Annotated in this window: 56 protein-coding genes (1 of these 56 running past the window's edge); 26 read left to right on the top strand and 30 right to left on the bottom strand. The window is 64.7% G+C overall.

What is annotated here, in order from left to right; translation table 11 throughout:
* The first annotated feature begins 25 nt into the window (after window positions 1-25).
* From CAF78_RS02050 to CAF78_RS02035, 4 genes are all read left to right on the top strand, one after another.
* A complete protein-coding gene (locus tag CAF78_RS02050; RefSeq protein WP_085675913.1) occupies window positions 26-1,663 on the top strand; it encodes a phosphoethanolamine transferase in 1,638 nt (545 codons plus the stop codon).
* Between the two features lie 89 nt (window positions 1,664-1,752).
* Entirely contained in the window at window positions 1,753-2,886 is a 1,134-nt protein-coding gene (gene rnd, locus CAF78_RS02045) for a ribonuclease D (protein ID WP_085675725.1), read from the top strand.
* On the top strand, window positions 2,883-3,176 hold the full coding sequence (locus tag CAF78_RS02040) for a YcgL domain-containing protein (protein WP_085675726.1): 294 nt from the start codon (window positions 2,883-2,885) through the stop codon (window positions 3,174-3,176). The genes rnd and CAF78_RS02040 overlap by 4 nt, the downstream gene beginning before the upstream one ends.
* A gap of 2 nt (window positions 3,177-3,178) precedes the next feature.
* Window positions 3,179-4,111 carry a D-2-hydroxyacid dehydrogenase gene (locus tag CAF78_RS02035; protein ID WP_085675727.1) on the top strand — a complete coding sequence of 311 codons (933 nt, stop codon included), beginning with the start codon at window positions 3,179-3,181 and terminating at the stop codon, window positions 4,109-4,111.
* 103 nt (window positions 4,112-4,214) lie between these two features.
* On the opposite strand, the gene CAF78_RS02030 is transcribed toward CAF78_RS02035, so the two are convergent.
* On the bottom strand, window positions 4,215-4,808 hold the full coding sequence (locus tag CAF78_RS02030; RefSeq protein ID WP_085675728.1) for a nitroreductase family protein: 594 nt from the start codon (window positions 4,806-4,808) through the stop codon (window positions 4,215-4,217).
* 145 nt (window positions 4,809-4,953) lie between these two features.
* Between CAF78_RS02030 and CAF78_RS02025 the strand changes: the two genes are divergently transcribed.
* Complete coding sequence (locus tag CAF78_RS02025; RefSeq protein ID WP_085675729.1) at window positions 4,954-5,403, top strand: YcgN family cysteine cluster protein; 450 nt, start codon at window positions 4,954-4,956, stop codon at window positions 5,401-5,403.
* Between the two features lie 40 nt (window positions 5,404-5,443).
* Complete coding sequence (locus CAF78_RS02020) at window positions 5,444-6,652, top strand: hypothetical protein (protein ID WP_085675730.1); 1,209 nt, start codon at window positions 5,444-5,446, stop codon at window positions 6,650-6,652.
* 102 nt (window positions 6,653-6,754) lie between these two features.
* Here CAF78_RS02020 and CAF78_RS02015 read toward each other — a convergent pair whose 3' ends face one another.
* Window positions 6,755-7,096 carry a DUF2892 domain-containing protein gene (locus tag CAF78_RS02015; RefSeq protein ID WP_085675731.1) on the bottom strand — a complete coding sequence of 114 codons (342 nt, stop codon included), beginning with the start codon at window positions 7,094-7,096 and terminating at the stop codon, window positions 6,755-6,757.
* A gap of 260 nt (window positions 7,097-7,356) precedes the next feature.
* On the opposite strand from CAF78_RS02015, the gene gabP reads away from it, so the two are divergent.
* From gabP to CAF78_RS01985, 6 genes are all read left to right on the top strand, one after another.
* Window positions 7,357-8,754 (top strand): GABA permease, encoded by a 1,398-nt coding sequence (gene gabP, locus CAF78_RS02010; protein WP_085675732.1) that lies wholly within the window; start codon window positions 7,357-7,359, stop codon window positions 8,752-8,754.
* A 307-nt stretch (window positions 8,755-9,061) separates the two neighbouring features.
* Window positions 9,062-9,778, top strand: a complete 717-nt coding sequence (locus CAF78_RS02005; protein WP_085675733.1) for a GntR family transcriptional regulator — start codon at window positions 9,062-9,064, stop codon at window positions 9,776-9,778.
* Between the two features lie 61 nt (window positions 9,779-9,839).
* A complete protein-coding gene (locus CAF78_RS02000; protein WP_085675734.1) occupies window positions 9,840-11,159 on the top strand; it encodes an FAD-binding oxidoreductase in 1,320 nt (439 codons plus the stop codon).
* A 183-nt stretch (window positions 11,160-11,342) separates the two neighbouring features.
* The gene (locus CAF78_RS01995) at window positions 11,343-12,671 is read left to right on the top strand and encodes an MFS transporter (RefSeq protein WP_085675735.1); all 1,329 of its coding nucleotides are present in this window, start codon (window positions 11,343-11,345) and stop codon (window positions 12,669-12,671) included.
* Between the two features lie 75 nt (window positions 12,672-12,746).
* Window positions 12,747-13,640 carry a dihydrodipicolinate synthase family protein gene (locus CAF78_RS01990; RefSeq protein WP_085675736.1) on the top strand — a complete coding sequence of 298 codons (894 nt, stop codon included), beginning with the start codon at window positions 12,747-12,749 and terminating at the stop codon, window positions 13,638-13,640.
* 13 nt (window positions 13,641-13,653) lie between these two features.
* Complete coding sequence (locus tag CAF78_RS01985) at window positions 13,654-15,144, top strand: aldehyde dehydrogenase (RefSeq protein WP_085675737.1); 1,491 nt, start codon at window positions 13,654-13,656, stop codon at window positions 15,142-15,144.
* Between the two features lie 77 nt (window positions 15,145-15,221).
* On the opposite strand, the gene CAF78_RS01980 is transcribed toward CAF78_RS01985, so the two are convergent.
* Together CAF78_RS01980 and CAF78_RS01975 are read right to left on the bottom strand one after the other, a co-directional pair.
* Window positions 15,222-15,692 (bottom strand): RNA methyltransferase, encoded by a 471-nt coding sequence (locus CAF78_RS01980; protein ID WP_085675738.1) that lies wholly within the window; start codon window positions 15,690-15,692, stop codon window positions 15,222-15,224.
* A gap of 73 nt (window positions 15,693-15,765) precedes the next feature.
* Window positions 15,766-16,137, bottom strand: coding sequence for a YajD family HNH nuclease (locus tag CAF78_RS01975; protein ID WP_023381762.1), 372 nt, complete (start codon window positions 16,135-16,137; stop codon window positions 15,766-15,768).
* Between the two features lie 132 nt (window positions 16,138-16,269).
* Between CAF78_RS01975 and CAF78_RS01970 the strand changes: the two genes are divergently transcribed.
* Window positions 16,270-16,548, top strand: coding sequence for a hypothetical protein (locus CAF78_RS01970; protein ID WP_085675739.1), 279 nt, complete (start codon window positions 16,270-16,272; stop codon window positions 16,546-16,548).
* Between the two features lie 37 nt (window positions 16,549-16,585).
* Here CAF78_RS01970 and CAF78_RS01965 read toward each other — a convergent pair whose 3' ends face one another.
* Window positions 16,586-18,628, bottom strand: a complete 2,043-nt coding sequence (locus CAF78_RS01965) for a S9 family peptidase (RefSeq protein ID WP_085675740.1) — start codon at window positions 18,626-18,628, stop codon at window positions 16,586-16,588.
* Between the two features lie 91 nt (window positions 18,629-18,719).
* On the opposite strand from CAF78_RS01965, the gene CAF78_RS01960 reads away from it, so the two are divergent.
* Genes CAF78_RS01960 through CAF78_RS01950 form a run of 3 tightly spaced genes read left to right on the top strand, consistent with a single transcriptional unit; the run spans window position 18,720 to window position 20,542 of the window.
* Window positions 18,720-19,220, top strand: coding sequence for an MFS transporter (locus CAF78_RS01960; RefSeq protein ID WP_085675741.1), 501 nt, complete (start codon window positions 18,720-18,722; stop codon window positions 19,218-19,220).
* Window positions 19,221-19,234: 14 nt separating this feature from the next.
* The gene (locus CAF78_RS01955; RefSeq protein ID WP_085675742.1) at window positions 19,235-20,008 is read left to right on the top strand and encodes a class II glutamine amidotransferase; all 774 of its coding nucleotides are present in this window, start codon (window positions 19,235-19,237) and stop codon (window positions 20,006-20,008) included.
* Between the two features lie 9 nt (window positions 20,009-20,017).
* Entirely contained in the window at window positions 20,018-20,542 is a 525-nt protein-coding gene (locus CAF78_RS01950; RefSeq protein WP_085675743.1) for a DUF2937 family protein, read from the top strand.
* A 136-nt stretch (window positions 20,543-20,678) separates the two neighbouring features.
* On the opposite strand, the gene CAF78_RS01945 is transcribed toward CAF78_RS01950, so the two are convergent.
* Window positions 20,679-21,590: a LysR family transcriptional regulator gene (locus tag CAF78_RS01945; RefSeq protein ID WP_085675744.1), complete on the bottom strand. Its 912-nt coding sequence runs from the start codon at window positions 21,588-21,590 to the stop codon at window positions 20,679-20,681.
* Window positions 21,591-21,719: 129 nt separating this feature from the next.
* Between CAF78_RS01945 and CAF78_RS01940 the strand changes: the two genes are divergently transcribed.
* The 4 genes from CAF78_RS01940 to CAF78_RS01925 are packed head-to-tail and all read left to right on the top strand — an operon-like array spanning window position 21,720 to window position 25,392.
* Window positions 21,720-23,006, top strand: coding sequence for an MFS transporter (locus CAF78_RS01940; RefSeq protein ID WP_085675745.1), 1,287 nt, complete (start codon window positions 21,720-21,722; stop codon window positions 23,004-23,006).
* Window positions 23,007-23,015: 9 nt separating this feature from the next.
* Entirely contained in the window at window positions 23,016-23,795 is a 780-nt protein-coding gene (locus tag CAF78_RS01935; protein WP_085675746.1) for a 5-oxoprolinase subunit PxpA, read from the top strand.
* On the top strand, window positions 23,792-24,478 hold the full coding sequence (gene pxpB, locus CAF78_RS01930; protein ID WP_085675747.1) for a 5-oxoprolinase subunit PxpB: 687 nt from the start codon (window positions 23,792-23,794) through the stop codon (window positions 24,476-24,478). Before CAF78_RS01935 ends, pxpB begins: the two co-directional genes overlap by 4 nt.
* Complete coding sequence (locus CAF78_RS01925) at window positions 24,475-25,392, top strand: biotin-dependent carboxyltransferase family protein (protein WP_085675748.1); 918 nt, start codon at window positions 24,475-24,477, stop codon at window positions 25,390-25,392. The genes pxpB and CAF78_RS01925 overlap by 4 nt, the downstream gene beginning before the upstream one ends.
* Before the next feature lie 114 nt (window positions 25,393-25,506).
* On the opposite strand, the gene CAF78_RS01920 is transcribed toward CAF78_RS01925, so the two are convergent.
* From CAF78_RS01920 to CAF78_RS01910, 3 genes are all read right to left on the bottom strand, one after another.
* A complete protein-coding gene (locus CAF78_RS01920) occupies window positions 25,507-26,685 on the bottom strand; it encodes a VWA domain-containing protein (RefSeq protein ID WP_085675749.1) in 1,179 nt (392 codons plus the stop codon).
* A gap of 13 nt (window positions 26,686-26,698) precedes the next feature.
* Window positions 26,699-27,544, bottom strand: coding sequence for a MoxR family ATPase (locus CAF78_RS01915; RefSeq protein ID WP_085675750.1), 846 nt, complete (start codon window positions 27,542-27,544; stop codon window positions 26,699-26,701).
* 216 nt (window positions 27,545-27,760) lie between these two features.
* Complete coding sequence (locus tag CAF78_RS01910; RefSeq protein WP_085675751.1) at window positions 27,761-28,834, bottom strand: DUF748 domain-containing protein; 1,074 nt, start codon at window positions 28,832-28,834, stop codon at window positions 27,761-27,763.
* Window positions 28,835-28,969: 135 nt separating this feature from the next.
* Here CAF78_RS01910 and cysK point away from each other — a divergent pair, with 135 nt between their 5' ends.
* The 4 genes from cysK (at window position 28,970) to CAF78_RS01895 (ending at window position 32,392) form a co-directional block, all read left to right on the top strand.
* Window positions 28,970-29,944, top strand: coding sequence for a cysteine synthase A (gene cysK / locus CAF78_RS01905; RefSeq protein WP_085675752.1), 975 nt, complete (start codon window positions 28,970-28,972; stop codon window positions 29,942-29,944).
* A gap of 172 nt (window positions 29,945-30,116) precedes the next feature.
* A complete protein-coding gene (locus tag CAF78_RS01900; protein ID WP_085675753.1) occupies window positions 30,117-31,052 on the top strand; it encodes an aspartyl/asparaginyl beta-hydroxylase domain-containing protein in 936 nt (311 codons plus the stop codon).
* Window positions 31,053-31,229: 177 nt separating this feature from the next.
* Complete coding sequence (locus tag CAF78_RS28520) at window positions 31,230-31,394, top strand: hypothetical protein (RefSeq protein WP_177408485.1); 165 nt, start codon at window positions 31,230-31,232, stop codon at window positions 31,392-31,394.
* A 116-nt stretch (window positions 31,395-31,510) separates the two neighbouring features.
* A complete protein-coding gene (locus CAF78_RS01895; RefSeq protein WP_085675754.1) occupies window positions 31,511-32,392 on the top strand; it encodes a DMT family transporter in 882 nt (293 codons plus the stop codon).
* 3 nt (window positions 32,393-32,395) lie between these two features.
* Here CAF78_RS01895 and CAF78_RS01890 read toward each other — a convergent pair whose 3' ends face one another.
* The 18 genes from CAF78_RS01890 to CAF78_RS01805 form a co-directional block, all read right to left on the bottom strand.
* Window positions 32,396-32,854 carry a DUF4265 domain-containing protein gene (locus CAF78_RS01890; protein ID WP_085675755.1) on the bottom strand — a complete coding sequence of 153 codons (459 nt, stop codon included), beginning with the start codon at window positions 32,852-32,854 and terminating at the stop codon, window positions 32,396-32,398.
* A 94-nt stretch (window positions 32,855-32,948) separates the two neighbouring features.
* Window positions 32,949-34,178 carry a hypothetical protein gene (locus tag CAF78_RS01885; RefSeq protein WP_085675756.1) on the bottom strand — a complete coding sequence of 410 codons (1,230 nt, stop codon included), beginning with the start codon at window positions 34,176-34,178 and terminating at the stop codon, window positions 32,949-32,951.
* A gap of 247 nt (window positions 34,179-34,425) precedes the next feature.
* Window positions 34,426-35,385, bottom strand: a complete 960-nt coding sequence (locus CAF78_RS01880) for a PDR/VanB family oxidoreductase (protein ID WP_085675757.1) — start codon at window positions 35,383-35,385, stop codon at window positions 34,426-34,428.
* A gap of 8 nt (window positions 35,386-35,393) precedes the next feature.
* Window positions 35,394-36,428, bottom strand: a complete 1,035-nt coding sequence (locus tag CAF78_RS01875; RefSeq protein WP_085675758.1) for an aromatic ring-hydroxylating dioxygenase subunit alpha — start codon at window positions 36,426-36,428, stop codon at window positions 35,394-35,396.
* 20 nt (window positions 36,429-36,448) lie between these two features.
* Window positions 36,449-36,676, bottom strand: coding sequence for a recombinase-like helix-turn-helix domain-containing protein (locus tag CAF78_RS01870; RefSeq protein WP_085675759.1), 228 nt, complete (start codon window positions 36,674-36,676; stop codon window positions 36,449-36,451).
* 10 nt (window positions 36,677-36,686) lie between these two features.
* Window positions 36,687-37,655 (bottom strand): VOC family protein, encoded by a 969-nt coding sequence (locus tag CAF78_RS01865; protein WP_085675760.1) that lies wholly within the window; start codon window positions 37,653-37,655, stop codon window positions 36,687-36,689.
* Window positions 37,652-39,142 carry an aldehyde dehydrogenase gene (locus tag CAF78_RS01860; RefSeq protein WP_085675761.1) on the bottom strand — a complete coding sequence of 497 codons (1,491 nt, stop codon included), beginning with the start codon at window positions 39,140-39,142 and terminating at the stop codon, window positions 37,652-37,654. Before CAF78_RS01860 ends, CAF78_RS01865 begins: the two co-directional genes overlap by 4 nt.
* 9 nt (window positions 39,143-39,151) lie before the next feature.
* Entirely contained in the window at window positions 39,152-39,955 is an 804-nt protein-coding gene (locus CAF78_RS01855; RefSeq protein ID WP_085675762.1) for an aspartate dehydrogenase, read from the bottom strand.
* Between the two features lie 10 nt (window positions 39,956-39,965).
* Window positions 39,966-41,651, bottom strand: coding sequence for a thiamine pyrophosphate-binding protein (locus CAF78_RS01850; RefSeq protein ID WP_085675763.1), 1,686 nt, complete (start codon window positions 41,649-41,651; stop codon window positions 39,966-39,968).
* On the bottom strand, window positions 41,644-42,441 hold the full coding sequence (locus CAF78_RS01845; protein WP_085675764.1) for an SDR family oxidoreductase: 798 nt from the start codon (window positions 42,439-42,441) through the stop codon (window positions 41,644-41,646). The genes CAF78_RS01850 and CAF78_RS01845 overlap by 8 nt, the downstream gene beginning before the upstream one ends.
* A 2-nt stretch (window positions 42,442-42,443) precedes the next feature.
* Window positions 42,444-43,265: an IclR family transcriptional regulator gene (locus CAF78_RS01840; protein ID WP_085675765.1), complete on the bottom strand. Its 822-nt coding sequence runs from the start codon at window positions 43,263-43,265 to the stop codon at window positions 42,444-42,446.
* Window positions 43,262-44,113, bottom strand: coding sequence for an alpha/beta fold hydrolase (locus tag CAF78_RS01835; RefSeq protein WP_085675766.1), 852 nt, complete (start codon window positions 44,111-44,113; stop codon window positions 43,262-43,264). Before CAF78_RS01835 ends, CAF78_RS01840 begins: the two co-directional genes overlap by 4 nt.
* Window positions 44,114-44,117: 4 nt before the next feature.
* Window positions 44,118-44,657 carry a cupin domain-containing protein gene (locus tag CAF78_RS01830; protein WP_085675767.1) on the bottom strand — a complete coding sequence of 180 codons (540 nt, stop codon included), beginning with the start codon at window positions 44,655-44,657 and terminating at the stop codon, window positions 44,118-44,120.
* 15 nt (window positions 44,658-44,672) lie between these two features.
* Window positions 44,673-45,434 (bottom strand): SDR family oxidoreductase, encoded by a 762-nt coding sequence (locus tag CAF78_RS01825; protein WP_085675768.1) that lies wholly within the window; start codon window positions 45,432-45,434, stop codon window positions 44,673-44,675.
* On the bottom strand, window positions 45,434-46,210 hold the full coding sequence (locus tag CAF78_RS01820) for an ABC transporter permease (protein ID WP_085675769.1): 777 nt from the start codon (window positions 46,208-46,210) through the stop codon (window positions 45,434-45,436). Before CAF78_RS01820 ends, CAF78_RS01825 begins: the two co-directional genes overlap by 1 nt.
* 27 nt (window positions 46,211-46,237) lie before the next feature.
* Window positions 46,238-47,230 (bottom strand): ABC transporter substrate-binding protein, encoded by a 993-nt coding sequence (locus CAF78_RS01815; protein WP_085675770.1) that lies wholly within the window; start codon window positions 47,228-47,230, stop codon window positions 46,238-46,240.
* Between the two features lie 29 nt (window positions 47,231-47,259).
* Entirely contained in the window at window positions 47,260-48,096 is an 837-nt protein-coding gene (locus CAF78_RS01810) for an ABC transporter ATP-binding protein (protein ID WP_256573930.1), read from the bottom strand.
* Between the two features lie 516 nt (window positions 48,097-48,612).
* Complete coding sequence (locus CAF78_RS01805; RefSeq protein WP_085675772.1) at window positions 48,613-49,488, bottom strand: DMT family transporter; 876 nt, start codon at window positions 49,486-49,488, stop codon at window positions 48,613-48,615.
* Window positions 49,489-49,635: 147 nt separating this feature from the next.
* Here CAF78_RS01805 and aceK point away from each other — a divergent pair, with 147 nt between their 5' ends.
* Window positions 49,636-51,351 (top strand): bifunctional isocitrate dehydrogenase kinase/phosphatase, encoded by a 1,716-nt coding sequence (gene aceK / locus CAF78_RS01800; protein ID WP_085675773.1) that lies wholly within the window; start codon window positions 49,636-49,638, stop codon window positions 51,349-51,351.
* A 67-nt stretch (window positions 51,352-51,418) separates the two neighbouring features.
* Here the strand turns inward: aceK and CAF78_RS01795 are convergent, their stop codons facing one another.
* Window positions 51,419-52,279 (bottom strand): DUF6279 family lipoprotein, encoded by an 861-nt coding sequence (locus CAF78_RS01795; protein ID WP_085675774.1) that lies wholly within the window; start codon window positions 52,277-52,279, stop codon window positions 51,419-51,421.
* A 62-nt stretch (window positions 52,280-52,341) separates the two neighbouring features.
* Between CAF78_RS01795 and CAF78_RS01790 the strand changes: the two genes are divergently transcribed.
* A complete protein-coding gene (locus tag CAF78_RS01790) occupies window positions 52,342-53,178 on the top strand; it encodes a S1 RNA-binding domain-containing protein (RefSeq protein WP_085675775.1) in 837 nt (278 codons plus the stop codon).
* On the opposite strand, the gene CAF78_RS01785 is transcribed toward CAF78_RS01790, so the two are convergent.
* Both CAF78_RS01785 and CAF78_RS01780 read right to left on the bottom strand, forming a co-directional pair.
* A complete protein-coding gene (locus CAF78_RS01785) occupies window positions 53,179-53,559 on the bottom strand; it encodes a hypothetical protein (protein WP_060510375.1) in 381 nt (126 codons plus the stop codon).
* A 173-nt stretch (window positions 53,560-53,732) separates the two neighbouring features.
* Window positions 53,733-54,815 carry the 3' portion of a nitrous oxide reductase family maturation protein NosD gene (locus CAF78_RS01780; RefSeq protein ID WP_085675776.1) on the bottom strand. The gene runs 387 nt beyond the window's last position, so the window shows 1,083 of its 1,470 coding nt (coding positions 388-1,470); its start codon lies beyond the right edge, outside the window; its stop codon occupies window positions 53,733-53,735.

Genomic DNA, 54,815 nt, shown 5'->3' with positions numbered 1-54,815 from the left:
TAATTACTCTTGATTGCGAATGCCGATGCTCAACTTCAAATCCCTGCGGACTGAATGGGTCACGCTGATGGCCAGCGTTTACCTGCTGGTTGGTCTCAACATGTTCCTCTGGCAGCACCTGCAAGAGGTGGTGCCCGCCGGGGTGTCGGGGCTTTGGCTGAGTCTTGCGTTCGCCGTGCTGATGTTGTTCGCGTTCAACCTGGTGTTGACGTTGGTCGCCTTCCGCTATGTATTGAAGCCACTATTGATCGTGTTGTTCGTGAGTGGCGCGAGTGCCGCTTACTTCATGAACCAGTACGGCGTGCTTATTGATGCCGGCATGTTCCGCAACATGGCCGAGACCAATGTTGCGGAAGTGCGCGATCTGATGTCGTTCAAGTTTGCAGCCTATATTCTGTTGCTTGGCGTATTGCCGTCGGTGCTGCTATGGAAAGCGCCGATCGCCTACCGCCCGTGGCACCGCGAACTGCTGGGCAAACTGGTGGTGAGCGGCGCCTGCGTGGTGGCGCTGGGGTCGGTGGCCCTGGTCAACTATCAAGGGTTGTCGTCGCTGTTTCGCAACCACCACGAACTGCGCCTGATGCTCACCCCGAGCAATGTCGTCGGCGCGACTATCAGTTATGTCAACGAGCGCGTCGGTACCGCAGCGCGCCCGTTCCAGCATTATGGCGAAGATGCCAAGCGCGATGCGGCCTGGCAGAAGCACGAGCGTAAATCGCTCACCGTGCTGGTGGTGGGCGAAAGTGCCCGGGCCGATCACTTCGGCGTGCTGGGCTATGACCGCGATACCACCCCGAACCTTGCCAGGCAGCAGGGCCTGCTGAGTTTCACCGATGTGCATTCCTGCGGTACTGAAACCGCCGTTTCGGTGCCGTGCATGTTCTCTGGCATGAAACGCAAGGAATACGACGCTCGCGTGGCGAAGAACCGCGAAGGGCTGCTGGACATCCTCCAGCGTGCCGGCCTGGCCGTGCAGTGGCGTGACAACCAGTCCGGCTGCAAAGGCACCTGCGACCGCGTGCAGTTCATCGACGTCAGCAACCTCAAGGACCCGCAGCTGTGCGCCAGCGGCGAATGCCATGACGAAATCCTGCTGCAAGGCCTGGGCGAGCTGATCGACAACCTCGACAAGGACACCGTGCTGGTGCTGCACCAGATGGGCAGCCACGGCCCCGAGTACTTCAAGCGCTACCCCAAAGGCGGCGAGCGCTTCACCCCGGTGTGCCAGAGCAACGCGCTGAACCAGTGCAGCGAACAGGAAATCATCAACGGCTACGACAACACCCTGGCCTACACTGACAAGGTGTTGTCCTCGCTGATCGATACCCTGCGCAGCAAGCAGGACAAAGTCGACACGGCGATGATCTACCTGTCCGACCATGGCGAGTCGCTGGGCGAGTACAACCTGTTCCTGCACGGCACCCCGTATGCCATCGCCCCGGAACAACAGAAGCATGTGCCATTGCTGACCTGGTTCTCCGACAGCTACAAGGAAGATTTCGGCCTCGACACCGATTGCCTTGCCAAGCTCGGCGATGCACCACTGTCGCAGGACAACCTGTTCCACTCGATGCTGGGCCTGCTGCAGGTGCACACCGAGGTCTACCAGCAGTCGCTGGACATGTTTGCCAGCTGCCGGCCGTGGTTGGCCGCCCAGCGCTGAGGCCGTTCATCTAATCCAGGGATGGCGCAGGTTTCACCAGCAGGGCCCGCGCCGTATATACTGCGCGCCAATGTTTGTGGGAGAGCCTTGTGGCCATCGAAATTCACTGGATCCGTGACGACCAGACCCTGGCCGAACACTGCCGCAAGTGGCGTGAACTGCCCTTCGTGGCGCTCGACACCGAATTCATGCGGGTCGACACCTTCTACCCGAAAGCCGGCCTGGTCCAGGTCGGTGACGGGCAGCGGGCTTTCCTCATCGACCCGCTGCTGATCGGCAACTGGCAGCCGCTGGGCGAACTGCTCGACGACAGCCGTGTGGTCAAGGTGCTGCATGCCTGCAGCGAAGACCTCGAAGTGCTGCTGCGCCTGACCGGCAAGCTGCCGCAACCGTTGTTCGACACCCAGCTGGCCGCCGGCTACCTGAACCTGGGCTTCTCCATGGGTTATTCACGGCTGGTGCAGGAAGTGCTGGGCATCGAGCTGCCCAAGGGTGAAACCCGCTCCGACTGGCTGCAGCGCCCGCTGTCGGAAACCCAGGTCAGCTACGCCGCCGAAGATGCCGTGCACCTGGCCGAACTGTTCGCCGCCCTGCAGCCACGCCTGGCCGGCGACAAATACGCCTGGGTGCTGGACGACGGTGCCGAGCTGGTGGCCGCACTGCGCCGCGAAGTCGAACCCGAGACCTTGTACCGCGACGTCAAGCTCGCCTGGAAGCTTGGCCGCCAGCAGCTGGCGGTGCTGCGCGAACTGTGCGCCTGGCGCGAGCGTGAAGCGCGCAGCCGTGATGTGCCGCGCAACCGCATCCTCAAGGAACACTCGCTGTGGCCCATGGCCAAGAGCCAGCCTGACAACCTGTCGGCCCTGGCCAAGATCGAAGAAATGCACCCGCGCACCATCCGCCAGGACGGCGCCTTCCTGCTCGAGCTGATCAAGCGCGCCGGCAGCCAGCCGTCCGAGCACTGGCCACAGCCGCTGCCTGAGCCGCTGCCGATCGAAGCCGCCGGTATCCTCAAGCGCCTGCGCGCCATCGGCCAGGCCGAAGGCGAGCGCCTGGGCATCGCCCCCGAGCTGATGCTGCGCAAGAAAGCCCTGGAAGCCCTGCTCAAGAGCGGCTACCCCAACGGCCCCTACCAACTGCCCGATTCGCTGCGCGGCTGGCGCCGTGAGCGGATGGGCCAGGCCCTGCTGGACGACCTCGCAGGCGCCGGAGACAAGCAATGAAACGTATCTGCTCGATCTACAAGAGCCCACGCAAGAACGAGATGTACCTCTACGTGCTCAAGGCCGATGGCCTGGAGCGCGTGCCCGAAGGCCTGCTGCCGTTCTTCGGTACCCCGAAGCATGCCTTCGACCTGGTGTTGACCCCGGAGCGCCAACTGGCCCGCGAGGACATCGCCAAGGTCCTGGAAAACCTCGATAGCCAGGGTTATCACTTGCAGATGCCACCGGCCGAGGACGAGTACATCGAGCACTTGCCCGAAGAGCTGCTGCGCCGTAACGACCCGGTCTGATCATGCGTGTACTGATCGCAGAGCATGATCATGCTCGATACGCCGAGCTATTGCGTGAAGCAGCACCGCATCTGCAAATACTGACCAGCGGCGACTCCGCCGAACTGGCCCGCCAGGCACCGCAGTGCCCGGTCTGGCTGGGCCAGCCGGACCTGTTGGCGAGCCTGTTGCGCCAGGGCCACAAGCCGCAGTGGATGCAATCGACCTGGGCCGGTATCACGCCATTGCTGGCCGAGGGCTTGCCGCGTGACTACCGCCTGACCCGCGCCGTGGGCATCTTCGGCCAGGTGATGGCCGAGTACATGCTGACCTACATGCTAGGCCACGAGCGCGAAGTGCTTTCGCGCCTGGTCAGCCAGGTCGAGCGCCGCTGGGATGACCGCCCGGGGCGTACCCTGGAAGGGCGCAAGGTGCTGATCGTCGGCACCGGCGATATCGGCCAGCGCGTGGCCGAGTTCCTCGTGCCGTTTGGCGTGAGCCTTTACGGCATCGCCAGCAGTGCCCGTGAGCAGGCGCCGTTCGTCGAGGTGGCAGGGCTGGCGGATTTGCCGCGCCTGGTCGGGCAGGTGGATTACGTGCTCAACCTGCTGCCGGACACGCCGGCAACCCATGACCTGTATGACGCGGCGCTGCTGCGCTGCTTCCAGCCCACGGCGTTGTTCATCAATGCCGGGCGCGGCGCGGCGGTGGTCGATGCCGACCTGGTCGAAGCGTTGAAGGAGGGGCATCTGGCCGGGGCGGTGATCGACGTGTGCCGGCAGGAGCCGCTGCCGCAACGGCATCCGTTCTGGACCGCCTGGGGATTGCTGCTGACCGGGCACAGCTCGGCGCCGACCTCGCCGGCGGCGATGGTGCGGTTGTTTGCCGAAAATATGCGGGCGTATGCAGAGGGGCAGGGGTTGCGCGGCGAAGTCGACTTCGCCCGGGGCTACTGACTTCGTTAGCCTGAACCGGCCTCTTCGCGGGCACGCCCGCTCCCACAAGGATCGCGCTTTCCCTGTGGGAGCGGGCGTGCCCGCGAAGAAACCAGCAAATTACTTACAGGCTGAAATCACCCTCAGCCGCCAGCTCGCTCAGCGGCCGGCGCGGGCTTGGCACTTCACGGGCCTGCAGCGCCTCGTCCAGGCTGGCCTTGTCGCCCAGCTTGCCGATCGCCACCATGGCATGCAGCTCATACCCCTCTGGAATCTTCAGCTCCTGGCGTGCCAGGGCCTGGTCGAACCCGGCCATGCCGTGGGTATGCCAGCCGCTGATGCTGGCCTGCAGCGCCAGGTGGCCCCAGGCGGAACCGGTATCGAAGGTGTGCCACAGCGCGGGCTTTTCTTCGCTGGCGCCCGGCGCGGCGAAGGTGGTCTTGGAAATGATCAGCACCAGCGCCGACGCCTGCTGCGCCCAGCTGCGGTTGAAAGGCACCAGCAGGCTGAGGTAACGCTCCCAGCTCGGCGTGTCGCGGCGTGCATAAAGGAAGCGCCAAGGCTGCGAGTTGAAGGCCGACGGCGCCCAGCGTGCCGCTTCGAGGAAGCTCAGCAGGGTTTCTTCGCTGATCGGTTCGGCGGTGAAGGCGCGCGGCGACCAGCGGTTGATGAACTGCTCGTTGATGGCGTAATCGGCAATGCGGGGGGTGGCGCTCATGGCGGCTCCTGCAAGTGGATGGCAAAACACGCACGCTACTGCGTCCGCCTGGCACTGACAAGCGGTCTGGCGTTGCCGAAGGCCAGGCTCTAGACTGGCGCCGCCGCGCGCCGCGGCCTGAAGATGACTGCAGGAAACCCGTGTGATGATCGCTGACAGCGCGCCGTTCTGGCGGCGCAAGACCCTCGAACAACTCAGCCCGCAAGAATGGGAGTCGCTGTGTGACGGCTGCGGCCTGTGCTGCCTGCAAAAGCTCGAGGACGAAGACGACAACAGCGTCTATTACACACGCATCGCCTGCAAGCTGCTCGACCGCGATACCTGCCAGTGCAGCGACTACCCCAACCGCTTCGCCCATGTGCCGGACTGCATCCAGCTCACTCCGGGCAAGGCCGACCAGTTCAAATGGCTGCCGAGCACCTGTGGTTACCGCCTGGTCAGCGAGGGCAAGGACCTGCCCGAGTGGCACCACCTGGTCTGTGGTGACCGCAAACAGGTGCATGAACAGCGCATTTCGCAGGCGGGGCGTATGCTCAGTGAACATGATGTGGACGAAGACGACTGGGAAGACCACCTGATTTTCCGCGCCAGCTGAACGGCGCCCCCGTCGCCTCTGAGGAACAAGGAGTTTCGGTATGCGTTGCCAGTGGTTGTTGCTCCTCGGCCTTGTGGCCGCTTCGCCGGCCTGGGCGAAAAAAGTCGACCTCGATTACCAGGTGCGCCTGCTGCCTGCCAACGGCCAGGCCGAAGTCCGCCTGACCCTGGCTGAAGGCAGTGCCGTGCGCAGCCTGGATTTCGACCTGGGCAAGGCCGGCGCCTACAGTGGCTTCCAGGCCGATGGCCAGTGGCAGCAACAGGGCGAACGCGGCGTGTGGCAGCCGGCGGCGGGCAAGACCAGCCTCAGCTACCGGGTAAAGCTGGACCAGAAACTGCGCAGCGGCGCCTACTCCACGCGCATCACCCCGCATTGGGCGCTGTTCCTGGGTGATCAGCTGGTGCCGCCGGCACGTCTCGACCAGCAGGACGGTACCGAGCTGGTGGCGCGTTTGACGGTCGACTTGCCCGAAGGCTGGAAGAGCATCGAAACGGCCTGGCCGCGCATCGGCAAGGACAAGTTCCGTATCGACAACGTGTCTCGCCTGTTCGACCGCCCGACCGGCTGGATGCTTGCCGGCGATCTTGGCAGCCGCCGTGCCCGCCTCGGCGAGACCGACGTTACCGTGGCCGCGCCAGTGGGGCAGGGCATGCGGCGGATGGACAGCCTGACCCTGCTGACCTTCATCTGGCCGCAGTTGCAGGCAGTGTTCCCGCGCAACCCGGCCAAGCTGCTGCTGGTGGGCGCCCGTGATGGCATGTGGCGCGGGGCGATGACGGCCGACGCTTCGATCTACCTGCACAGCAGCCGGCCGATGGTCAGCGAGAATGGCAGCAGCCCGCTGTTGCGCGAGCTGGTGCAGCTGTTTGCGCAGGTTCGTGTTCGCGACAACAGCGACTGGCTGGGGCAGGGCCTGACCGAGTACTACGCCACAGAGCTGTTGCGCCGTGCCGGGGGCATCAGCGACGACCGGTACGAGGTGTGGCAGGCGCGCCTGCAGAAGCTGGGCGGCAAGGTCACCCAGCTGCGCGCCGAGCACGCCAGCCCGGCGCAGGTGGCCCGCGGGGTGATGTTGTTGCAGGCGCTGGACAAGGAGATCCGTATCCATACCCAGGCCAAGCGCTCGCTGGACGACGTGACCCGGGCGCTGATGCGCCTGCCCAGCGTCAGCACCGAAGAGTTCGTGCAGATCAGCGAGAACGTGCTGGGGCGCCGCTCCGACGTGCTGCAGAGCAAGGCCCTGCGCTAACCTGCACCGGCCTCTTCGCGGGCAAGCCCGCTCCCACAAGGGCTACGGTGGCCCTGTGGGAGCGGGCTTGCCCGCGAAGAGGCCAGTACAGGCAAAGCAGATTCAATTGCCGGTCAACGGATCCTTCCCGGTCACCGTCACCCCGCGGGTAGCTGCCTCGGCACTGGCCCTGAGTACCTCAAGCTCCGCCGCACTGCGCTGTATATCCGAACGCAAGCGGTGATACTCCTGCCGATGCTTCGACCACCAGGCCTTGGTCGAGCAATGCCCGCTGACCCCGCGGGCCACCGCCAGGCCACCCACGACCATCTGCAACAGCCCGATCAGGCCACCGTGGCGCAGCCCCTTGCTGAACATCAGCGCGCCGCCGGCCAGTGAGCCGGCGCGTTCCAGGCCGTGGACATTGTGCGCCCGCGAGCCCGGGGCGGAATGGATATCGAGCATGGTGAGCCCTCCTTGTGGAATGTAAGCAGCTGACCCGTCCATGGCGGCCGGCGTTCATTCGCTGTGCCGGGCGGTCGCGAAGGCTCTGCACCGGGCATTGCGCCCGCGTCGATGTCCGGTCTGGTCAACTGTCTGGCGGATACGGGCAACTGAAGCGGGCTGCCGCACGATTAACTGTTCCCGCGCGAAGCTCATCCACGCTGGGTTTCGACCCAGGAGCTTCACGTCCCCTCCACAAAAGAACAACAGCAGGGTTCAGGATGACAATGACAAGCGCGAGTGGCGCCGGCAATCAGCTGGCGCAAGGCTTCAAGCAACGCCACGTGACCATGCTTTCGATCGCCGGGGTGATCGGCGCCGGGCTGTTCATCGGCTCCGGGCACGCCATCGCCGCCGCCGGGCCTTCAGCCATCATCGCCTATGCGTTGGCCGGTGCGCTGGTCGTGCTGGTGATGCGCATGCTCGGGGAAATGGCGGTCGCCAGCCCCGACACGGGCTCCTTCTCCACCTATGCCGACCGCGCCATCGGGCGCTGGGCCGGGTTTACCATCGGTTGGCTGTACTGGTGGTTCTGGGTACTGGTCATCCCCATCGAAGCCATCGCCGCCGGCGTGGTGCTCAACAACTGGTTCCCACACATCGATGCCTGGTTCTTCGCCCTGAGCATGACCGTGCTGCTGACCGCCACCAACCTCTTCAGCGTGGCCAAGTACGGCGAATTCGAGTTCTGGTTCGCCATGCTCAAGGTCATCGCCATCGTCGCCTTCATCGCCCTCGGTGCCGCAGCGCTGGCCGGCGTGTTGCCGGGCCGCGAAGTCAGTGGCCTGCCGCGCCTGCTGGACGCGCAGGGCGGGTTCATGCCCAACGGCTGGACGGCAATCATCGGTGCGTTGCTCACCACCATGTTCAGCTACCTGGGCACCGAAGCGGTGACCATCGCCGCCTCGGAGTCCAAGGACCCGGCGCGCAACATCGCCAGGGCCACCCGCTCGGTGATCTGGCGCATCAGCGTGTTCTACTTGCTGTCGATCTTCGTGATCATTTCGGTGGTGCCCTGGAACGACCCGCTGCTGCCGGTGCAGGGTTCCTATCAGCGTGTGCTGGAAATCATGCACATCCCGTATGCCAAACTGCTGGTGGACATGGTGGTGCTGGTGGCGGTGGCCAGCTGCCTGAACTCGTCGATCTACATTTCCTCGCGCATGCTCTATTCGCTGAGCAAACGTGGAGACGCCCCTGGCTTCATTCAGCGCACCTCCAAGGTTGGCGTACCCCGTGCGGCGGTGATCGGCAGCACGCTGATCGGCATGCTGGCGACCATCGTCAACTACTTCGCCCCCGCCGAGGTGTTCGCCTTCCTGCTGGCCAGCTCCGGCTCGATCGCCCTGCTGGTGTACCTGGCCATCGCGTTCTCGCAGCTGCGCATGCGCGCCATCCTCCAACGCCAGCAGGTCGAGATCGCCTTCAAGATGTGGCTGTATCCATGGCTGACCTATGCGGTGATCGGGTTCATCGTGTTCGCGTTGGGCACCATGTTCGTGATGCCGCAGCACCGGATGGAAGTGTCGCTGACCCTGGCCTTGGCGCTGGTGATCCTGGTGCTGGGGGTGATTACCAGCCGCCGGCATGAGCGGCGCGAGGCGTTAGCCGCGGTCTGATGACGGGGAAATCAAACAAAGCCATCTGCCTGCAGATGGCTTTGTTGTTTGTGCCAGCCGCTTCGCGGGCAAGTCGTGGCCACTGCATCTTGTGTATCTGTCGGGTCTGGATAATTACCTGTCCGGTTTGGCAATGCAGCCTCGAGGGTGTTTAATCACCCCCCTGTGACTCCCTCAAACCCTTTAAAACAAAGGCCTCGAGAGATTTCGCCGTTCATCGAAAATGCTGTAGACACATTGTCTAACAGTGCCCTATAGTCGTTATACAAATAGTAGACATAGCGCTATGACAACAAAGAAGGCCGCCATGAAAGCCACCGTCCAACCACTCGCTGCAGAGGTGCCGCAGGACCGCAAAGCCGTCCTTGCCGAAGCGCTGCGCCGCCGGATCCTCAGCATGGAACTGGCCCCGGGCGCGGTGGTGGACGAACTGGCCCTGTGCGACGAGTTCGGCCTGTCGCGCCCCCCGGTGCGTGAGCTGCTGCGCCAGATTGCCGCGGAAGGCTACATCGAGCTGGAGGCCAACCGCGCGCCACGTGTCGCCGCGATGAACCACGAGTCGCTGCACAGCTTCTTCGTCGCCGCGCCGCTGGTCTACGTCGCCACCACCCAGCTGGCCGCGACCAACGCCTCGGCAGCGGAAATCGAAACGCTCAAGGGCATCCAGGCCCAGTTCCGCCAGGCCATCGAAGAGCGCGACGTGGAAAACCGCGTGCTCTACAACGACGCCTTCCACCTGGAGATCGGCAAGATGGCGCACAACGACTACCTGTTGCCGAGCCTGCGCCGCCTGCTGATCGACCATACCCGCCTGGGCAAGATCTTCTACCGCCACCCGACCACCGACGACATGCAGCGTGACCTCGAAGTCGCCTGCGAGCAGCACGATCAGATGATCGAAGCCATCGAACGCCGTGACCCACAGGCTGCCGGCCAGTTGGTGCGTGAGCACTTCGAGCTGTCCCGTCGGCGCATGGCCGAATACGCCGCACCGCAAGGGCTGGATGTACCGATTCAGATATGAGTTACCCGGTCGTCGCCACCGGCGCTGACCACCCGTCGAAAACGAGAACCAGGTTAGTGAGATGACAAGAATAAGTTCGTTACCTGCCGATGATGCCACCTGTGGTTGGTATCACCTGAGCAAACCTCGCACGCCGAGGCCGGCCCACAGTGGCCACAGCCAGGCGCGCTGGGTGGTGGTCGGTGCCGGTTTCACCGGGCTGGCGGCCGCACGCCAGCTGGCAACGAACTTCCCCGACGACGAGATCGTGCTGGTCGAGGCCCAGGAGGTCGGTTTCGGCACCTCCGGGCGCAACGCCGGTTTCGCCATCGACCTGCCGCACGACATTGGCGCCGAGGACTACATTGGCGACATCGACATCGCCAAGACCGTGCTCAAGCTCAACCTGGGTGGCCAGGCGTACCTCAAGGAACTGATCGAGCGCTACGACATCGAGTGCCAGTTCCGCCATTGCGGCAAGTACCAGGCCGCCATCGAGGACCGTGGCATCGCCGTGCTGGATGCCTATCGCCGTGGCCTGGACAAGCTCGGCCAGCCGTATGAAGTGATCGAAGGGCGCGACCTGCCCGAACACATCGGCACGCACTTCTACCGCAAGGGCCTGTTCACCCCCGGCACGGCGCTGCTGCAGCCTTCGGCGCTGGTGAAAGGCCTGGCCGACAGCTTGCCGAGTAACGTTTCCCTCTACGAACACACACCGATCACCGACGTCGAGTACGGCGACAAGGTCGTGCTGCGCCACGCCAACGGCTCGATCACGGCCGACAAGCTGGTGCTCACCACCAATGCCTTCGGCATGAGCTTCGGCTTCCTCAAGGGCCGCATGCTGCCGGTGTTCACCTACGGCAGCATCACCCGCCCGCTGACCGAGGACGAGCAGGCGCGCCTGGGTGGCAAGCCCTACTGGGGCGTGATCCCGGCCGACCCGTTCGGCACCACCATGCGCCGTACCGTCGACAATCGCCTGCTGATCCGCAACAGCTTCAGCTACAACCCGGACGGGCGCAGCAACCGCAAGTACCTGGAGCGCTTCGTCGAGCGCCACCGCGAATCCTTTGCCCGGCGCTTCCCGATGTTGCCCGGTGTGAACTTCGAATACACCTGGGGCGGTGCACTGGCGTTGTCGCGCAACCACATGGGCTTCTTTGGCAAGTTGGCGCCGAACGTGGTGGGCGCCTTGTGCTGCAATGGCCTGGGCGTTACCCGTGGCACGGTCACCGGCAAGTTGCTGGCCGACTGGCTGGCGGGCGACAAGAACGAACTCATCGAGTTTCTGCTCAATGCCCCCGGGCCTTGTGCGAACCCGCCGCAGCCCCTGGTTTCGCTGGGCTTGAACGCTAACCTGATGTGGGGGCAGTTCCGCGCAGGCAAGGAAAGCTGACCGTCACCTGAGTTAGGCCAAAGAACTTTTAACGCCGGTCGTATTTAGCCGGCACGGGCGCGCTTTGCCCGAATTTGATGATCGAGACGGGCAGTCCGATCACCCGGGGCTGAAGTGTGTTTTCAGTGTCGCGGGCGCGCTCGCCTTGAATATGTGCATGCAGATGAAGTGGTAGGAACAATAATGACAAGTCCGAATATTTCGATTGAAGATGTACCGATCAACAAGTTTCACCAGTTGCTGACCTTGCGTTCCGGTGGCGGTTCGTTCGTCGATGGCTATGTGCTGAGCATCATCGGTGTGGCCATGGTGCAGATGTCTGCCGGGCTCAGCCTCACCAGCTTCTGGCAGGGCATGATCGCCGCCTCGGCGCTGATCGGCATCTTCTTCGGTGGTTTCTTCGGCGGCTGGCTGACTGACCGCCTGGGCCGCAAACGGGTGTTCTTCGTCGGCCCGACCCTGTTCATGCTGGCTTCGCTCGCGCAGTTCTGGGTGGAGTCGGCGCTGGCCCTGTTCCTGTTGCGCTTCGTCATCGGCATCGCAGTGGGTATCGAGTATCCGGTGGCGACTTCGCTGCTGGTCGAGTTCCTGCCCAAGAAGAACCGCGGCCCACGCCTGGCCACCCTGACCGTGTTGTGGTTCGCCGGTGCCGCCACGGCCTACATGGTCGGTGAAGCGATCCTGCGTCACGGCGGCGACGATGCCTGGCGCCTGGTGCTGGCCAGTGCCGCCGTGATTGGCGCGCTGCTGTTCGCCATCCGCCTGGGCACCCCGGAATCGCCGCGCTGGCTGATCAGCAAGGGGCGTTCGGCCGAGGCCGAACAAGTGATCCAGCACGTCTACGGCAACGGCTTCAGCCTGAAGAACCTGCCCGAGGAACCCAAGACTCGCCAGTTGTCGTTCCTCAGCCTGCTGCATTCCGGCTACGGCAAACGCATGTTGTTCGTCACCATGTTCTGGACCTGCTCGGTGATCCCGGTGTTCGCCGTCTACGCTTTCGCGCCGAAGGTGTTGGGTGCGCTGAACCTGAAAGGGGACTGGGCGGCGATCGGCTCGGTGGCCATCACCTCCCTGTTCGTGGTCGGTTGCATCATCGGTACCCGCCTGCTGAACACCCTCGGCCGGCGCACCACGCTGCTGCACAGCTTCTTCTGGTCGGGGCTGGCACTGCTCGGCCTGGGCGCCTTCAGCCATGGCAACGAGATGCTCATCCTCGTCCTGTTCGGTGCCTATGCCTTGTTCATTGGCGGTGCCCAGGTGCTGCAGCTGGTCTACCCGAACGAACTGTTCCCCACCGAAATCCGCGCTGGCGCCGTGGGCGTAGGCACCTCGATGTCGCGGATCGGCGCCGCCGTCGGTACCTGGCTGGTGCCTGTCGCCCTGGATAACTATGGCATTGGCCCGACCATGTACGCCGCTGCCGCCGTGACATTCGTCGGCCTGGCCTTCTCGGTTGCCCTGGCCCCGGAAACCCGCTCGCTGAACCTGCAACAGGCCGCTTCGCTGGGCTGATTCGACTGACAACCTGCCACGGCGTCGATCCACCGTGGCCTTTACAACACTGATCAACGCACTGGAGAACCTACCGTGAAATTCGAAGGCATCTACACCCCGGCAATCACTCCGCTGGCTGCGGACGGCTCGATCGACAAGGCGGCGTTCGCCGAAGTGCTCGAATACCTGGTCGAGTCGAAGATCCACGGCGTCATCATCGGCGGCTCCACCGGCGAGTACTACGCCCACACCACCCAGGAGCGCATCGAACTGGCCGCCCAGGCCAAGGACGTGCTCAACGGCCGCCTGCCACTGATCGTCGGTACCGGCGGCATCCGCACCGAAGACGCCGTGGCCTTCGCCCAGCACGCCAAGGAAATCAAGGCCGACGCGCTGCTGGTCGGCACCCCGCCGTACGCGCTGCCAACCCAGCAGGAAATCGCCCTGCACGTCAAAGCGGTGGACGCTGCCGCCGGCCTGCCGATCATGCTCTACAACTATCCAGGCCGCATGAGTGTGAGCATGGGTGAAGAATTCTTCGATGCGGTTGCCGATGTGAAGAACATCGTCGCCATCAAGGAAAGCTCCGGTGACATGGCTCAGCTGCACCGCCTGACCATCCAGCGCCCGAACATCCAGCTGTCGTGCGGCTGGGACGACCAGGCCCTGGAATTCTTCGCCTGGGGCGCCAAGAGCTGGGTCTGCGCCGGCTCCAACTTCATCCCGCGTGAGCACGTGGCCCTGTACGAAGCCTGCGTGATCGAGAAGAACTTCGACAAGGGCCGCAAGATCATGGCCGCCATGATGCCGCTGATGGACTTCCTCGAAGGTGGCAAGTTCGTCCAGTCGATCAAGTACGGCTGTGCCCTCAACGGTCTGAGCACCGGTGGCGTGCGCAAGCCGCTGTACGACCTCGACGCCGCCGAGAAGCAGGAACTGCAGCGCGTGGTCACTGAACTGAAGGCCACCATCGCCCAGATCAAATAAGGAGGCTGGAAAAATGGCTGAATTGCTGAGCAAGGCACAATACGCGGCCATCGCCGCCGACCTGCAATTGCGCACCCAGGCGTTCATCGACGGCGAATTCCGCGATGCCATCTCGGGCCGCACCTTCGTCACCACCAACCCGGCCACCGGCAAGCAGCTGGCCGAGGTCGCCGCCTGCGACGTCAACGACGTCAACGTCGCCGTGGCCGCTGCCAAGCGCGTGTTCGAGGAAGGCACCTGGTCGAAGATGCAGCCGAACGACCGCAAGCACGTGCTGCAGAAGTTCGCCCAGCTGCTGGAAGACAACGCCCATGAGCTGGCGGTGCTGGAAGCGCTGGACAGCGGCAAGCCGGTCAGCGAGTGCCAGACCGTCGACGTGCCGGAGACCATCCACACCATCCGCTGGCATGCCGAGCTGATCGACAAGATCTACGACGCCACCGCCCCGACCGGCAATGCTGCCGTGACCATGGTGGTGCGCGAAGCCATCGGCGTGGTCGGCCTGGTGCTGCCGTGGAACTTCCCGTTGCTGATGCTGGCCTGGAAGATCGCCCCGTCGCTGGCCGCCGGTTGCTCGATCGTGGTCAAGCCGGCCAAGGAAACCACCCTCAGCGCCCTGCGCGTGGCCGAACTGGCCCACGAGGCGGGCATTCCTGCAGGCGTGTTCAACCTGGTGCCTGGCGGTGGCCGTGAAGTGGGCGAGGCCATCGGCCGCCACATGGACATCCCGATGGTCAGCTTCACCGGTTCCACCGACACCGGCCGCCTGTTCCTGAAATACGCTGCCGAGTCCAACCTCAAGCGCATCGTCCTGGAACTGGGGGGCAAGAACCCGGCCGTGGTCATGAACGACTGCGAAGACCTGGACGAAGTGGCCCAGTTCGTCACCGCCGGCGCGTTCTGGAACATGGGTGAGAACTGCTCGGCGTCCTCGCGCCTGATCGTTCACAAGGACGTGAAGGACGAACTGCTAGGCCTGATCGCCAAGCACCTGAAGGACTGGAAGCTGGGCGATCCGCTCGACCCGGACAACCGCCTGGGCGCCATGGTCAGCAAGTCGCATTTCGAGAAGGTCAAGTCGTACCTGGAATACGCTGCCGAGCAAAAACTCAGCATCGTTCAAGGGGGCGAGACCGAGGAAGGTGTGTTCGTGCAGCCGACCATCGTCGATAACGTTGGGCGCGACAACAAGCTGTTCGTCGAGGAAATCTTTGGCCCGGTGCTGAGCGTGACCAGCTTCGAGACCATCGACGAGGCGATCGAGCTGGCCAACGACACCGTTTACGGCCTGGCCGCATCGGCCTACACCGGCAGCCTGCGCAATGCGCTGCGCCTGTCGCGTGAAATCCGCGCGGGCGTGGTAACGGTCAACTGCTTCGGCGAGGGCGATGTGACCACGCCGTTCGGTGGCTACAAGGAGTCTGGTTTTGGTGGGCGCGACAAGTCCATCTGGGCCCATGACCAGTACACGGAGCTGAAGACCATCTGGATCAACGCTTCGTGATCAGAGCAAGACCGGTGCTGTTCTGACGGAGCTCAGCACCTGGCCGCCCTTGCAGTTTTGCTGCAAGGGCGGTTTTTTTATTTGAATTTGGGCCCCGAACGGGTATTCAGCCCTTTGGCCATGCGGTCGTACAGCACCACATTGACCGTCGCCGCCAGGTTCATGCAGCCCTCGGTGGGGATGTAGATGGTCTCCTCGCACCAGCCACGCACGTCCTCGCTCAACGAGCCATCTTCAGGCCCGAAGATATAGATCGCCCGGTCCGGGTGGGTGTATTCAGGCAGCGGCCGCGCACCGTCGACCAGCTCTACCGCCACTGGCGTGCAACCCAGGGGAATGATGCGTTGCAGGTCGTCGATGCCGATCAGCGGGATGTCGTAGTGCACCCGCTTGGTATCGGTGACGAAGTCACGTGCGCGTTCATAACGCTTGCCGGTGTAGAACACCGAGTTGACGCCGTAGCAACCCGCTGCGCGCATCACTGAACCTACGTTCTCCGCAGACTTGGGGTTGAACAGGCCGATGCAGCTGTACCGTTTGTTTGCCACGTGCCGGGGCCCTTCGCGAAAAAAGAGCGCGATTATACGGGCTTGCCGGCGACGAGGGGGATTGTGCTGACGGTCAGTCCTTTTTCAGCATGCCCGCCAGCCCGGCGAACGGGTTGTGGGTGGCCTTGGCGATGCTCGGAGTGCTGGTCGAGCCTTCGCTGAAGTACTGCTGGTCGGTGTAGCGCGAGTGTTCGTTGTCGTGGCAGTACAGGCACAGCAGCTCCCAGTTGGAGCCGTCCTGCGGGTTGTTGTCGTGGTTGTGGTCACGGTGGTGCACGGTCAGCTCGCTCAGGCGCTTGCCGGAGAACTCGCGGGCGCAGCGGCCGCACACGTGCGGGTACATTTTCAGGGCCTTGTCGCGGTAGCCCATCTCCTTGTCGCGCTTGGCGTCGGCGAGGATGCGATCGAGGCGGGCGGTGGCGGCGGAGGTGGAAGCCGAACTCATGGTGTTTCCTTTGTTCTGATCAGGCAGATGACGGTTATGCCATTGAGTCTAGCGCGCTTGCGGGGCAGGCGGACAGGCGAAAACTCGAATATCGGCGTAGCCTGTAGAAAGGTTCCCGACAGGAGGTTGCTGATGTACCACGCGATCCTCGCCGCGCTGCTTGTCGCCGCCATGCCCCTGGCCGAAGCGGCGGGCACGCCACCCCGGCTGAACACCCCGGTACCCGGTGCACCCGGCACGCCGACGCCCACGCCTTACCCGCAGATTACCCCGAGCGCGCCGCCCAAGGCCTACGACAGCACGCCGGGTGCGCCGCTGCTGCCACCGATGCCGGTGCCAGGGCCGCCCAAGGACCAGGAGTTGCCTGGTTTGCGCCAGGAGCCTCCTAAAACGCCTGTGCAGGATGATTGACTGTGGAATTTTGGGGCGCTATGCGCCCCCGGCATTCTCAAGCGATACCCAACTCGCCAAACACGAACGCATATTCCAGCGCCACATCGCGCAGCCCTTGGTATCGCCCGCTCATCCCGCCATGCCCGGCCCCCATCTCGGTCTTGAGCAGTAGCAGGTTGTCGTCGGTCTTGCGCGTGCGCAGGCGCGCCACCCATTTGGCCGCCTCCCAGTACTGCACGCGGCTGTCGTTGTAGCCGGCCACCACCAGCATGGCCGGGTAAGCCTGGGCGCTGACGTTCTCGTAAGGCGCATAGGCCTTGATGCGCTCATACACCTCGGGCTCTTCGGGGTTGCCCCATTCGTCGTACTCGGTGACGGTCAACGGCAGCTCGGGGTCGAGCATGGTATTGAGCACGTCGACGAACGGTACCTCGGCAATGGCGCAGCGGAACAGCTCAGGGCGCAGGTTGAGCACCGCGCCCATCAGCAGGCCACCGGCGCTGCCGCCGCTGATGGCCAGGCGCTCTGGCGCGGTCACGCCCTCGGCGATCAGGTGTTCGGCACAGGCGATGAAGTCGCTGAAGGTGTTGTGCTTGTGTTCCTGCTTGCCGGCGCGGTACCAGGCTTCACCCAGTTCGCCGCCACCGCGCACGTGGGCGATGGCGAAGGCCACGCCGCGTTGCAGCAGGCTCAGGCGGGCGTGAGAAAACCATGGGTCGAGGCTTTCGCCGTAGGCACCGTAGCCATACAGATAGAGCGGCACGGTCTTGTCCAGGTCTTCGCGGCGGCGCACCAGGCTGATCGGTACCTGGGTGCCATCCGGCGCAGTGGCCCACAGGCGCTGGCTGACGTAGTCGTCGGCGTCGAACTGGCCGAGCACCGGGGTCTGCTTGAGGACTTCCTGAGCACCTGTGGCCAGTTCCAGCTGGCGCACCTGGGCCGGGCGGTTGAGCGCTTCATAGCGCAGGCGCACGCGGCGGCTGGCGAACTCCAGGCTGTCCTGCACATACAGGCTGTAGGCTGCGTCGGGCAATTCGACCCGGTAGGGGGCCAGCCCCTGCGGGCGCACTTCGATGATCGGCAGGCCGCCTTCACGCAGGCTCAGGGTCAGCGCATCGGCATTCAGGCTCAGGCCTTCGAGCATGATGTCGTCGCGGTGCGCCACCAGCACCTGCCACTGGTCGCGGCTGGGGACCGGGGTGGCCGGGGCGTGGCAGAGGGCGAAGTTGATGCCGTCCTGGTTAGTGCGGATGAACCAGCGCCACTGGCCGTCGAGCTGGCCATGATCGGGGAAGTACTCATGGCCTTCGACCCGTGGCGCCAGGCAGCTGAACGCCGCCTGGGGCGTTTCGGCGTCGAGCACCCAGGCCTCGCTGGTGGTCTTGCTGTTGAGCAGCAGCACCAGCTGGCGCTCGGAGCTGGTGCGGTAGCAGTGCAGGAAGAAACGGCCGTCAGCCTCTTCGAACACCGTGCTCGCGTCCGCCTCGCCCAGGGTGTGACGGCGCAGGCGCCAGGGGCGATGGGTGTCGTCCAGCTCGGCGAAGAACAGCGTCTGGCTGTCGTTGGCCCAGGTCATGCTGCCGTCGCAATCGTCGAAGGGCAGGGCGGTCAGGTTGCCGCTGGTCAGGTCCTTGACATACAGGGTGTAGATTTCGTCGCCGCTGGTGTCGAGGCTGTAGGCCAGCAGGCGGTGGTCAGGGCTGACACTGAACGCGCCCAGCGACAGGAAGCCGCCGTTGGCCAGGGCGTTGGGGTCGAGCAGCAGTTGCTCCTGGCTTTCATCCACCGTGTTGGAGTCGTCCGCCGGGCGTGGGCAGCGGTAGTGGCGCGGGTACTCGTCGCCTGCGGTGGTGCGGGTGTAATAGAGGTATGGACCCCAGGGAGAGGGCAGCGACAGGTCGGTTTCGAGGATGCGGCCCTTGATCTCTTCGAACAACTGCTCGCGCAGCGGCGCCTGGTCGGCCAGGCAGGCCTCCTGATAGGCGTTTTCCGCCTGCAGGTAATCGAGCACTTCCTGGGTATCGCGCTGTTGCAGCCAGGCATAGGGATCGGCGGCCTGGTCCTGGCGGGCAATGGGGGGCTGGGGCTTGGTTGGCATCGGGGATCTCTTGACCGGGACAGGGAGACGCTGTCTGCGCCCTGAAAAGTGTTTATCATAGGCATCTCTTTGCCTGGCTTGCACGAACACCATGATCGAGAACGACTACACCTTCGCCTGGGGCCTCTACGCTGTCGCCGCGCTGGGCTGCCTGCTGGTGGGCTTCAAACTCACCGGCTGGATGTGGCGCTGGCTGCGTGAACCCCTGCGGGTGATCCTGGCGGTGCTGCTGCTGACGCCGACCATCGTCGACCCGGTCAAGGACAGCTTCGCCCCGGCGATCGCCATCACCGCCCTGGACCTGGCCTTCAAGGTCGGCAACAACGCCTGGCGGGCGATATCCGATTTCGCCATGTACGGCATGATCGCCTTCGGCGTGTACATCGTCTTCGTGCTGATCCGCTGGCCGCTGGAAAAGCGCGCCCGCGAGCGCCGGGCGCAGGCTGAAGCCGCCGCCGAGCGCCGTGCCGTCGAGGACAATGCCGTCACGGCGGGTGCGCCCATGGCTGCCGAGCGCCATGACCGTTACCGCAACGACCCGCCACCTGCCGCACCGGGCGGCGGCCGTGGCCGGGTCGAGCCACGGCTGTAAGCGGAGGCATCACCATGTGCGAACTGCTGGGCATGAGTGCCAACGTCCCCACCGACATCGTCTTCAGCTTTACCGGCCTGATGCAGCGTGGCGGGCGTACCGGCCCGCACCGCGACGGCTGGGGCATCGGTTTCTACGAAGGGCGCGGCCTGCGCCTGTTCCAGGACCCGGCCGCGAGCAGTGAGTCGGAGGTCGCCAACCTGGTACAGCGCTACCCGATCAAGAGCGAAGTGGTGATCGGCCATATCCGCCAGGCCAACGTCGGCCGCGTGTGCCTGTCCAATACGCACCCGTTCGTCCGCGAAATGTGGGGGCGCAACTGGTGCTTTGCGCACAACGGCCAGCTTGGCGAGTTCAAGGGCGAAGCGACCTTCTATCGCCCGGTGGGCGATACCGACAGCGAGGCCGCCTTCTGCGACTTGCTCAACCGTATCCGCGCGGCATTCCCCGAGCCGGTCGAGGTGGAACAGCTGCTGCCGGTGCTGGTCGAAGCCTGTGCCGGGTATCGCGGCAAGGGCGTGTTCAACTGCCTGCTCAGCGACGGCGACTGGCTGTTCTGCTTCTGCTCCACCAAGCTGGTACACATTACCCGGCGAGCGCCGTTTGGTGCTGCCCGCTTGAAGGATGTCGACCTGATCGTCGATTTTCATACCGAAACCACACCCAATGACGTGGTCACGGTCATCGCCACCGAGGCCCTGACCGAGAACGAGACCTGGCGGCGCTACGAGCCCGGCCAATGGGGCCTGTGGCGGCACGGCGAGTGCGTTTCGCAAGGCCAGAGCTAAGGACGCTGCATGTTCAGAAGTTACCTGCGGTTGCTGCTGTTCACCTTCGGCCTGTTGGCCGGTATCCAGGTGCCCGGGCTGGTCAAGGACTACAGCCAGCGGGCCGAGGCGCACCTGTTCGAATCGCGCCAGGCGCTGGATGGCTTCAAACAGACCGCCGAGCGCTTTTTCAACGGCGATCTGCAAGCCCTGGTGCGGCATTACCGGACCAGTGACGACCCGGTATTCCTCAGCGATGCCAACAGCATCGAGAGCCTGCTGATTCGCAATCAGCTGCTGGAAGACGAATGGCAGGCGCTGCAAGGGTCGTGGGTGAGCCGCACCTGGCATGTGCTGGTGCAGCCGGACCCGCAGCTGCGCGAAGAGACGCTCAAGGGCTACAGCTACCAGATCCTGCTGGTGCCTGAGGCGATCGGCTGGGGCGTCGGGGCCGGGTTCGTGCTGGCGTTCGTGGTCGAGAGCCTGTTGCTGGGGATCGGCTGGGTGATCCTTGGCGGGCGGCGGCGTGGGGCGGTGAAAGAAAGCTGGCGCTGATTTCTCTGGTGTCTGTGCCGGCCCTTTCGCGGGCAAGCCCGCTGCCACAGGGATATCACTGCCTTTGAGGGCGTGTGCAGTATCCTGTGGGAGCGGGCTTGCCCGCGAAGAGGCCGGTACAGGCAGAGCAGAACTGTCAGACCAGCACTATCCGTTGGCCACCCACATCCCGTGCATACCGCTCCAGCACTTGCCGGCACACGCCGACCACCTCGTCCACCAACGCCACCCCGGTCTGCCAGGCCACCACCAGCTCCAGGCTTGGAGGCGGCTGCAAACCTTTCAGCAACACCAGCTCCCCGCGGCTCAACTCCGTCTCCACCAATGCCGGTGGCAAGGCGCCAATCCCGAAACCATCACGCAGCAACCGGGTAATCGCCGCCACCGAGTTCACGCAGTTCAACCGCGGCGCCTCGGCCCCGGCACCCTGCAACAGGCTGAGTACCTCCTGGTGCGGCCGCGAGTTCTTCGAGAAGGTGACAATCCGCTCGCGGCCCAGCTCGGCCAACGAAGCGAAGTCGCGGTGGTACACGGAACCGGCCGCCACCACCCAACCCATCGGGTAGCGCGCCAGGTCCTGGCTGCGGATCGATTGCTCACGCAGCAGGTCGGTCTGCAGGATCACGTCCAGAAAGCCCTTCTGCAGCTGCTCGCGCAGGTTCAGCGCGGTGTCGGCGACCAGTTCGATCTCCACCTGCGGGTAGCGCTCGGTCAACTCTGCCACCAGCGCGCTCATCCAGGTGTGGATCACCGTATCCATCACCCCGACGCGAATACGCCCGACCTTGGCCCGGTCGCTGTCCAGCGACTGCTTCATAGCCTTGGCCGTTTCGAGCATGCGTTCGGCGTACTCCAGCACTTTGCCGCCCTCCGGCGTCAGGCTGACACCGCGGGAGTCGCGCAGCAGCAGCTTCACCCCGAGGTCGGCCTCCAGCGCGGCGATGCGGCTGGACACCGAGGCCTGGGTGGTGAACAGCTTCTCGGCAGTAAGGCGGAAGCTCTTGAGCCGGGCGACCCAGACGAAGGTTTCGAGGAAGCGAAGGTTCATGATCAGTTTTTCTTGTTCCAGACCGGCGGTTTTTCTCGTTGGACTCAGGCGGCACGGGCTCTGAACATGGCACTCAGGCCGCGACGCCCGACGTCGCCCATAAAACAATACCAACAAGCCGAGGCAAGCATGAACCCAAGCGGCGTGCAGCAGCAGGTGCAATCCCCTCCTTCGACCGGGCCGTTCGCCTGGTACCGCGACATCGACCAACAGCAACGCCGCACGTTCTGGAGCTGCAAGATCGGCTATGGCCTGGACGGCATGGACACGCAGATGCTCAGCTTCGTCATCCCGACACTGATCATGCTGTGGGGCATCAGCACCGCCGAAGCCGGGCTGATCCACACCAGCACGCTGATCGCCTCGGCCGTCGGTGGCTGGGTCGCCGGCATCCTCTCCGACCGCATTGGCCGCGTGCGCACCCTGCAGCTGACGGTACTGTGGTTCGCCTTCTTCACCTTCCTCTGCGGCTTTGCCCAGAACTATGAACAACTGCTGATCGCCCGCACCCTCATGGGCTTCGGTTTCGGCGGTGAATGGACCGCCGGCGCGGTGCTGATCGGTGAGGTCATCCGTGCCCAGGACCGCGGCAAGGCCGTGGGCATGGTGCAGTCGGGCTGGGCCATTGGTTGGGGCCTGACGGCGATCCTGTATGCGCTGCTGTTCTCCTGGTTGCCGCCGGAGCAAGCTTGGCGCGCGCTGTTCCTGCTGGGCCTGGTGCCGGCGATCTTCGTGATCTTCGTCCGCCGGCTGGTCAAGGACCCGGAGGTGTATCGCCAGGCCAAAGCCGGGGAAAGCGCCGAAGCGCCGTCGCATTTCTACGAGATTTTCGCCCCCGGCATGCTCTGGACCACCGTGCGCGCCTCGTTGCTGACCACCGGTGCGTTGGGTGGCTACTACGCCATCACTTCGTGGCTGCCGACGTTCCTCAAGAACGAGCGCGGCCTGAGCGTGCTCGGTACCGGCGGCTACCTGGCGATGGTGATCGTCGGTTCGTACATCGGGTATGTGGTCAGCGCGTACCTGTCCGACCTGCTGGGGCGCAAGAAGAACTTCATCCTGTTCGCTGTGGGCTCGTTCATCATCGTGCTGTTGTACACGCAGATGCCGGTCAGCGATGGCGTGATGTTGTGGCTCGGATTCCCGCTGGGCTTCTTCGCCTCGGGCATCTTCAGCGGCATGGGCGCGTTCCTCACCGAACTGTTCCCGACCCGGGTACGTGGCTCGGGGCAGGGCTTCTGCTACAACATCGGCAAGGTCATCGCCGCCCTGTTCCCGCTGCTGATCGGCCTGCTCGGCGAGAAGATTCCCCTGGGCCTGGGCATCGGCGTGTTCTCGGCGGTGTCGTATGGCGTGGTGATCGTGGCGGCGCTGAGCCTGCCGGAAACACGCGGCAAACAACTTCAGGCGCGCTAAGGTAGGCCTATGAACATCGACACGGGAGCACGTCAGGTGAAACCCCTGCTACTCAATTGCGACATGGGCGAGAGTTACGGCAGCTGGCGCATGGGCCTGGATGCCGAGGTGATGCCCTATATCGACTGCGCCAACATCGCCTGCGGCTACCACGCCGGTGACCCGAGCATCATGCGCCGCACCGTGGCCATGGCGCTGGAACACGGCGTGACCATCGGCGCCCATCCGGCCTATCCGGACCTGGTTGGCTTCGGCCGCCGCTCCATGGCCTGCAGCCCTGAAGAAATCCGCGACCTGCTGCATTACCAGATCGGCGCCCTGGACGGCATCTGCAAGGTGCTCGGCGGCCGCGTGGCCTATGTGAAGCCACACGGCGCGTTGTACAACGACATGATGGCCGACCCGCTCAAGCTGCGCACCGTGCTGGAAGCCGTGGCGGCCTATGGTAGCGGCCTGCCGCTGATGCTCATGGCCACTGCCGACAATAGTGCGGCCCAGGCCCTGGGCGATGAAATCGGCGTGCCGCTGTGGTTCGAAGCCTTCGCCGACCGCGCCTACACCGCCAGCGGCCACCTGGTCTCGCGGCGCCTGCCGGGCGCGGTGCACCATGACCCGGCGCGGGTGGTCGAGCAGGCCCTGCGCCTGGCCCGTGGCGAAACACTGGTGGCGGATGATGGCAGCGCGCTGAAGCTGGCAGCCAGCACTGTCTGCGTGCATGGCGACAACGACAGTTCGGTGGCGGCCGTGCGGCAGATCCGCCAGGCCCTTGATGCGCTGGAGGCGCGATGAAGCTGCGTATCGAAGCCGTGGCCATCGACAGCCTGATGGTGCGCCTGTTCGACCGTATCGACGAGGCCAACATGCCGTGGATACTGGCCGCCAGCCAACGCCTGAGCGCGGCGTTCGGCGTGCACCTGGTGGATCTGGTGCCGTCCTACACCACGTTGATGCTGCAATCTGACCTGCCGCCAGGCGAGGCGAGGGCGCTTGTCGGCCAGGCGCTGGACGGCTTGCAGCCAGATATCGGCAGCGCTGGGCGGCGCCATGAAATCCCGGTGTGGTACGACGCCAGCGTCGGCCCGGAACTGCCCGTGCTGGCGGCACGCAGCGGGCTCAGCGAAGCCGAGGTGATCCGCCTGCACAGCGAACGCGACTACCCGGTGTTCGCGCTTGGCTTCGCCCCTGGCTTCGGCTTCATGGGGCTGGTCGACGAGCGCCTGGCCAGCCCGCGCCTGAGCACCCCGCGCAAGCGCGTGGCGGCCGGCAGTGTCGGCATCGCCGAACGCCAGACGGCGGCTTACCCGGCGGTGTCGCCAGGTGGCTGGAACCTGATCGGGCGCACGCCGGTGCGCCTGTTCGACCGCGAACGTGAGGGCTACAGCCTGCTGCAGCCGGGCGACCGGGTGCGCTTCGTGGCGGTGTCGCGGGCCGAATTCGTGGCCTTGGGCGGTGATGTGGAGGTGCAGGCATGAAGCAGTTGAAGATCGAGGCCAGCACCGCCTTGTGCCAGTTGCAGGACGCCGGGCGTTTTGGCGTGCGCCACCTGGGTGTGACCCAGGGTGGCGCGCTGGATTGGGTGGCGATGCATTGGGCCAACTGGCTGTTGGGTAACCCGCTGGGAGCGCCCGTGGTCGAGGTGGCGCTGGGTGGTTTTACCCTGGTGGCGGAGCAGGATTGCGTGCTGGCGCTGGCCGGGGCAGACCTGGAGGCGCGGGTGGATGATCTGCCACTGCTGCCATGGCGCAGCTTCAAGCTGGTCAAAGGGCAGCGTTTGACCCTGAAGCAGCCAAAGCAAGGGGTGCGGGCGTATCTGGCAGCGCCGGGCGGGTTTCTCGGTGAGGGTGTGCTGGGCAGCTGCGCCACGGTCGTGCGTGAGGAGTTGGGTGGTATCGATGGGCGAGGCAAGGCACTTGAGAAAGGCCAGAGCCTGACGTTTGTTGGCGATTCACCGGCCCTGCGCGAGGTGCCAGCGACCTTGCGTCCGGGCTATGCTCAAAAACCTGTGCTCGACCTGGTGATGGGCGCGCAGATCGGTGACTTCAGCGGGACCAGCCTGTTCGAGGCGTTCAACCGTGACTGGACGCTGGACAGCCGCGCTGACCGAATGGGTATCCGCCTGTTGGGGCCTGAGTTGGTCTACCAGGGGACACCAATGATTTCCGAAGGGATTCCGCTGGGGGCGGTTCAGGTGCCACCTGACGGGCAGCCGATCGTGCTGCTCAACGATCGGCAGACCATCGGCGGTTATCCACGCTTGGGGGCGTTGACGCCGTTGGCGTTGGCGCAGCTGTCGCAGTGCATGCCAGGGGCGGTGGTGCGGTTCCGGGCGGTGGTGCAGGACGAGGCCTGGCGGGAGCAGCAGCGTTACCTGGACCGTTGGTTGTAAGGCCGCTGGCTCTTTCGCGGGCTCGCCCGCTCCCACAGGTATCGCGCAAACCTTTGGGCCTGCGGGGGACCTGTGGGAGCGGGCGAGCCCGCGAAGAGGCCGGTACCGGCAAAATCACTTGGACAGGTAACGCATGCCTTCCTCCAACCCCTGCAAGGTCAGCGGATACATCTTGTCCTCGATCAGATCCCGCACCAGATGCGTCGATGCCGTGTAATCCCAGGCCTGCTTCGGATAAGGGTTGATCCAGATGACTTTCTTGAATTTCTCCATGAAGCGCTGAATCCACACATACCCGGCTTCTTCGTTCCAGTGCTCCACGCTGCCACCCGGTTGGGTGATCTCGTAGGGCGCCATGGCCGCATCGCCGACAAACACCACCTTGTAATCATCGCCGTACTTGTGCAGCAGGTCGAAGGTGGAGAAGCGTTCTGACGTACGGCGCAGGTTGTTCTTCCACACCGACTCATAAACGCAGTTGTGGAAGTAGTAGTACTCCAGGTGCTTGAACTCGGTCTTGCAGGCCGAGAACAGCTCTTCGCAGACTTTGACGTGGGCGTCCATCGAGCCGCCGATGTCGAACAGCAACAGCAGTTTCACCGTGTTGCGCCGCTCCGGGCGCATCTGGATGTTCAGCAGCCCGGCGTCACGTGCGGTGTGGTCGATGGTACCGTCGATGTCCAGCTCTTCAGCGGCGCCTTCGCGGGCGAACTTGCGCAGGCGGCGCAGGGCCAGTTTGATGTTGCGCGTGCCCAGTTCGACCTGGTCGTCGAGGTTTTTGTACTCGCGCTGGTCCCAGACCTTGACCGCCTTGCCCTGGCGCTTGCCGGCCTCGCCGACGCGGATGCCTTCGGGGTTGAAACCGCCCGAGCCGAACGGGCTGGTGCCGCCGGTGCCGATCCACTTGTTGCCGCCGGCGTGGCGCTCCTTCTGTTCTTCGAGGCGCTTCTTGAATTCCTCGATGAGCTTGTCCAGGCCGCCCAGCGACTGGATCTGTGCGCGTTCCTCGTCGGTGAGCGAGCGCTCGAACTCCTTGCGCAGCCATTCATCGGGGATCAGCGCCTCGATGTGCTGGTCGAGGTTTTCCAGGCCCTTGAAGTAGGCGGCGAAGGCGCGGTCGAACTTGTCGAAGTGGCGCTCGTCCTTCACCAGGATGGCGCGGGCCAGGTAGTAGAACGCGTCCATGTCGGCGAACACCACGCCTTTCTGCAAGGCGTGGTGCAGGTCGAGCAATTCGCGCACCGATACCGGCACCTTGGCCGCGCGCATTTCATTGAACAGGTTGAGCAGCATGGCCCGGCTCCTGTCAGCGGTTGCCGCGCCGGCTCATGAAAGCCAGGCGCTCGAGCAGCGTCACGTCCTGCTCGTTCTTCACCAGGGCACCTGCCAGCGGCGGGATGGCCTTGGTCGGGTCGCGTTCGCGCAGCACGGCTTCGCCGATGTTGTCGGCCATCAGCAGCTTGAGCCAGTCGACCAGTTCGGAAGTGGAGGGCTTTTTCTTCAGGCCCGGCACCTTGCGCACGTCGAAGAACACATCCAGTGCCTCGCTGACCAGCGACTGGCTGATGTTCGGGTAGTGCACGTCGACGATCTGCTGCAGGGTGGCGCGGTCGGGGAAGGCGATGTAGTGGAAGAAGCAGCGGCGCAGGAAGGCGTCGGGCAGCTCTTTTTCGTTGTTGGAGGTAATGATGATGATCGGGCGCTGCCTGGCCTTGATGGTCTCGTCGATTTCGTAGACGTAGAACTCCATCTTGTCGAGTTCCTGCAGCAGGTCGTTGGGGAACTCGATGTCGGCCTTGTCGATCTCGTCGATCAGCAGGATCACCCGCTCGTCGGCCTCGAAGGCCTCCCACAGCTTGCCTTTCTTCAGGTAGTTGCGCACGTCGTGGACCTTGTCCACACCCAGCTGCGAGTCGCGCAGGCGGCTGACCGCGTCGTACTCGTACAGGCCCTGGTGGGCCTTGGTGGTGGACTTGATGTGCCAGGTGATCAGGCGTGCGCCGAACGAGGCGGCGAGCTGCTCGGCGAGCATGGTCTTGCCGGTGCCGGGCTCGCCCTTGACCAACAGGGGGCGTTCGAGGGTGATGGCCGCGTTGACCGCCAGTTTCAGGTCGTCTGTGGCGACGTAGTCGCGGGTGCCTTCGAACTTCATGGTTTATTCCTCTGCGGGGTGCCGGTGCCGGCCTCTTCGCGGGCAAGCCCGCTCCACAGAATTCAAGCCTGTGGTGATGCTGTGGGAGCGGGCTTGCCCGCGAAGAGGCCAGTACAGACAACACATGTTTGTGATTTGCCACCGACTATAACGCGGGCCTCAGCAGCTGGAAACGCAGACCGGGTATTCAGTCCCTGAATGGCTCGTCACGCCTGCTCAGTCGGACTTGGGTGGTGGCTGCTCGTAGCGTGCATTGAATGCCTGGATGAAGCCGTTGCGCAGAATCTGCAGAAACGCTTCGAAGGCGCTGATGTTCTGTTGATGCACGCTACCGCTGAGCTCCACGCGGGTGGCGAACTGGTTTTTCGGCTGGTTCTTCAGCACTGTCTCGCTGGCCCCCACCAGTGCTTCCCAGATCGAGCGGAAGAGGTTCTTGTTCTTGTTCTCCACGTCCTGCTGCCAGTCGAACACGTCGACATCGCGCAGTAACGGCTTGATGTAGCCATGCAGCCGGCCGTCTTCGGCCTGGGCCTCGATGACCAGGTCGCCGTGCCCGGCATTGAAGTCGAACTTGCCGTAGGCGCTGGAAAAATCGTTGAGCTTGCGCAGTTCGATGCCGGTGGCGCGCAGGCGGAACTCGAAATCGTCGAAATCACTGAACGGGTCGAAGGTGGCGCGGCTCTCGACCTTGGCATCGCCCAGCAGCAGGGCGCTGGCGTCGAAGCTGGCATCGCGCCGGCCCTTTTCGTCGCGCACGTTGGTCAGGTTGCGGATGTTGGCTTCGAGTTGCGTGGCCTTGAGGTCGACCGGTGGCTTGGAGGTGAAGTTGCGAAAGGTCAGCGTGCCATTTTCGATCTGCACTTCGTTGAGGGTGATCGGCAGCAGTTTCTCCAGCTGCTGCCGCCAGTCGGTGCCCCGACCGGTCTGCGAGGCCTGCTTGCTGCCACCGTCGACGAAGTTGAGCTCGGGGCGCCTGAAGGTCACCTTGGCCACCACGGCCTTGTCGTAGATCAGTGCATGCCAGCTCACCGACAGGTCGATCAACGGCGCGTCCAGCAGCGGCACCGGCAACTTGCCGGTGGTCTTGACGATCTTCAGGCCATTGATCTGGTAGGCGCCGCGCCACCAGGCCAAATCGACGTCGGCCACTTGGCCGCGGTACTCGCCCATGTGGGCAAGCTTGTCGTTCAGGTAATCGCGTACCAGGTAGGGCAGGGCCAGCTGCAAGGCCACCAGCAGCACGATCAGGCTGGCCAGGCCAATCAGCGGCCAGCGATAGCGAGCTTTCATTACGGGGCTCTCCGCGGCGGGTTGCACGGTTGACCGCAGGCAAAGCCTGGGAGTTCGAACAGGCTTTACTGGCCACCGGGGCAGGCTTACCCTTTAAGTCTTTCCCTGCTTCTTCTCATGTTCAAGGACCCTGCCATGAGCCGTATCTTTGCAGACAACGCCCACTCCATCGGCAACACGCCGCTGGTGCAGATCAACCGCATTGCCCCGCGTGGGGTGACCATCCTGGCCAAGATCGAAGGGCGCAACCCGGGCTACTCGGTCAAGTGCCGGATCGGCGCGAACATGGTCTGGGACGCCGAGAGCAACGGCAAGCTCAAGCCGGGCATGACCATCGTCGAGCCGACGTCGGGCAACACCGGTATCGGCCTGGCGTTCGTCGCCGCCGGCCGTGGCTACAAGCTGATCCTGACCATGCCGGCGTCGATGAGCCTCGAGCGACGCAAGGTGCTCAAGGCGCTGGGGGCAGAACTAGTGCTGACTGAGCCGGCCAAGGGCATGAAGGGCGCCATCGAGAAAGCCAACGAAATCGTCGCCTCCGACCCTGCCCAGTACTTCCTGCCGGGGCAGTTCGAGAACCCGGCCAACCCGGCGATCCACGAAAAGACCACCGGGCCGGAGATCTGGAACGACACCGACGGCGCGGTCGACGTGCTGGTTGCCGGCGTTGGCACCGGCGGCACCATTACCGGCGTGTCGCGCTACATCAAGCACACCCAGGGCAAGTCGATCCTGTCGGTGGCGGTCGAGCCGGTGGCTTCGCCGCTGATCAGCCAGACCCTGGCCGGCGAAGAACTCAAGCCCAGCCCGCACAAGATCCAGGGTATTGGCGCCGGTTTCGTACCGAAAAACCTCGACCTGTCGATCGTCGACCAGGTCGAGACCGTGACCGACGAAGAGTCCAAGGCCATGGCCATTCGCCTGATGCAGGAAGAAGGCATCCTCTGCGGCATTTCCTGTGGCGCGGCCATGGCCGCCGCGGTGCGCCTGGCCGAGAAGCCGGAAATGCAAGGTAAGACCATCGTCGTAATCCTGCCCGACTCGGGCGAGCGTTACCTGTCCAGCATGCTGTTCAGTGACCTGTTCAGCGAGCAGGAAAACCAGCAGTAATCAGCCTTGCCGCTGATCCGGCGCAACATTCGGCGGCCTGGTTTATTGCAAAATCTTCATGAGTGAGATCCCGCCCAGGTTGTTTTTACCGGGGCGGGATGGGTTTATGATGGCCGGATGATTTTTCTGGGAGCAGGCAGCGCTGGCCTGCGTCCTATCCAAGGAGTGATGCATGACCTTTTCCTTCCTCGCCAAGGCAGGTGTGCTGCTGGTGTTCTTCGGCAGCGTGCTCTACGTGCACCTGCGCGGCAAGGCGCGCCTGCCGGTACTGCGCCAGTTCGTCAACCATTCGGCGCTGTTTGCCCCTTATAACAGCCTGATGTACCTGTTCTCCGGCGTGCCGTCCAGGCCTTACCTGGACCGCCAGCGCTTCCCCGAGCTGGACGTGCTCAAGGACAACTGGCAGGTGATCCGCGAGGAGGCCATGCGCCTGTTCGACGAGGGGTACATCCGTGCCGCCGAAAAGGACAACGACGCCGGCTTCGGCTCGTTCTTCAAGAAAGGCTGGAAGCGCTTTTACCTGAAGTGGTACGACAAACCGCTGCCGTCTGCCGAAGCCCTGTGCCCGAAAACCGTCGAGCTGGTCAGCAGCATTCCCAACGTCAAGGGTGCGATGTTCGCCCTGCTGCCCGGTGGCAGCCACCTGAACCCGCACCGCGACCCGTTTGCCGGCTCGCTGCGCTACCACCTGGGCCTGTCGACCCCAAACTCCGACGCCTGCCGCATCTACGTCGATGGTGAGGAATACGCCTGGCGCGATGGCGAGGACGTGATGTTCGACGAGACTTACGTGCACTGGGTGAAGAACGAAACCGACGTGACCCGGGTGATCCTGTTCTGTGACATCGAGCGCCCGCTGAGCAGCCCGCTGATGACCCGCATCAACCGCAAGGTCAGTGCGTTCCTCGGCCGCGCCACCGCGCCGCAGAACACCGATGACGAGCGTGTGGGCGGGATCAACCAGGCCTATGCCTGGAGCAAGCGTTTCAGCAACAAGATCAGCACCCGCGTGAAGCAGTTCAAGCGTGCCAACCCCAAGGCCTACCGCATCCTGCGACCGGTGCTGGCGGTGGTGGTGGCTTACGTGCTGTACCGCTGGTTGTTCTGATTGCTGTTCCGGCCTCTTCGCGGGTAAACCCGCTCCCACAGGTAGTGCACAGGCTTCAAGTACTGCGCGATTCCTGTGGGAGCGGGTTTACCCGCGAAGAGGCCGGACCAGGCTATTGCCCAAGCCTGAATTCACCGCTATATTCCAGAACACTTCTCTTCCCTGAAGACCCCGATCATGCCAGCCATCCCCTCCACCACAAGCTTTGCCATCGCGCCAGTCGCGGGCATGGTCGTGCGTGGCAGCCAGCAGCCGGCCATGATCAGTCACTACCCACCACCACCTGTCAGTGGCGTCGTAGGCGGCGTAGCTCCGCCTCCTTGCGTGGTCGTGCTGGGCTGATCGGCTTCTGGCCGCATCCCTTCGCACCCGCAACCTACTGAACACGGCCGGCACCTTCCCTCGCTGAAGTTCACGCCCGCCGTCTGGCTTATTCGCCTCATATCAGGTGGCAATACATGTCTGTCTTCAACAAAGCATCCGTGGCCTCGGCGGCCACCACCAGCCTGTTCGTCCTGCTCTGGAGCAGCGGCGCCATTGTTTCCAAACTCGGCCTGGCCCATGCCAGCCCCTTCGCCTTCCTGCTGCTGCGTTCGGCGCTGGCCCTGAGCGGCCTGCTGCTGATCGGGCCGTTGCTCGGCCTGCGCTGGCCGCGCAGCAGGGGGGCGACCCTGCGCGCCCTGGGCACCGGCTGTGTACTGCTCGGCGCCTACCAGATCTTCTACCTGATGGCGCTCAACACCCATGTCACCCCCGGCGTGATGGCCACGGTCATGGGCGTGCAACCGATCCTCACCGTGGTGCTGATGGAGCGCCAGCGCTCCTGGAGCCGCTTGTTCGGCCTGGGCCTGGGGCTTGCTGGGTTGGTGATGGTGGTTTACCAGGGCATCAACCTCGGCGGGGTATCGTTGCTCGGCATGCTGTTCGCCCTGCTGGCGCTGGCCAGCATGACCTTCGGTTCGATCCTGCAGAAGCGCATCACTGACAACCCCATGGGCACGCTGCCGTTGCAGTACATCGCCGGCTTCGCCATGTGCGCGGTGTTCGCGCCGCTGCAACCGTTGCAGGTGGAATGGACGGGCGGCTTTGTCGGCGCGCTGCTGTGGATGGGATTGGTGGTGTCGTTGCTGGCCACGTTGCTGCTGTACCGGCTGATCGCCAAGGGCAACCTGGTCAACGTTACCAGCCTGTTCTACCTGGTGCCGGCAGTGACCGCGGTGATGGACTTGCTGATCTTCGGCAACCGCCTGGCGCCGTTGAGCCTGCTGGGCATGGGGCTGATCGTGGTCGGCCTGCTGTTCGTGTTCCGCAAGCCGGCCGCACGGCTGGCCGAGGCGTAAGGCCTAGCGGAACTCTTCGGGGATGGCGTGGCGCAACACGCCTTCCTCGAAGTCCAGGATGCCGGCTTCGCGTTGGGTCAGCAGGTAGTAGAGCAGGGTGTCGAGGGGCCGTGATGGCGGGACTTCGACGGCCAGCAACCGTACGGCTGGCTCGGCGTGGCATGGGCAGCCGAAATCCTCGAGCGCGGCACGCACGGGTTCGACCTCGGTGGCGTGCTTTACCCGAATACGCAACACCGAGGCGCCGCCGCTCTGTTGCAAGCCCTGGAACCAGACCTGCTCGCCGTCCTGGGTGGTGCTGATGAGGTCACCGGGGGCGATGCCGTAGGCATAGAAAGGCGTGCTGTCGACCTGGTAGCCGCTGGCGGTGCGCTTCGCCCAGAGGCCTTCGACCGAGGCTGGCGGGTAGCCGTTGGCGTCCTGCTCCAGGCGCCAGAGCACGATCTTGTAGTCGGAGGGCATGTTCGGGGTTCAGCTGCGAAAGGCCGGCCATGGTAATGCCCTTCGTGCCGGTTTGTCTGTACCGGCCTTCCCGCCGGTACAGCCAACACCCACCTCAGAAGTAGTAGCCGATGTTGATGTTGGTCCGGTAATACCAGTCATTGCTGCCCACCGAGCTGGTGCTGGTCCACCCGGTGCCATTCTCCGCCCCACCGAACGGGTTGGCGTTGCGCGCCCAGCTCAGGTCGACCCAGGCCATGATCGGCATCGCCAGGAACTGCATGCCCACCGTGAACATCTGCGAGTCGTCCCAGTCGCGCTTGTCCTTCATCATCCGGCTGTAGTCGGTATACAGCTTGACCTTTTTCAGCTGCCCCAGACCCGGTGTGTAAATGTCATAACCGACGTTGAGCGCGGCGATGGTCGCCCTGGAGGCGATCAGGTAGGCCGGGGTCAGGCCGTTGCCGCCCATCAACACGGTGTCGTTGCTGACGCCGGCCGGGTTGCGTGGGTCGTATTCATAGCGGATGGCCTGGCCGGTGATGGTCCAGTTGCCCCGGTTGACCAAGGCATGCACACCCGCCGCCCAGTAGTCGCCGTTGTCGTGGGTGGTGGCGTTGTACAGCTCGGCGCCGGCCAGGGAGGCACCGAGTTCGGTCTTCCAGCCTTCGCCGGTGAAGGTGCGGGCGACCCGGGCGTTGACCTGGTTGCGTTTTTCGTTGTCCTGGCGCGACTGGGTGACGGCCACGGCGTTGTCGTCCAGGTCGCTGAAGCGGCCGACTTCCGGCGAATAGCGGATGCCCGTGGGCAGCATGCGCGGGAAGTAGCCCAGCTGCAGGTCCCAGTCGCGGTCCTTGTAGCTGTACTTGAGGCCCGTGCCGGCGCTGACGCCATAACCCATGAAGAACGGGATGTGGTAGCTCCAGCCGAATTGCGGGTAGGGCTCCAGGCCGAACGGCTTGAGCGGGGCCCCCAATTGCAGGTTGGACTGCGCATCGATGCGGTAGCCGACGAAACCGCGGTCGATGGCGCGCTTGCCGTCGTCCTGGAACCAGTAGCCTGCGTCGGCGAACAGTTGGCGGTGGCGGGCCTGGACGTCGAGGCGGAAGGTGTCGAAGAGCAAGCGGCCGTTGTTTTCGGTGGTGTCCCAGTGCTCGTCGCGGTAATTGACCCGCAGGGCGCCGCCGATGTCCAGGCTGCTCTGGCCGTCATCGCTGCGCCAGGCGATGTGCGGGACGGGCTTGGGTGTGCTGGGTGGCTGGTCGGGGGCCGCCGGGCCGGGTTCTGAGGCGAAGGTGGAGCCAGTGGTGACGAGCAGACCGAGTGTGATCAGGTATCTGTTCATGCTGTGCCCTGCAAGGTTGGGCAGTTTTCGCAGGCAGCAGCGGGCCCTCACCGCCTTGATGGGGTGTTCTCCGAGGGGTAGCTGGCTAAACGCGAAAACTGAGGGTGGTTTTATTCTTCTGGTTTTTGCTGTGTCTGTGCCGGCCTATTCGCGGGTAAACCCGCTCCCACAGGAGCATCACAGATTCTGAGTACTGCGCAGTACCTGTGGGAGCGGGTTCACCCGCGAAAGGGCCCTTACAGGCAGATCAGAGGTCGAGCACCAGGCGTCGGCTCTTGCAGCCCGAAACACACACCATCATCGAACCATTGGCCGCCCGCTCGGCCTTGGTCAGCACGCCGTCGCGGTGGTCGATATCGCCTTCCAGCACCCGTGTCTCGCACGAGCCGCACACGCCCTCGCGGCAGCTGTAATCGATAGCGCAACCGGCTTCGAGCAGCACGTCCAGCAGGTTCAGCCCAGGCTCGACAGTGAGCGTCTTGCCGCTCTTGCTCAATTCGACGCTGTAGCTGTCCAGGGCATCGTCGGCCGCCGCCACTTCCACTGCGGTAAAACGCTCGATATGCGCATGCTCGTACCCCAGCTGCTGGCACACCGCCTCGAACGCCTCGAGCATCGGTGTCGGCCCGCAGCAGTAGAAGTGCGTGTCGCTGCTGCGGCCTGCCAGGTAATGCGCCAGGTCCGGCAGCGAGCCCTTCTCGTCGTTGAAGTGGTACACCACCTTCGCCCCCAGTTCCGCCAGCGGCTCCAGCAACGCCGCCTCGCGCCGCGAGCGGGCGCAGTAGATCAGCTCGGCCGGGCGCCCCAGTGCCAGCAACTGGCGGAACATGCAGTAGATCGGCGTAATGCCGATACCGCCGGCCACCAGCGCGCTGTGGCTGGCGCGGGTATCGAGGGCGAAGTTGTTGCGCGGCTGCGAAATGGTCAGTTGCGTGCCAACCCGCAGTTGCTCATGCACATAGCGCGAGCCGCCGCGGCTGCTGCGGTCGCGCAGGATGCCGACCACGTAGCGCCCCATTTCGCTCGGTGAATTGAGCAGCGAATAGCTGCGCACCAGGCCGTTGGGCAGGTGCAGGTCGATGTGCGCGCCGGCCTCGAACGGGGCGAACACGGTATCGCCCCAGGGGCGAAGCTCGACACTGATGATGCCGTCGGCTTCATGGCGCAGGGTGTGCACCCGCGCGCTGACTGTGGATGCGTTGGACATCGCTCACCTCACGGCAGTTGTTTGGCTTCGATCAGGGCCAGCTGTTCCTTGGCCTTGCCTTTCAGGTAGCGGCGCAGGCGCACCACCCCCAGATCATGTTGATACAGGCTCTCGCGCTGGTTGGCGTCCGGCTCCATGAACTCCAGCAGCACCCGGTCCTGCTCCAGCACTGCCCAGTGGCGTGCCTCCAGGCGGTTCTTGTAGAGGAAGCGCCAGGTGTCGCGCTGCCAGCCGGTCAGCGGTCGGGCACGCCAGTGGAACACCGCCGCCAGGGCGCGGCTGCTCGGGGTGTAGCTGCCGATGATGGTGAAGTTGCCGCCTGGGCCGCCGGTTTTCGGGTAAGGGATTTCCAGGCGCAGCCAGTGGCAGCCGTTGTCGAGGAACTCGGTCCAGTCGAAGTTGACCCCGCGCTGGCCTTCCTTCTCGAAGAAGAAGCCCTGTTCGGTGTCGCGGGTGACGAATTTGGCGGTGGCTTCGCCTTCGCTCATCGAGTGCGACATCTTGTGCAGGTAGGTGCCGTGCATCGGGTCCATGACGTTGTCGAGCACATAGCGGTAGTCGCCTTTCCACTCGGTGTAGCAGAGGAAGCTGCTCCACTGAGGCGACGTCAACTGCTCAGGGAGCACCAGTTCGGGCGGGGAATCCAGGTGTGGGTCGGTGGCATTGAACACGAAGATCGCCCCGGCCGCTTCGCGGGTATGGAACATCCGCGTCGGACGGCTGCCTTCAAGCTTGCAGCCCGGGCTGCCGGGCACCTTGGTGACGGTGCCATCGCAGCGCACTTCGACGCCGTGGTACGGGCACTGCAGGCGGTCACCCAATACCGGCCCCTGGGACAGCGGCGCGCCGCGGTGAGGGCAGTGGTCTTCGAGGGCGTGGACACTGCCATCGTTGTCGCGCCACAGGGCGATCTTGTAGCCCAGCCGGCGGATCGACAGCGGCCGCTCGCCGAGCAGTTCCGACGGTAGCACAGGGAACCAGAGGTCTTTCAGGCCGTTGGCCAGATGCTGTTCAACAGGGTCGACGGTTACGTGCATGTTCATCTTGTTCTACCTCCAGCGGGTCAGTCGCCCAGCCGTGCCATCAGGGTTTTGAATGCGTCTTCGGTCCATTCGCCGCGGGTCAGCGGGCAGGGCGGGCCGGCCAGGTTCAAGTGGGCGAGCAGTTCGCCCAGCTCACTCACGCCATTGCCGTAGGCGCGCTCGATCGAGTCGCCCAGCAGGTCTTCGAACGGGGTGTTTGGGCGTTTGCGCGCCTGGTGGGGCTGCAGGTAGACCTCGGTGCTGCTCATGGGATGGCCCTCAGTTGTTCTTGGGTTTGTCGGTGAGGAATTTGCCTTGTGGCGCTTCAGCGTGCTGCTGGCGCCGGGTGTTGCCGTCGATGCCGCCGGCGATCGCCCATTCGGCGAATACCGTCGGCCCAGGTTCGAACTCGCGCGGTTGCCAATCGCCGGTCAGTTGGTCTTCGTCGGCGTAGTACTCCACCAGCGCACCGGCCGGGTTCTTGAAGTACCAGAAAAATGCCGACGACACCGGGTGACGGCCCGGGCCGATTTCGGTGGCCCAGCCACAGCGTGAGATGTGCATGCCGCCACCGAACACTTCGTGCAGGTCGCGTACGGTGAACGCCACGTGGTTGAGCCCGGCGCGCGGGGCCGGCAGTTGCAGCATGAACAGGTCGTGGTGGCCGCCTTCCTCGGCGGTGCGCAGGAAGGCGCCGCGATTCGGGTAGCGGTCCGAGGCCTGGAAGCCGAAACGCTCGTGGTAGAAGGCCTCGCAGGCGTTGACGTCGGTGACGAAGAACACCACGTGGCCGACTTCGATGGGCGTGGCGCGTTCGTACACCGGCGCCGGCTTGTTGATCCGGCCCTTGGTCTGCCAGGTGTTGTGGCCGCTGCACTCGAGTTCCAGCGGGCGCTTGCGGGTGACCTGCAGGCGGATCGCCAGGCCGTTGGGGTCGGTGCAACCGATACGGCCATTGCCTTCGACGAAGCCCGGGTCGTTGGCGATGCGCTGGCTGTACAGCGCAAGGTCGGCCTGGCTTTCCACGCCCCACACCACTTCGCGCACGGTCGAGCCGGGTTCGATGGCCGGCGGCAGGCCGGGCTTGTCGATGGCGGCCAGGACCACGCGGCAGCCATTGAGGGTTTCGAAGACGATTTCATCGTCGCCGGTGCTGACCTGGTTCAGGCCCCAGTCGCTGAAGAACCGAGCGCTGGTGGCCAGGTCCTCCACGCCGTAGGTGACTTCATCGATGCCCAGTACGCTCATTGCCCTGCCTCCACGCCGGCCCAGGCCAGCGGCTGTTCGTTCATGCCCCAGTAGAGGCTCTTCTGTTCCATGTACTGCAGAATGCCCAGGCGGCCCTTTTCGCGGCCCAGGCCGCTGTCGCGCCAGCCACCGAACGGGGTCGAGATGGAGAACTGCTTGTAGGTGTTGACCCACACCGTGCCGGCCTGCAGCTTGCGGCCCAGTGCCCAGGCGCGCTTGTAGTCGCGGCTCCAGATGCCGGCGGCGAGGGCATACAGGCTGTCATTGGCTTGCTCGACCAGTTCGGCTTCGTCGTCAAAGGGCATGGCTACCAGAACCGGGCCGAAGATCTCCTCCTGGCACACCTGCTGCTGGTTACCCAGCCCTTCGAGGATGGTCGGCGGGTAGAAAAAGCCCTGATCGTACAAGCCGCCGCTCGGGCGCTGGCCACCCAGGCGCAGGCGGCCGCCTTCGGCCAGGCCCAGGGCCACGTAGCGCTCCACCGACTCGCGGTGCGCGGCACTGATCAGCGGGCCCATCTGGGTGCGTTCGTCGGCCGGGTCGCCCAGGCGCAGTTGCGCAGCGCCAGCGCTCAGGCGCGCCATGAACGGCTCATACAGGGCGCGGGCGACGAACAGCCGGGAACCGGCGATGCAGGCTTCGCCCGAGGAGCTGAAGATGCCGTACAGCACCCCGGCCACGGCGTGATCGAGGTCGGCGTCGTCGAGCACGATGGTCGGTGACTTGCCGCCCAGCTCCAGCGACACCGGCATCATCTTGTCGGCGGCGATGTGGGCGATGTGCTTGCCGGTGCGGGTGCCGCCGGTGAACGACACCCGCTTGACCAGCGGGTGGCGGGTCAGTGCATCACCGAGCAGCGAGCCCTTGCCCGGCAACACGCTGATCAGCCCCTTGGGCAAGCCGGCGTCATCGCAGATGCGTGCCAGCTGCAGGGCCATCAGTGGGGTAATTTCCGCCGGCTTGATCACCACGGCATTGCCGGCTGCCAGGGCCGGGGCGACTTTCTGCGCCTCGCTGGCGATCGGCGAGTTCCACGGTGTGATCGCCGCGACCACGCCCATCGGCTCGTACACGCTCATGCTGACGAAGTCGCCACGTGACGGGGTGATGGTTTCCTCCAGGGTTTCGCAGGCAGCGGCGAAGAACTGGAAGGTACCGGCGGCGCTGGCCACCAGGGCGCGGGTCTCGTTGATCGGCTTGCCGTTGTCCTGGCGTTGCAGCTGCGCGAGCTCCTCGGCGCGCTCACGGATCAGCCCGGCGATGCGCTGCAGCACGGCGGCGCGTTCATGGGGTTTGCGCTGCGCCCAGCCACTGTGCAGGAAGGCCTGGTGTGCGCCTTGCACGGCGGCCTCGACGTCGTCCAGGCTGGCGGCGTTGAGCCAGGCCACCGGTTCGCCTGTGGCGGGGTAGCAGGTGGCATAACGGGCGCCGCCGCCCAGGCGCCAGGTACCGGCGATGCAAAGGGGTAAGGTCTGTTCCAGAGTCATGGCGTTCCCCTAGATGGAAATGGCATGGGCATGGTTGCCCAGGGCGCGGACCACGCTATAGACGGTCAGCGCCGAAGTTTTCGGGTTGGCCTGCAACGGCTTGCCATGCAGGCTCATTTCGAAGCCACCGAAGGTGCCGCGGGCCTTGACCTGGTGCACGTTCTCTTCGCCGTGCGGGTCGGCGACCAGCGTCACCCAGGTGCGATCCAGGCCGAGCCCGGCCAGCGACAGGGTGGCGGCGACGTTGGCATTCTTCGGGTACAGGCGGGCGGCTTCGCGGGCACTGCCCTGGAAGATCACCGTGGCCTCGCGCAGGCTGTCGAGGGCGCAGACCTGTTCGGCCGGCGTGCCTTTCCACGCCTGGGCCGGCTTGCGCCCGGTGTATTCCACGGTGTCGAGGCCGCCGACCTTGGCGGCCGACAGCGCATCGATGCCGCCGATGGCGCCGGGCAGCAACTCGATGCGGGTATCGCCGCGTGCTGCCGCCGCTTCCAGGCGCTCGACCAGCCCCGGTTCGGACAACGCACCTACCGACACCACCAGGCACGGGATGCCGCGTTCGAGCGCCGGCAGCACATGCTCCTCGATGGCGCGGTGGCCGGCGCACTCCAGCAGCAGGTCGGGGCGGGCGTCGACCGGCAATGCGCTCAGCACCTGCGGCGGCCGGCGCAGGCGGGCCAGGCGCTGGCTGACCAGCGCTTCGGAGCCCGGCGAGGCGATGACCGTATCGACCTGCAACTGGTGGTCGTGCTCCAGCAGTTCCAGCACGGCCACGCCGATGGCGCCGCAGCCGATCATGGTGATATGCAGCATGGGCAGGTCCTCAGGCGGCGGTGGCTTTCTGCGAGCGGGTTTCGCTGTTGGGCGGGCCGGCGAAACGCGTGGCGAACGGGCCGACACTGAGCATGTCGACTTCCAGCAGGAACGGCCCGTCGCTGCCCAGGGCGCCTTCGAGCACCGCGCCGAAGTCGTTGAGGTCGCGCACCAGGCCATGCTTCAGGCCCAAGGCGTCGGCGAGCTTCGCGTAGTCCGGGGTGTGCAGTTCGACGTAGGCATGGCGGGCACCGTAGATGACGTCCTGAATGTTGCGGATCACGCCGTAGCGCTGGTCGTTCATCAGCAGGATCACCACGTTGGCCTTTTCCTGCACCAGGGTCGCCAGTTCGCCCAGGTTGAGGATGAAACCGCCGTCACCGGCCAGGGCGAACACCTTGCGCCCTGGCGCAGTCTCGGCAGCGGCGATGGCGGCGCCGATACCCATGGCCAGGCCTTGGCCGATGCCGCCACCGAGGGCATGTACACCGGCTTGCGGGTGGTACAGGTTGAGCAGGCGGTTGCCCCAGATGCTGTTGGACAGTGTCACATCGCGGACCCAGGTGAAGTTGCGGCCGGTCTGCGCCTGCAACTGTTCGACCATTGCCGAGTACGGGCCGAGGTCGGCCACCAGCTGTTTGCGCGATTCGGCGCGCACGGACTTGAGCTCGGTCATGAATGCCGGATCGATGTTCAAGCGGCCCTGCAGGCGGTCGGCCAGGCCTTCCAGGGCCAGGGCGGCGTCACCGCAGATGAACAGGTCGCTGGGGTAGCTGCGGCCTTCGATGGCCGGGTTGGCGTCGATACGCAGGGTGGTGCGTGGCAGCTTCAGGGCGTATTTGAACGTCTCGTTGCTGCGCAGCCGCGAGCCGGCCACCACCAGCGCGTCGCAGGTCTGCATGAAGCCTTCGACCAGGTTGTTCTGCGAGAAGGCACCCAGGCAGCGCTCGTCGTCTTCGTTGACCACGCCCCGGCCCTGGGTCGAGGTGATCACGCCGACGCCCATGTCCAGCAGGCGCTTGACCTGTGCACCGGCATGCCGGGCACCGCCGCCGAGCCAGAGCAGCGGGCGGGTGGCGCTGGCCAGGCGCTCGGCGACCAGGTCCAGCGCTTCGGGCGATGGTGCGGCGACCGGAATCGGCAGCGGCGACAGATCACCGGGCATGGTGGTCAGCGCCGACTGGATATCGATCGGGATCTCTACGCTGACCGGGCCGGTGGGCGCGGTGAGGGCGGTCTGCACGGCCAGCTTCAGGGTGCTCAGCGCAGTCTCAACGCTACGCACGCGGAACGCCGCCTTGGACACCGCCTTGAGCATGGTCAGCTGGTCGCGGGCCTCGTGGATGTAGGCCAGTTCCTGGTCCAGGTAGGGTGTTTCGATCTGCCCGGTGATGTGCAGCAGCGGGGTCCCGGCGGTGAGCGCCTCGACCATGGCCCCGGCGGCGTTGCCGGCAGCGGTGCCGGTGGAGGTCAGGCACACGCCCAGGCCGTCGACGCTGCGGGCATAGGCATCGGCCATGTTGGTGGCACCGGCTTCGCCGCGGGCCATGACGAAGCGGATGTTGCCGCGCACGGCGAAGGCGTCGAGGATCGGCATGTTATGGATCGAGATCACGCCGAACGCGGCCTTGACCTCGCACTGTTCGAGGAACGCGGTGATCACGGCACCGACGGTGACGGTGTTTTCGTTACGCATGGCGGGACAAGCCTCCAGAAACATCGATATGACTGCCAGTGGTGTAGGACGACAGCGTTGAGGCGAGGAACAGGATGGCCTGGGCGGCTTCCTTGGGCAGGCCCAGGCGGCCCATCGGGATCTGCTTGCGACGTGCCAGCTGGGCGGTCCATTGCGACCAGTCCAGGGCGCGCTCTTCGCGGGCCTCGAAACGCCGGCGCCATTGCCCGGACTCGACCAGGCCAATGAGGATGCCGTTGACCCGGATACCCTGTTCGGCGAACTCGAAGGCCATCGAACGCACCAGGTTCTTCAGCCCGGCGCGGGCCGCCGAGGTGGCCACCATGTGCGGCTCGGGCTGGCTGGCCAGCAGCGAGTTGACGCAGACGATCGACGCGCCGGTCTGGCCTTGCAGCTGGGGTTTGAAGGCGCGCACCGGGTGGATCACCGAGAAGAACTTCAGCTGCAGCTCTTCGCTCCAGGCCGCGTCACTGGTGTCGGCGAAGGTCGATACGCGGCCTTGTCCGGCGTTGTTGATCAGCACCCGCGCCGGCCCCAGCGCGGCCAGGCTGGCGGCGGCGAAGGCCTGCACGGCGTCGGCGTCGAGTACATCGCACACCTGGGCCAGCAGGCGCGCTTCGGGGAAGCGCTGCCGCAGGCTGGCTTCGGCGCTGCGCAGGCGGTCGGCATCGCGGCCGCAGAAGGCCACGCGGGCGCCGGCTTCGAGCAGCAGTTCGACGCAGGCCAGGCCAATGCCGGAAGAGCCTCCGGTGACGATGGCGGTGCTGTCGTGTAATTGGTAGAGGTTCATGCTCAATCCCTCATCAGCGCGGTGACTTGACCCGCGCCGGGCCGGTAGTTCAGCAAGCGGGACAGCTCATCGGCGCTGCCGCGCACCTGGCCCAGCAGGCTGTCGAAATTGATGTGGCCGACCTGCGCGGTGGGGATGGTCAGGCCCAGCGCGGCACTGACCCGGCCACTGGCATCGCGCACTGGCGCGGCCAAGGTGGAGATGGTCGATTCGAAGAAGCCTTCGCCGTGGACATAGCCGCGCAGGCGGTCGGCCTGAACCAGGTCGAACAGCTCCAGCACGGTTTTCGGCGTGCTCGGCGAGTGCCGCTCCAGGTGCTCCTCGGGGTACAGCTCGCGCAGCTCGGCCAGGCTGAGGTCGGCCAGCAGCACGCGCCCCAGCACCGTGGCGTGGGCCGGCAGGCGGGTGCCGACGGTCACCGCGCTGGAGAACACCGACGGCGGCGAGACCTTGGCCACATACACGATCGAGCGGCCGTCGCGCACCACCAGGTTGCTGGGATAGTTGAGGTGATCGCACAGCCGCGCCAGGATCGGCTGGCCCAGTTCGGTCAGCTCCAGCGAGGCCAGGTACTCGAAGCCCAGGCGCAGCACCGACATGCCCAGGCGGTATTCATTGCCGCTGCGGGTGACGAAGCCCATGGCTTCCAGGGTGCTCAGCAGGCGGAAGATGGTCGAGCGCGGCAGCGCCAGGCGGCGGGCCAGCTCGGGGGCGGTCAGGGTGCGGTTCTGCCGGCTGAATTCGCACAGCAGCAACAGGCCGCGCTCAAGACCTGGCACGGTGTAGCGGTCCTGATTGTCCTTCATGGCATCCGTATCGTTCATTGCACGCTACCTGTGAAAGAGGTGTCCAGTGCCCGGGCCAGGCGCCCGGTCACCGTTTCGGGTTGTTCGATGGCGCAGGCATGGCCGGCACCGTGGATCAGCTGGAAGGGCGCAGCGAAGGCCTGGGCCAGCGCCCGGCAGTCGTCGGCCGTGGTGATGCTGTCGGCGCTGCCGCAATGCACCTGGCAAGGCACCTGCAGCCCGCAGTAATGCAGCAGGTCGTCGCCACACAGCAGCTCGATGGCCTGTCGATAGCCCGGCGGGTTGAGCCGCGCCATGTTCCAGCGCACCCAGGCCAGGGCCTGGTCGCTGGCGTTGGCGGACACCAGGTTGGCGCTGCGCATTTCGGCGAGGCGCTCGATCCCTAGCGTGGCCAGGTCGTGCAGGCGCTTGTCACGCACGGCTCGGCCCTGGTCGGGCCGCGCACCGTAACCGCGTGCCGGGCTCAGCAGCACCAGTTGACTGACCCGCGCCGGGTGGTGCTTGGCAAAGGCCGAGGCGGTCAGTGCCCCCAGCGAATGGCCGACCAGCACGCAGCGCTCGACTTCCAGCGCATCCAGCAGGCTGACCAGGCGGGCGGCATAGTCAGTGGCTCGCGGGCTCGCCATCGGCAACGGCGCGGAGTGGCCATAACCCGGCGCATCCCAGGCGATCACCCGGGCGCGCTGATGCAGGCCCTGGGCAACCTGAAGCCAGCTTGCCGCGCCCGAGCCGATGCCATGCAGCAGCACGATGGCCTGGCCCTGACCGGCTTCGCGGATCGCCTGCCGGCCATCACCCAGTGGCAGCAGGCGTTCGCCGAACTGCCGCTGGAGGTGGCCGACGTAGGTGTCGGTGAGCGCTGGCATCGGCTTACCCGCGCTTGATCGAGGCCAGCGGGTGGGCTGGCGGGTAGGTGGGGGTAACCGGCTTCTTGGCACCGAGCATCACGCACATCAGCGCGTCTTCGTCGCCGATGTTGATCTCTTCGCGGTACACCCCCGGCGGGACGGAAATCAGGTCGCGGTCGGTGAGGATGGTCTCGAAGCGCTCACCGTCCTTCTCGATCACCACCTTGAGCTTGCCGCGCAGTACGAAGAACACCTCTTCGACATCGGTGTGCAAGTGCGGCGGGCCTTCATGGCCGGCAGGGATGACCATGGTGGAAAAGGTGAAGTGTTCCGAGGGAATGGTGTTCATGTCGCTGCCGACGCCGGTGCCACCGGTGCCCACGTAGCGCATCTGGGCGCGGCGGAACTTGGGATCGTAGTCAGCCTGGAACTTGAGCGCGTCCCAGTCGTAGCGGCGGGTTTCATAGCGGGCGATGCGCGTCTGCATCCATTCGGCCAGGTCGGAACCTGCCGGTTGCTCCCAGGTTTTCGGCGTTTGTTGCTCAACGGAAAGATCGGTCATGGCGGTCTCCTTTGCTCAGGGCATGACGAACCCGCCGTTGACCGGCAGGGTTTGTCCAGTGATGAAGCGCGACAGGTCGGACAGGGCGAACAGCACGGCCCCGCTGACGTCGTCGGGCAATTGCGGGCGCTGGATGGCCCGTTGGTCGATGTACAGGCGGTGGCGGGCCTCGGGCACGTAGGCGGTGGCTTCGACCTGCACCAGCCCGGGGGCGATGGCATTGACGGTGATGTTGTCGCCGCCCAGTTCGCGGGCCAGGCTGCGGGTCATCGCGATGATCGCGCCCTTGCTGGCGACATAGGCCAGCAGGTTGGGCGCGCCCCATAGCGGGGTGTCCGAGGCCAGGTTGACGATCGCCCCATGGCCGCTTTCGCGCAGTGCCGGCAGGGCGGCGCGGGTCATCAGCCAGGTGCCGCGCACGTTGACCTGCATCACCTGGTCCCAGGTCTCGATGTCCAGCTCTTCGCAGCGCTTGCCGCCGGAGTTGGTGATGGAGGCGTTGTTGACCAGCCCGTCCAGCCCACCCAGGCGCTTGACGGTGCGTTCGATGCAGTTGTCGATGGACGCCGGGTCGGCCAGGTCCAGGCTGACGCCGCTGACGTCCAGGCCCTGGGCACTCAGCTCGCAGGCAGCCTGCTGCACGCGGCCGGCGAGGATGTCGGCGATCACCACCCGGGCACCGGCCTGGGCGACGGCCTGGGCAAAGGCATAACCCAGGCCGCGGGCACCACCGGTGACCAGCACGCGGCGCCCTTCGAGCAAGTTGTTGTAAGGCATCACGAAGTACTCAGCATGGCTTTGGGGAGGTAATGCAGCACGCGCTTTTCGGCCCAGACCACGGCGCCATAGGCCAGCACGCCGATCAGGGTGAGCATGACGATGGCCACGAACACGCCGGCGGTATTGCCTTGGCCTTCGGCGTCCACCAGCAGGAAGCCCAGGCCCTGGTTACCGCCGACCAGTTCGCCGACAGTGACCCCGATCACCGCCAGGGTCGAGGCGATGCGCAGGCCGGAGAACAGTGCGGCCATGGCCGAGGGGAACTCCACCAGGCGGAAGATCTGCCAGCGGCTGGCGTTCATGGTGCGCACCAGGTTGATCATGTCCGGGTCGACAGTGCGAATGGCCGAGAGCACGTTGATCATCACCGGGAAAAACACGATGAGGATGGCGATGAGGATCTTCGGGTAGATGGTGTAGCCCAGCCACATCACGAACAGCGGGGCGAAAGCCACCTTGGGCGCGATCTGCAGGGCCAGGATGTACGGCGAGAGCATGGCCTCGGCCGACGGCGACAGGCCCAGGGCGACGCCGATCGATACGCCGAGCAGGGCGCCGAGGGCGAAGCCGACGATGATCTCGAAGGCGGTGATCAGGGTGTGTTCGAGCAGGCTGCTGCCATGCCACATCAGCGCGCTTTCTTCGACCACACGGCTGAGCGGCGGCATGACGAACTCGGGCATGCCGAGCAGGCGCGGGGCCCATTGCCAGAGCAACAGGAACATCAGGAGCAGGGCAAGGCTGCCGAGCACGGAGGTGTTGAGGTTTTTCATCAGGCGCTTACCTTGGTTGCCGGGGCTTTACTTGGCCGCGGTCTGGGTGTCGATGAACTGGTTGCTGTAGAGCTCTTCGAGCGGCGACTCGCGGGGCACGATGCCTTCGCTGACGTAGAACCTGCGCACCGCGTCCAGGCGCGCCGGGTCGATGCGTCCGGGGACCGGCTGGCCGGCGTAGACATATTCCACGTACAGGCGCAGGGTCTTTTCCAGCGAGGCTTCCTTGCCGGCATAGGCCGGTACCGCGCGGGCGAACGTGGCGGCGGCAGCCTTGGGGTCGTCAACGATGTCCTTGAGGCCGCGCAGGGTCGCCTGGACTACGCCACGCACCACTTGCGGGTGGTGCTCGATGGCATCGTCCGAGGCCAGGATCGCCTGCGCCATGCTTTCGAATACCTGCTCGCGGGGGATCAGCTGGTACTTGAGCCCGGCATCCTCGGCGTTGACCACCCAGTCCGGCACCCCGGCCATGGCTTCGGCCTTGTTGGCCGAAAACAGCTGCCACACACCGGACGGGCCGGCGGCCTGGATGTCGACATCGTCCTTGCTCAACCCGGCCTTGCGCAGCGAGGCGAGCAGGGCGTAGTAGGTGGTGTCGGAGTACGACATCACGGTCAGCGTCTTGCCCTTGAGGGCCTTGATGTCGTGGATGTTGGCGCTGGCGTTGGTGGCGATCATGGTCACCCCGCCACCGCCGAGCACGGCCACGGTGCGTACCGGAATACCGTTGGGGCGCACGATGATCGGCGTGTCGCCGATGGCGCCGCCGACCAACGCGTTGCCGGCACCGATCTGCTTGGCCACGTCGACGCCACCCTTGGCGGCGATGAAGGTCAGGTCCAGGCCCTGGGCCTGGTAGTAGCCCTTTTCCTTGGCGATGATCCACGGCGCGAAGGCTGGCAGGCTGGGAGGGGCCGGCAGCAGGTAGGTGACCTTGGCCGGTTCGGCCTGGGCCTGCAGGGCGAAGGCCAGGCCCAGGGCGGCGAGGGCGAGGCGTTTGAAAGGTGTATTGAACATGCTGACTCCCGGAAGGTAGTGAACGCCGATCAATGCAGTTCGTGGTCGGCGCCGACGTGCAACAGGTCCATCAGGCGCCCGGCCAGCGGGCCGATTTCCGGCAGCTTGCGGCGCTCGAGGGGGTTGTCGCGGTGGGGCAGGTCGATCTCGATTTCCTCGATGATCGTGCCGGGGCGGGCACTCATGACCAGCAGGCGGTCGGACAGGGCGATGGCTTCGACCAGGTCGTGGGTGATGAACAGCGCAGTCTTCTTTTCTTCGAACAGCATGCGCGCCAGGTCCTGCTGGAGGATCATCTTGGTCTGCGCATCGAGGGCCGAGAACGGCTCGTCGAGGAACAGCACCTGCGGGTCGATGGCCAGGGTGCGGGCCAAGGCGGCGCGCTGGCGCATGCCGCCGGAAAGCTGGAACGGGTAATGGTCGGCGAAGCCTTGCAGGTGGCAGCGGTTGAGCAGGTCTTGGGCGATGACCTTGCGATCACTGGCCGCCCTGCCCTGGATTTCCAGGCCCAGTTCGACGTTGCGGCGGATGCTGCGCCAAGGCATCAGCAAGTCCTTCTGCAGCATGAAAGCGACCTTGGGTACCGGGCCGACGACCCGCTCGCCACCGACCAGCACCTCGCCCTCGCTGGGGCGATAAAGGCCCGAGCCCATGTTGAGAATGGTGCTCTTGCCGCAGCCGGAAGGGCCGATGATCGACACCACTTCGCCACGGCGAATCTGGAAGTTCACACCGCGGATGGCAAACGGCGCCTGGCTCTGGCCTTTGGCCGCAAAGGCCTTGCCGACGTTGCGAAATTCGATTTCGGTTGGCGCCTGTGCATCGCAAGGGCTGGGCGTTTTCCACTGAGGGGCGATTGCGTACATCTCTTTCACAGCCATGGGATCAACTCGCTGGTCTGTTTTATAGGTGATACGCCGTTTAGTGCATGAACAGTGCCAGTTAAAATATTTCCTTCATTTAAATAAAAAATGCTTATTTATTAATTGGTTACTCATTTGTGCACAGAATCGTCATGTTTCATATGTGAAACATAGTTTTTTATATGGCACGGAAATGCCCATTCTCGGCGCAGGCAAGTGGGCCGTGCGAGGCAACAGGGCAGTTTCGGGTAACGCGGGCGGGGTAGCGGTTTCACAGGTGAAACCGCACGGCGGGTTGGTCGATGAACCTTGTGGGAGCGGGTTCACCCGCGAAGAATCCAGCGCGGTGGCTGGCACCGGCTTTGCCGGTGTTCGCGGCTAAAGCCGCTCCCACAGGGATTGCGCATGCCTTGAGGTAAGTATTGAACCTGTGGGAGCGGGTTCACCCGCGAAGAGGCCGGCACAAGCAGCACAAGACAGTTGCTCCCACAGAGAGGTGTGTTGCAGTTGGCGGACGGGTCAGTTCCGGGCAGGGCGCAGCACCAGCCACAGCGCCAGGCCAATCAGCAGGCCACCATACAGGTGCGCCATCGACAGTGGCTCGTCCAGCAGCCAAGCGCCCCACAGTACACCGAACGCCGGTATCAGGAAGGTCACGGTGCTGGCCCTGACCGGGCCGATCTCGGCCAGCAGGCGGAAGTACAGGATGTAGGCGAAAGCGGTGCACAGCAGGCCCAGGCCCAGCAGCGACAGCCATACCTGCCAGCCGCCCCAGCTGGCCGGTGGCTGGGTCAGGGCGCTCCAGGCGAACAGCGGGCTCATCAGCAAGGTGGCGCCGAGCATGCTGCCCAGGGCTGACAGGCGGCTGTCCAGGCCGCTGATCCAGCGCCGCGCCAGGAAACCGGCGAAGCCATAGCAGGTGGTGGCCGCCAGGCAGGACAGGGCGCCTTGCACCAGGGCCATGTCCAGCGCTACCGGGCCGGCGCCGCTGAGGATGCCGACACCGAACAGGCCAAGGAAGATGCCGCCGAGCTTGGGCAGGGTCATGGCTTCGCGGAAGAACAGCGCGCCGATCAGTACGCCCATCAGCGGTGTGGTGGCGTTGAAAATGGCCGAGTAGCCAGCGGGCAGCACTTGCGCGGCCACCGAATAGAAGGTGGCCGGAATGCCAGAGTTGATCATGCCCAGCACCAGGCAGGCGCCGAGCTTGCCGTCGAAGTTCCAGCGTACCCGGGTGGCGGCGAGAATGGCGATCAGGCCCAGGCAGGCGATGGAGACACGCAAGAACGCGGTGGGGATCGTGCCCAGCTCCGGGGCGATGATGCGCATGAACAGGAAACTCGCCCCCCAGACAGCGGCAAGGGTCAGCAGGCGGGCTAGGGCGATGGGGCTCACGACGGTCTCCGGGTACAGGGCAGGGCGCGAGTGTACGTGACTGGCGTGGGCGATTCTTGTGCTTTCTTGCGGTGTAAACCTGTACCGGCCTCTTCGCGGGCCAGTACAGGCTAAGCTCTTTATCTCACCTGGCGTGAGGTTCACCGCATGACCCAGCATTGGCCTGCCAGCGAGATCGCCCGGATGATCCTCCACGGTTTTGACGACTATCGCGAACATTTTCGCCGCATCACCCTGGGCGCTCGTGAGCGCTTCGAGCAGGCGCGCTGGCAAGAGATTCAGCGGGCATCTGCCGTGCGTATCAACCTGTATGAACAGAAGGTCGGCGAGGTCAACGGCTGGCTGCGTGATGGCTTCGACGCCGACGTGCTGCTGGATGTGGAACAGTGGCCGCTGGTGAAAAACGCCTACATCCGCCTGATCGACCCTCGGCTGGACGATGAGCTGGCGGAGACCTGGTACAACTCATTGTTCTGCAGCCTGTTCAGCCACGACCAGATCAGCGACGGCTGCATGTTCATCCATACCACCCGGCCTTCGATCCGCGCCCACGAGCGCGCTGCGCAGACCCGCACCTACAGGCTCGGTTCCGGCCTGAAAAGCCTGCTGCGGGCGATCTTCACCGATTACCCGTTCGATGCGCCATATGGCGACCTGGAAGGCGACATCACGCGGCTGGAGGAGCAACTGCGCGAATGCCTGCCGGACTGGGTGTGCAAGGACCCGGCCCTGGCCGTGGAGCTGTTCGTGCCGGTGCTGTATCGCAACAAGGGTGCCTACCTGGTCGGCCGCCTGTACAACAGCGACGAGCAGTGGCCGTTGGTGATTGCGCTGCTGCACCGTGAAGGCCATGGCATCGAGGCCGATGCCTTGATCACCGACGAGGCCGAGGTGTCGATCATCTTCTCGTTCACGCGTTCGTACTTCATGGCGGATGTGCCGGTGCCAGGGGAGTTCGTCAACTTTCTCAAGCGCATCCTGCCGGGCAAGCACATTGCCGAGCTGTACACTTCGATCGGCTTCTACAAGCAGGGCAAATCGGAGTTCTACCGCGCGCTGATAAACCACCTGGCCAGCAGCGACGACCGCTTCGTCATGGCCCCCGGGGTGCGCGGCATGGTCATGAGCGTGTTCACCCTGCCGGGCTTCAACACGGTGTTCAAGATCATCAAGGACCGCTTCTCGCCGTCCAAGACCGTCGACCGCGCCACCGTGATCGACAAATACCGGCTGGTGAAAAGTGTCGACCGGGTCGGGCGCATGGCCGATACCCAGGAGTTTGCCGATTTCCGCTTCCCGCGCGGCAAGTTCGAGCCCGAGTGCCTGGCCGAGTTGCTGGAGGTGGCACCCTCGACCGTGGCGCTGGAGGGCGACACGGTGCTGGTCCGCCACTGCTGGACCGAGCGGCGCATGACCCCGCTCAACCTGTACCTGGAGCACGCCAGCGAAGGGCAGGTGCTCGAAGCACTGGAGGACTACGGGCTGGCCATCAAGCAACTGGCGGCGGCGAACATCTTCCCCGGTGACATGTTGCTGAAGAACTTCGGCGTCACCCGGCATGGGCGGGTGGTGTTCTACGACTATGACGAGATCAGCTTCCTGACCGAGGTGAACTTCCGGCACATCCCGCCGCCGCGTTACCCAGAGGATGAGATGTCCGGCGAGCCGTGGTATTCGATCGGGCCGCACGATGTGTTCCCCGAGGAATTCCCGCCATTCCTGTTTGCCGATATCGGCCAGCGCCGGCTATTCAGCCGCTTGCATGGGGAGTTGTATGACGCGGATTACTGGAAGGGGCTGCAGGCGGCGATTCGCGAAGGCAAGGTGATCGACGTGTTCCCGTATCGGCGCAAGGCACGGTGATTCTGGTTCGCCAGGCCTGGCCTCATCGCGGGCGTGCCCGCGAAGAGGCCGGGCCTGCTTATCACATTCAGCTCTTCAGGCACTTCAGTTCACTGAAGTCGGTGCGCACCTTGGCCAGCCGCTCTTGCAGGAACTGGCGTTGCACCGGTGTACTGAGGTGCACGAGGTCGATCAACAGGCTGCGCGCCTGCTGCTCGGAATTCTGATAGGCAGCGCGGTACTTCGGCGTCCACAGGCTTTCCTTGCGTTGCAGAAGCGTTGCCAGGCGCGGCTCGAAGCTGGCGTCGTTGCGCTGGTTCATGGCCAGCATCAGCTGCTGTTGCCAGTGCTGGCGGTTGGCGATCCACTGGCGGTTCTGGTCACCCAGCGCCTGCGACCAGGCGTGTACGCGCTGGCGCTGGGCGGCATTGAGTTCGCCGAACCAGTTGTTCAGGCGTTTTTCCATGCGCTCGGTGCGTCGAGCGATCTGTTTGGCCAAGGGTGTGTCGACATACTCCTTTTGCCGTTCGTTGATATCGTCGCGAAAGGCATCGCGCATTTCCGCCACCTGCTGATCGCTCATGCCGCGCAGCAGCTCGGTGGCCGAGGGCGTGATCGCTTCTGCCACCCGGCCAATCGCCTGGCGTGCTTCGACGGTGCGTTGCTGCAGGGCCTGGTCGGTCACCTGGTCTTCGGCGACCATGTCGCGCACCCGGTCGAGCCAGTCGAGGTAGCCGGGCAGCTGGGTCTTGCAGTGCCAGGCCAGGTGCTCTTTCAACCGTTCGTCGAGCAGGTTCTTCTGTTCACGGTTCATCGCCAGGTAGTCGCCCAGCGACCAGGGTACCAGGCGGTCGAGGTTGCGGTAGGCCAGGTCGATGCGGCTGCAGGCGGCCAGGGCCAGGGCGCAGGCAATGGCGATGATCAGGGCTTTGGACAGGCGTACATGCATGTGCTGATCCCTTTTACGGCTTCAGGTGTAGAATAGCCGCCTTGTCTTGAGGAACATCGGAAATGGCTCTGCTTGGGCGTTACAACAGTTTGCAAATCGTGAAACACGTGGAATTCGGCCTGTACCTTGACGGCGGCGCCGATGGCGAAATCCTGCTGCCCGGGCGCTACATCCCGAAAGACGCCGAAACCGAGGTCGACGACTGGCTGAACGTGTTCATCTACCTGGACAGCGAAGACCAGCTGATTGCCACCACCGAGAAGCCCAAGGTGCAGGTCGGCGAGTTCGCCAGCCTCAAGGTCAAGGACATCAACGGTGCCGGCATCTTCCTCGACTGGGGCCTGTCCAAGGACCTGCTGATGCCGTATTCGGAAGAATCCCGCCAGCTGAAGATCGGCGACTACTGCGTGGTGCATGCCTACCTCGACAAGCGTACCCGGCGCATCACCGCTACCTCGCGCCTGGACCGCTACCTCGACCGCACCCCGGCCGACTACCCGGTTGGCCAGCCCGTCCAGCTGCTGGTGGCCGGTGAGACGCCGATGGGCTTCAAGGCCATCATCAACAACCGCCACTGGGGCCTGATCCACAAGAACGAGGTGTTCAAGTTCCTGCGTTCGGGCATGCATGTGGACGGCTTCATCAAGGAAGTGCGCCATGACGGCAAGATCGCCCTAAGCCTGCAGCCGGTTGGCGCAGCGCTGGGCGATGACCTGCAGGCGCGCATCATGGCGCGCCTGGAGGCCGATGGCGGTGTGCTGGCGGTGAGCGACAAGAGCGCCCCGGAAGTGATCAGCCAGATGTTCAACGTCAGCAAGGGCAACTTCAAGAAGGCCATTGGCGGGTTGTTCAAGCAGGGCCGCATCGTCATCCATGACGATCGCATCGAAAAGGCCTGATCAGGCCTGCACGAAGGTCCGGAAGTCCAGCTGCTCGCCACCCGGGCGGGTGTCGCGCAGCAGCGAGTCGCGGTCGGCGCTCAGGGCCAGGCTGATGGTCGAGCGGCGCTTGCCGGGGTTGCGCACTTCCATCTGCTCCTGGTGAGCACGGAGGAAGTTGACCGGCACCTTCAGGTGCTGCAGTTCGTCGCTTTCCGGGGTGTGCAGCAGCAGGTTGACCCAGTCGGGCTGGCCCTTGCGCAGCAGTGCCACCGGCACCTCGAACCACCACAGGTTGCGCTTGCGGTCGAGGATGGCGAACAGGGTGTTGGCGCTGGTCAGCACCGGGTTGGCCAGGGCCTGGTTGCGGCGGGCGATGGCAGCGGGTTTGTCGAGTTTCATGCAGGTTCCTGCGGGTTGACGCTTGATTAGGGCTGCATTGTGAGGGGTGGCACCGGGCCTAGCAAGGTTTGCCGGCCTCTTCGCGGTGAACCCGCTCCCACAGGAATGTCATTGCCCTCGGGCTATGTGATATCCCTGTGGGAGCGGGCTTGCCCGCGAAGAGGCCATCCGCCCTAGCGGGTGACCGGCAGGCTCAACTCGGAAGTGGCCCCATCCGCAGTGGTCACCGTCGCAGTGAAACTCTTGAACTGGCCGATGTTCTCCAGCACCTGAGCAAAGCTTGCCTTCCCTTGCGCATCGCTATTGACCAACAACTCTCCCAGATACTGCTCCGCCTCGGCCCCATTTGCCTGGGCATTGCCGAACACCTCGATGCGCAGCAGGCTAGACACCGGCCCCTGCACCTCGCCACGCAGCACATTGCCGTCCAGCGCGATTAGCCGCGGCGGCTGCTGGTTGTGGTTGGGTAACGGCTGGCACGGTTTGGGCTCGCCCTTGGCATCGCAGATGATCGCCTGATCCTGCTTCGGCAAATCCGCACCGACCCCGCGCGAACCCACATACAGCGCATGGGCCTGGGCCGGCACGCCAAAGACGATGGCGCCGGTCCGCTGATTCGGCACGCATGAACCACCGGCTTCACAACGGCGGATGTCCTGGCTGTTGCCCCAGATGCGGTTGCCGCTCAGGCGCGTGGCGGTGATATCCGGCTCCGGGCGCAGGGCCACGCCGATACGGTTGCCGTGGATCAGGTTGCCGTCGAGAATGTTGCCTTCGCCGGTGACGCTGACGCCGATCGAGTTACCGCTGAAGGTGTTGGCGCCGAGGTAGTTGCGCTTGCCCCAGTTGATCTGCAGGCCGTCGGAGTAGTTCTCGAAGCGGTTGCGCACCACGCTGTTGTCGTTGCCCAGCAGAATTTCGATGCCCTGGGACGGTTCGGGGTTGGCCGGGGTGGAGCGGAACAGGTTGTCGGCCACCAGGTTGAAAGCCGCGCCGCGGGTCAGTTCAAGGCCATCGCCGTTGTCGATCAGCTGGTTGCGCAGCACCTTGTTGTTGACCGTGGTGGTGGCGGTCGGGTTGCCGGCGCCGTCGTCGCCGGTGAGCATGATGCCGGCGCCGCCTTTGTTGGCGACGATGCGGTTGTCTTCGATGACATTGCCACTGGCGCGGTTGACCAATATGCCGATGCAGAAGTTGCGCACCTCCAGGCCACTCAGGTGCACGCCCTGGGTATCACGCAGCACCAGCCCGGGGTT

The organism is Pseudomonas sp. R28(2017) (assembly GCF_002112505.1).
In the GTDB taxonomy this organism is placed as follows: domain Bacteria; phylum Pseudomonadota; class Gammaproteobacteria; order Pseudomonadales; family Pseudomonadaceae; genus Aquipseudomonas.
This window is presented reverse-complemented; position numbering and strand designations above follow the sequence as displayed.

Coding starts and splice junctions, on each gene's coding strand:
- CAF78_RS02050 (WP_085675913.1), top strand. CDS start 26: ATGCTCAACTTCAAATCCCTGCGGACTGAATGGGTCACGCTGATGGCC.
- CAF78_RS02040 (WP_085675726.1), top strand. CDS start 2,883: ATGAAACGTATCTGCTCGATCTACAAGAGCCCACGCAAGAACGAGATG.
- CAF78_RS02035 (WP_085675727.1), top strand. CDS start 3,179: ATGCGTGTACTGATCGCAGAGCATGATCATGCTCGATACGCCGAGCTA.
- CAF78_RS02030 (WP_085675728.1), bottom strand. CDS start 4,808: ATGAGCGCCACCCCCCGCATTGCCGATTACGCCATCAACGAGCAGTTC.
- CAF78_RS02025 (WP_085675729.1), top strand. CDS start 4,954: ATGATCGCTGACAGCGCGCCGTTCTGGCGGCGCAAGACCCTCGAACAA.
- CAF78_RS02020 (WP_085675730.1), top strand. CDS start 5,444: ATGCGTTGCCAGTGGTTGTTGCTCCTCGGCCTTGTGGCCGCTTCGCCG.
- CAF78_RS02015 (WP_085675731.1), bottom strand. CDS start 7,096: ATGCTCGATATCCATTCCGCCCCGGGCTCGCGGGCGCACAATGTCCAC.
- gabP (WP_085675732.1), top strand. CDS start 7,357: ATGACAATGACAAGCGCGAGTGGCGCCGGCAATCAGCTGGCGCAAGGC.
- CAF78_RS02005 (WP_085675733.1), top strand. CDS start 9,062: ATGAAAGCCACCGTCCAACCACTCGCTGCAGAGGTGCCGCAGGACCGC.
- CAF78_RS02000 (WP_085675734.1), top strand. CDS start 9,840: ATGACAAGAATAAGTTCGTTACCTGCCGATGATGCCACCTGTGGTTGG.
- CAF78_RS01995 (WP_085675735.1), top strand. CDS start 11,343: ATGACAAGTCCGAATATTTCGATTGAAGATGTACCGATCAACAAGTTT.
- CAF78_RS01985 (WP_085675737.1), top strand. CDS start 13,654: ATGGCTGAATTGCTGAGCAAGGCACAATACGCGGCCATCGCCGCCGAC.
- CAF78_RS01975 (WP_023381762.1), bottom strand. CDS start 16,137: ATGAGTTCGGCTTCCACCTCCGCCGCCACCGCCCGCCTCGATCGCATC.
- CAF78_RS01970 (WP_085675739.1), top strand. CDS start 16,270: ATGTACCACGCGATCCTCGCCGCGCTGCTTGTCGCCGCCATGCCCCTG.
- CAF78_RS01965 (WP_085675740.1), bottom strand. CDS start 18,628: ATGCCAACCAAGCCCCAGCCCCCCATTGCCCGCCAGGACCAGGCCGCC.
- CAF78_RS01960 (WP_085675741.1), top strand. CDS start 18,720: ATGATCGAGAACGACTACACCTTCGCCTGGGGCCTCTACGCTGTCGCC.
- CAF78_RS01955 (WP_085675742.1), top strand. CDS start 19,235: ATGTGCGAACTGCTGGGCATGAGTGCCAACGTCCCCACCGACATCGTC.
- CAF78_RS01950 (WP_085675743.1), top strand. CDS start 20,018: ATGTTCAGAAGTTACCTGCGGTTGCTGCTGTTCACCTTCGGCCTGTTG.
- CAF78_RS01945 (WP_085675744.1), bottom strand. CDS start 21,590: ATGAACCTTCGCTTCCTCGAAACCTTCGTCTGGGTCGCCCGGCTCAAG.
- CAF78_RS01940 (WP_085675745.1), top strand. CDS start 21,720: ATGAACCCAAGCGGCGTGCAGCAGCAGGTGCAATCCCCTCCTTCGACC.
- CAF78_RS01935 (WP_085675746.1), top strand. CDS start 23,016: ATGAACATCGACACGGGAGCACGTCAGGTGAAACCCCTGCTACTCAAT.
- pxpB (WP_085675747.1), top strand. CDS start 23,792: ATGAAGCTGCGTATCGAAGCCGTGGCCATCGACAGCCTGATGGTGCGC.
- CAF78_RS01925 (WP_085675748.1), top strand. CDS start 24,475: ATGAAGCAGTTGAAGATCGAGGCCAGCACCGCCTTGTGCCAGTTGCAG.
- CAF78_RS01920 (WP_085675749.1), bottom strand. CDS start 26,685: ATGCTGCTCAACCTGTTCAATGAAATGCGCGCGGCCAAGGTGCCGGTA.
- CAF78_RS01915 (WP_085675750.1), bottom strand. CDS start 27,544: ATGAAGTTCGAAGGCACCCGCGACTACGTCGCCACAGACGACCTGAAA.
- CAF78_RS01910 (WP_085675751.1), bottom strand. CDS start 28,834: ATGAAAGCTCGCTATCGCTGGCCGCTGATTGGCCTGGCCAGCCTGATC.
- cysK (WP_085675752.1), top strand. CDS start 28,970: ATGAGCCGTATCTTTGCAGACAACGCCCACTCCATCGGCAACACGCCG.
- CAF78_RS01900 (WP_085675753.1), top strand. CDS start 30,117: ATGACCTTTTCCTTCCTCGCCAAGGCAGGTGTGCTGCTGGTGTTCTTC.
- CAF78_RS28520 (WP_177408485.1), top strand. CDS start 31,230: ATGCCAGCCATCCCCTCCACCACAAGCTTTGCCATCGCGCCAGTCGCG.
- CAF78_RS01895 (WP_085675754.1), top strand. CDS start 31,511: ATGTCTGTCTTCAACAAAGCATCCGTGGCCTCGGCGGCCACCACCAGC.
- CAF78_RS01890 (WP_085675755.1), bottom strand. CDS start 32,854: ATGCCCTCCGACTACAAGATCGTGCTCTGGCGCCTGGAGCAGGACGCC.
- CAF78_RS01885 (WP_085675756.1), bottom strand. CDS start 34,178: ATGAACAGATACCTGATCACACTCGGTCTGCTCGTCACCACTGGCTCC.
- CAF78_RS01880 (WP_085675757.1), bottom strand. CDS start 35,385: ATGTCCAACGCATCCACAGTCAGCGCGCGGGTGCACACCCTGCGCCAT.
- CAF78_RS01875 (WP_085675758.1), bottom strand. CDS start 36,428: ATGAACATGCACGTAACCGTCGACCCTGTTGAACAGCATCTGGCCAAC.
- CAF78_RS01870 (WP_085675759.1), bottom strand. CDS start 36,676: ATGAGCAGCACCGAGGTCTACCTGCAGCCCCACCAGGCGCGCAAACGC.
- CAF78_RS01865 (WP_085675760.1), bottom strand. CDS start 37,655: ATGAGCGTACTGGGCATCGATGAAGTCACCTACGGCGTGGAGGACCTG.
- CAF78_RS01860 (WP_085675761.1), bottom strand. CDS start 39,142: ATGACTCTGGAACAGACCTTACCCCTTTGCATCGCCGGTACCTGGCGC.
- CAF78_RS01855 (WP_085675762.1), bottom strand. CDS start 39,955: ATGCTGCATATCACCATGATCGGCTGCGGCGCCATCGGCGTGGCCGTG.
- CAF78_RS01850 (WP_085675763.1), bottom strand. CDS start 41,651: ATGCGTAACGAAAACACCGTCACCGTCGGTGCCGTGATCACCGCGTTC.
- CAF78_RS01845 (WP_085675764.1), bottom strand. CDS start 42,441: ATGAACCTCTACCAATTACACGACAGCACCGCCATCGTCACCGGAGGC.
- CAF78_RS01840 (WP_085675765.1), bottom strand. CDS start 43,265: ATGAACGATACGGATGCCATGAAGGACAATCAGGACCGCTACACCGTG.
- CAF78_RS01835 (WP_085675766.1), bottom strand. CDS start 44,113: ATGCCAGCGCTCACCGACACCTACGTCGGCCACCTCCAGCGGCAGTTC.
- CAF78_RS01830 (WP_085675767.1), bottom strand. CDS start 44,657: ATGACCGATCTTTCCGTTGAGCAACAAACGCCGAAAACCTGGGAGCAA.
- CAF78_RS01825 (WP_085675768.1), bottom strand. CDS start 45,434: ATGCCTTACAACAACTTGCTCGAAGGGCGCCGCGTGCTGGTCACCGGT.
- CAF78_RS01820 (WP_085675769.1), bottom strand. CDS start 46,210: ATGAAAAACCTCAACACCTCCGTGCTCGGCAGCCTTGCCCTGCTCCTG.
- CAF78_RS01815 (WP_085675770.1), bottom strand. CDS start 47,230: ATGTTCAATACACCTTTCAAACGCCTCGCCCTCGCCGCCCTGGGCCTG.
- CAF78_RS01810 (WP_256573930.1), bottom strand. CDS start 48,096: ATGTACGCAATCGCCCCTCAGTGGAAAACGCCCAGCCCTTGCGATGCA.
- aceK (WP_085675773.1), top strand. CDS start 49,636: ATGACCCAGCATTGGCCTGCCAGCGAGATCGCCCGGATGATCCTCCAC.
- CAF78_RS01795 (WP_085675774.1), bottom strand. CDS start 52,279: ATGCATGTACGCCTGTCCAAAGCCCTGATCATCGCCATTGCCTGCGCC.
- CAF78_RS01790 (WP_085675775.1), top strand. CDS start 52,342: ATGGCTCTGCTTGGGCGTTACAACAGTTTGCAAATCGTGAAACACGTG.
- CAF78_RS01785 (WP_060510375.1), bottom strand. CDS start 53,559: ATGAAACTCGACAAACCCGCTGCCATCGCCCGCCGCAACCAGGCCCTG.